This window comes from Fodinicola feengrottensis, from assembly GCF_039530045.1.
In the GTDB taxonomy this organism is placed as follows: Bacteria; Actinomycetota; Actinomycetes; order Mycobacteriales; family HKI-0501; genus Fodinicola; species Fodinicola feengrottensis.
Genome location: NZ_BAAANY010000015.1, coordinates 1 through 57,274 on the forward strand (window position 1 = coordinate 1; position 57,274 = coordinate 57,274).

A 57,274-nucleotide genomic window follows, 5' to 3' on the forward strand; every position below is an offset into this window, starting at 1 on the left:
TGTCCCGAATAACAACAAAAACTCCGACTCGACACGCCGAAACAACCTAACAAAGTACTATTAGGCCCCCGCCCTTTAAAGGGCGGGGGGTGGGTACGTGGGTTTTAACGTTACGTAAGTAAGCGCGCGCGTGGTAAGCGCGTAGAAGCAGACACGCGTACGCACACAAATCGGCGCCGCCTGAGAAAACGCGCCGAGTGCGGGACTTTGTCCCACGCTCAGCGTCGAGTGCGGGATAAAGTCCCGCACTCGACGGCAAACCCAGCCCTACACGGCGGTGGTCTGGGTGCCCAGGACGCGCAGCAGCTCCAGAGCCTGTTCGGCGCTGCTGCCGGGAGCGGCGGAGTGGACGATCAGTTTCTGGCCGGCTTCGGGCAGGTGGAACATTTCGCAGGCCAGCTCGATCTCACCGATTTCCGGGTGGACGAAAGTCTTCGTCATCGAGCGGCGCACGGTCACCTCATGTTCCTCCCACAGTCGGGCGAATTCGGGGCTGCCGGCGCGCAACCGGCGGACCAGCTCGGGGCCGCGGCGGTCGCCAGGGTGGGCGGCGACGGCGAGGCGCAGGTCGGCGACGTGACTTCGCGCGTTCGCCTCGCGGTCGCGGACAGCGAGCCGGGGACGGCCAGAAGGTGGACAGAAGAAGAGCAGGTGGACGTTGCGGTCGGCGTCCGCGAGCTCCGAGTAGTCGCTGCCCAGAGCGGCCGCCACCGGGGTCCACGCGAGGATGTAGCCGAGGTCGTCGAACACGGACGCGGGCAGGTCCCTGAGTCGGTCGAGCATCCGCAGAACGCCGGGGCGTACGTGGTCCGAAGTCATCCCGAGCCGCGGCGCCTCCTCGCCGACCAGGTGAAACAGGTGATCCCGCTCGTCGTCGGTCAGCCGCAACGCGCGCGCCAGCGCGGCCAGCAGCTGCCGGGACGGCCGCGGGCCACGAGCCTGCTCCAGCCGCGTGTAGTAGTCGCAGGACATGCCAGTAAGCGCGGCCACCTCCTCCCGACGCAATCCAGGCGTACGGCGTCGCCGACCGGCCGGCAGTCCCACTGCGTCGGGCTGCAGCGCGGCCCGCCGGCGTCGGAGGAAATCGGCCAGGCTCGGAGCGTCCATAAGAACCATCTTCGCGAGTTACGCCCAGCTCAGCCAGGGATCGGCAATCCCAGCCTTAGCAGGCCTCTGCCGGCACCGACCGGCTCGCCGCAGTGTCGTACCCATGACCACATTGATCACCGGGGCCACCGGCAAGGTCGGCAGCAGGTTCGCGCGCAGGATGCTCGCCGCCGGCGAACCAACCCGACTGCTCGTACGCAACGACAACATCGACCTCCCCACCGACATCGCGGTCGCGGACCTGCGCGACGAGGCCGCCGTACGCAAATCACTCATCGGCATCACCGCGATCGTCCACATCGCCAGCTCCTTCCGGGCCTGGTCGCCGCAGGAACTGACCGACACAGACATCGCCGGCACCGAAATGCTGGCCAACGCGGCGCTGGACGCCGGCATCACCAAATTCGTCTACACCAGTACGAACCTGGTCTACGACGGCTGCGACTACGGCCGCCCGGCGACTGAGGACGACCCGGTCGGCACCGACCTGTTCGGCTATCCCTCGGCCAAGGCCGAAGCCGAGCGGCGGCTTCGTACGCTGCACCAGACCCGCGGCCTGGACCTGCGGATCGTCCGGCTGCCCTTCGTGTACGGAGACGGCGACCCACATGTCACAGACGCGGTCCGGCTGGTCGCCGACTGGCCGGCGCATCAGCGGATGACCACCGGCCACCACGCGGACGTGGGCCAGGCGCTCTTGCGCGCGCTGCGTGCCGAAGGAATCGCCGGCCGTACGTACAACCTGTCCGACGATGCCCCGATGACCATTTTCGAGATATTCCAGCTGCACGGCATCGAGCTGCCCGAGCGGGCAGAAAGTGCGGACCGTTCGGTGGAGGCGCGTCCGTGGCTACACACCGTGAGCACCGCGCGGATCCGCCGTGAGCTTGGCTTTCGCCCCCTCTACCCGACGGTAGCCAGTGCCGCGGAGGCCGGCGCACTTTAGTGCATCTCACGTCCTATTGCACGCGTCACGCTGAAAACAACTCCCGCGACACGATTAAATCGCTGATCATTGTGGCATTCCCGTAGTTCACTTAAGTGATCGTTAGGGACTGCGACGAGGGAGTGGGGGTGGTGGGGCGATGAGCAGGGCACGCACAGCACGCAGGATCGCCACCGCCGCCGCTGCGTACGGCGGCGGGGCGGGTCTGCTGGGCGCCGGTGTGTACGGGCTGTTAATGGCCGAGGCCAGTTTCGCCCGCCGGGCGATCCAGCCACTCCCGTACGGTGAGCCGCCCACCGGCGCAGGTCTTTATGGCACCCAATATTCCGGCAAGCCGGTCGTATTAGCCGTGCTGGGCGACTCCAGTGCGGTCGGTTACGGAGTGCAGTTGGCCGCCGAAACGCCCGGCGCGCTGCTCGCGACCGGGATCTCCCAGACGCTGCACCGGCCGGTGCGGGTGATCGTCGCGGCCGTCGTCGGCGCGGTGTCCGCCGACCTGCCGCCGCAGCTCGAGCGGGTGCTGCCGGAGCGCCCGGAGGTCGCGATGATCATGATCGGCGGCAACGACGTGACCACCCGGGCGCGGATCTCCGACGCCGTCCGCTACCTGTCCGAGACCGTCCAGCAGCTGGTCGCCATCGACTGCCAACCGATCGTCGGCACGTGCCCTGACCTGGGCACCATCGAGCCGATCCGGCCGCCGCTGCGCTGGGTTGCCCGGCTGGACAGCCGCCGACTGGCGGCCGCCCAAACCATCGCCGTCGTGGAGGCTGGCGGGCGTACGGTCTCGCTCGGCCACCTGCTCGGCCCGCAGTTCGCCCGGGCCCGCGACCGGATGTTCTCGCCCGACCGGTTCCACCCGTCCGCACTCGGCTACGCCACCGCGATCGCCGCCATCCTCCCGTCCGTCATCGCCAGCGTCACCGGCACCGAGCCGCAGACCGACGTGCCGCACCGCCGGCTCGGCGACGGCATCCTGCCGCTGCCCAAGGCCGCCGTGCACGCCGTCGACACCGCCGGCACGGAGGTGTCCGGCGCGGCCGTCAACAGCTCCGAGCGGGGCCGCCGGGGTCGCTGGGCACAGCTGCGCCAGCGGATCCGGCTCCCCCGCTGGCCGATCAGCGCCGGCCACCCGGCCACTCCGGCAGCGGTCGCGGTTGCCGAGGCCGCACCCATCTCGCCGATCGAGCGCACCGCTCGCGTACCAGCCGCCCGTTCCTGAACCTGCTGGGCAAGTGGCCCGAACCACACTCTGGTGAACCGATCACGCGCGTACGCAGGGGATGACCGGACGCCAACGGTGGGTTACTTTCGAGTACATGACTGACGCTGTGATCGTCGCGACCGCCCGCTCCCCGATCGGCCGGGCTGGCAAAGGTTCCATGACCGAGGTACGGCCGACCGACCTGACCGCCACCATCGTCCAGACGGCGCTGGGCAAGGTCCCGCAGCTGGACCCGAACACCATCGACGACCTGCTGCTGGGCTGCGGGCTGCCGGGCGGCGAGCAGGGCTTCAACATGGCCCGGGTGGTGGCCGTGCAGCTCGGGTACGACTCGCTGCCGGGCGCCACGATCACCCGCTACTGCTCGTCGAGCCTGCAGACCACCCGAATGGCCTTCCACGCCATCAAGGCCGGCGAGGGCGATGCCTTCATCTCCGCCGGCGTGGAGTGCGTGTCCCGGTTCGGCAAGGGCAGCTCCGACTCGTGGCCGGACACCCGCAGCCCGTTCTTCGCCGACGGCGGGGCCCGCAGCGCACTGCTCCCGCAGGGCGGCACCCAGTGGCACGACCCGCGCGAGGACGGCGTTGTCCCGGATGTCTACATCGCGATGGGTCAGACCGCGGAAAACCTGGCACAGCTCAAAAACGTGAGCCGCGCGGAAATGGACGAATTCGGCGTACGGTCGCAGAACCTGGCCGAGAAGGCCATCAAGGACGGCTTCTGGGCCCGCGAGATCACCCCGATCACACTGCCCAACGGCAACGTCCTGGACCGCGACGACGGCCCGCGGCCAGGCGTCACGGTTGACGGCGTTTCCGGCCTGAAGCCGGTGTTCCGACCGGACGGACGGGTCACCGCCGGCAACTGCTGCGCGCTCAACGACGGCGCCGCCGCGGTGGTCGTGATGAGCGACACCAAGGCCCGCGAGCTCGGCATCAAGCCGCTGGCCCGGATCGTCGCGACCGGAGTTTCCGGGCTGTCGCCGGAAATCATGGGCTACGGGCCGGTGGAGGCATCCCGGCAGGCGCTCGCGCGAGCCGGCATGACCATCGACGACATCGACCTCGTGGAGATCAACGAGGCCTTCGCCGCGCAGGTCATCCCGTCGTACCAGGACCTCGGGATCCCGCTGGAGAAACTGAACGTCAACGGCGGCGCGATCGCCGTCGGACACCCGTTCGGAATGACCGGCGCGCGGATCACCACCACGCTGCTGAACTCGCTGGAGTGGCACGACAAGCGCTTCGGCCTGGAGACGATGTGCGTCGGCGGCGGCCAGGGCATGGCCCTGATCCTCGAACGCCTCTAATCCCTTCGGAGCGCCCTCGGTGGCCCGCTCATGGGCCATCGAGGGTTACCGGCGGATAGACGTCACGATGTCGGCGGCGCGCGCGAGGGCGTCGTCGGACGCGCTCGTACGCAGCAGGTCGTCCACCAGGACGGCGAGCTGCATCGGCAGGATCTCCTGGTTGTCCACCGCCGGCAGCGGCCGCCGCTCGATACCTTCGGCGTCTGCGTCGAGGTCGGCGAGCGCCTGCAGAGCGGCGCGCATCCGCGGCTCGTACGGGCGCCACCGACGCGCCGACCAGCCGGCTGTCGCGTTCAACAGCCGGTCGGTCTCGACCCGGAGGCGCTGGCCGTCGGGACGCGTCACGCTATCGCCGGGCGTAGCCGAGCAACCTCAGCAACTCCAGGTAGAGCCAGATCAGCCCGACCAGGATGCCGAAAGACGCATACCAGGCGAACCGCCGGTCGACGCCCCGCGCGACCCCGTCCTCCACGACCGCGAAGTCGAGGATGAACGTCAGCGCGGCGAGCCCCACACAGATCAGGCTGAACACGATCGGCAGCCAGCCGGCCTTCGCGGTCGGATCATATTCCCGCAGCCCGAGGCCATTGCCGCCGTTCACGCCAAAGATCGACAGGCCGAAGTTGACGAGCATCAGCACGCCCACGCCGATCACCGCGCCGGTTACCCAGCGGACAAACCCAGGCGTGGCCCGCAGGATCCGGAACCGGTAGAGCAGCGTCATCCCGCCGAACACCGCCAGCGTGCAGACAATCGCCTGCAACACGATGCCTGAGTAGAGATTTTCGAAGACCCTGCTGAAAAGTCCGAGCAGAACGCCTTCCACCACGGCGTAGCCGATGATGGCCACCGGGTTGGTGATCCGACCCAACGAGATCACCAGGCCCAAGACCAGGCCGATCACCACGGCCCCGATGAGCGCGAAGTTCGCCAACGCGCCGGCCGGCAGCAGAATCCACGCGGCGGCCGCGGCGGCCACCGTGATGGCCAGCAGGCCGAGCGTACGGACCACCACGTCCTCGACGGTCATCGCCGCCAGCGACCGCGGACCCGGATGCGCGATGACGCCGTAGTCGGGGTCACCGTACGTGGGATCGCCGGCCGGCCCGTACCCGTACGGACTCGAGCCGCCGTAACCGACAGGTTGCTGCCGGTCGCGGGCCCGCCCGCGGCCCCGGTTCTCGCCCCACGGGTCCCGCCCGAAGACGGGGTTGCTGCTGTTCACACTGACCTCCCGAAAGCCGCCCAAAACGCGCGACGCCCCGAGAATAACGCGACGAAGCGTCCCGGGGCTGGTCCGCGAGGATGATCCTTTCCTTAAGTCTGCGGTGGCCACGACAATTTTGTCCAAGCGACCCGACCAGCCGGGTACGTACGGTTGCCGCCATGACAACGGACGTACGCCGCATCGTTCCCGACCTCAGCACCGAAGACCCGGAGCAGACGATCGACTTCTACACCGGCCTTCTCGCCCTCGACGTCCACCGCGACCCCAGCGGGGTGACGTTCCTCGTTTCGAGGGCGAATCCCACCGCCCAGATCATCGTGTTGCCGGCCAGCTCGCCCACCGCCGACTTCAGCATCGAGGTCGCCGACGTGGACGCCGCCCACGAAGCCGCGGTCCGGCGCGGCGACCAGATCGTTTACGAACTCCGCGACGAACCGTGGGGCGTACGCCGATTCTTCGTCCGCGACCCCAACGGCCACACCGTCAACATCGTCAGCCACCGCTCCTAGACCACCATTTCACCGCGGAGAATTACTGACATCCATTCGTACGCGAGTATTTGACCCGTCGCACGCGGTCCGTCGCAAAATCATCATGCGCCGATGACAAAAGTCAGATCCGAACCCGTCATTGATTCCCTCGCGAGTGACCAATCTTCGGTGTGTATCTCGATTTCCCACCACGGCCCTGCCTCATTTCACATGACATGACAAGTGTGTATTGATTTTTCCGGAAAGCTCAATCATTATCTACACGGCCGAGATCGCGAGGCGACTGCGGCGGCATGACCAACCCCGGGATTTGAGGAGGCACCGTATGAAAATGCCTGCCCTTTTGGTGGCCGCGACAGCCGTCGTCGCGCTCAGCGCCACGGCCGCACCAGCGGCGGCCGCGCCGGCATCGGGAAACAAGTCGTGCACCGGCACCCCGTCATGTGTGCTTTCGTTCAACGCGCCACGCGGACAGATGTGGGTCGACTACGACGCGCTTGGCGGCGCGAACACTCAGATCAGCTGGTCAGTCGGCACGTGCGGCGGCATAACCACCGTCAACGCGCCGCCGCAAACCCACATATACAACATCGGAAACGGCGGCCCGGTCACCTTGACGGTCCAAGGCACCGGCGAGATCCACAACTGGACCATCGGCTGGCACTGACCATATTCCCAGTCGATTTCTGACCCGTAAGCATTTTTCCCGACTACCTCGAACAAAGCCGTGGCGGCCGCGTACGCATTCATCTGCGCACACCCTGGAAAATTCTGCCGGCTCGAATTCCAGCTACAACCGCGGTCACCCACTCAAACAAAGGAGAACTTGAATGCGATCGCACCGTCGGATCGTCGCCAGCTCACTCGTCGGCTTCGCCGCCCTCGCTGGACTGGCGTTTTCGACACCATCAGCGGCCGCGCCGGCGGTTCATGCGCAGCCCAGCGACATCGGCCACGACTGCCCGGGGTTCAGGGCCAGCCTGCCAGGCTGGCAGGAATGGACCGCCTTCCAGGATCCAACGGCTGGGGCGAGCTGCGCGCACTGCGCCGAACAGGGCGTGGACATGTATCGCAACAACCAGGCCGGTGACTGGGACTGCTACCAGGACCCGTTCCATTCCAACCTCGTCCGGCTGTACGTCCTGCGCTGACGAGCCCCGCCGGGTTGGGCTCCATGGTCCGGCTGAATATGAAGTGACAAATAGTGCCCGCCACGGTTTCGTGGCGGGCACTATTTGTTGGCATACCTCTACGGCCGTCGATATGGGCCAAAGCAGGCCTTCCCGAGATCACACCGCAGCGCGTTTACCCTGCTCAGGATAGTGCCCGGGGCGGGACTCGAACCCGCACGCCTTACCAAGGCAGTCGTGTTTAAGACGACCGTGTCTGCCATTCCACCACCCGGGCCCAACCCCGGTCACGTTACGCGACCGGGCGGTGTCGTGGGGTCATAACCTGTTAGCTTGTGACGGCTGCCTCTCGAGTGTGCTCCCGGGCCACCGGACGGGCCGGCGCCGGGGTGGCTGCCTCGGTGAACTCCACCCGCGGCGAGTGCAGCTGGCCGAGCGAGACGACCTCGCGTTTGAGGAACAGCGCTAGCGTCCAGTCGGCGACCACTCGGACCTTGCGGTTCAGGGTGGGGACCCGGCTCATGTGGTACGTGCGGTGCAGGAGCCAAGCGGCCAGCCCAGTGAAGTTCATCCCGAAGATCCGCGCGGCACCCTTGTGCAGCCCGAGGCTGGCGACCGACCCGACGTATTTGTGCTTGTACGGGACGGGGGCGGCGCCGTGCACGACCAGCGCGATGTTGGTGCCGAGCTGGGCCGCCTGGCGTACGGCGTGCTGTGCGTTGGGGGCGCAGGTGACGGTCGGGTCGTCGGCGGTGAGGTCCGGCACGGACGCGCCGTCGCCGGCCGCCCAGGCGCCCGGCACGACGGTGCCGTCGGCGGTGATGACCTGCATGGTCGCGGCGCAGGTGACCCGGCCGCGGGAGTCCAGCGGGAGGTCGGTGAGCTGCAGGACCGGGTTGGCTTTCACGCCGGCGGTCCAGACGATGGTGCCGGCGTCGAAGACATCGCCGTCGGACAGCATCACGAGGCCGTCCACGCACGAGTCGAGCCGGGTGTTCAGCCGCAGGTCCATGCCGCGTCCGAGCAGCCGCTGGACCGTGTACGCGCCCATCTCGGCGCCGACCTCGGGCAGGATCCGCTGGGCCGCCTCGACCAGCACCCAGCGCATCTCGCCCTGCTTGAGCTCCGGGTAGTAGCGCAACGCGTCGCGGGCCATGTCCTCCAGCTCGGCCATCGCCTCGATGCCGGCGTAACCGCCGCCGACGAAGACGAAGGTCAGTGCCCGACGGCGTAGGTCCGCATCGTCGGTGCTGGCCGCCGCGTCGAGCTGGGCAAGCACGTGATTGCGCAGGTAGATGGCCTCACCGATGGTCTTGAAGCCGACCGCGTTCTCCTTGAGCCCGGGGATCGGCAGGGTCCGCGAGATCGAGCCGGGGGCCATCACGATCTGGTCATATTTGATTTCCCGTACGGGACCCACCGGCGGCTGCACGAAGGCGATCTTGCGGGTGTGGTCGACGCCGACCACCGACGCGGTGACAACCGTGGAATGCCGCAGCACCTTGCGCAGCGGCGCGACCACGTGCCGCGGCGAGATGTTGCCGGCGGCGGCCTCGGGCAGGAAGGGTTGATATGTCATGTGTGGTTGCGGGTCCACCACCATGATCTCGGCTTCCCGGCGGGACAGTTTCTTCTGGAGACGTAAGGCGGTGTACATGCCCACATAACCGCCACCGACGATGAGAATTCGCGACCGTCCGTTTCGCATATCTCAAGCGTACGGCCGCATCCGGACCTCGGAGATCAATAGCGATCCCCGTCATACGTAACCCCGGACACATGTTTTCCAGCACACTGCGCTGCCTTTCAGGCAGCCACGATTTCGTTCGCACGGCGGAAAATATCATCCAACATCGACTCGGTCAGCTTGCCGGTGAAAGTGTTCTGTTGGCTGGGATGGAAACAACCCACAATGGTGAGCCCGGACGCGTCGACCTCCACGCCGTGGCCGAAGGTGGGCCGTGGTCTGGGGATCTCGATACCCAGGGCGACCAGCGACGGCCACAGCGCCGCCCAGCCGAAGCCGCCGAGGACGACCACGACCCGCAATGTCGGTCGCAGCAAAGCCAATTCGCGTACCAGCCAGGGCTGGCAGGTGTCCCGCTCGGCAGGCGTCGGCTTGTTTTCGGGCGGTGCGCAGCGTACGGCCGCGACGATGCGGGCGTCGATGAGCCGCAGGCCGTCGTCGGCACGCACCGAGGTCGGCTGGTTGGCGAGGCCGGCGCGGTGCATGGCGGCGAAAAGCCAGTCGCCGGACCGGTCGCCGGTGAAGACCCGGCCCGTACGATTGGCGCCGTGCGCGGCCGGCGCCAGGCCGAGCACCGCGATTCGGGCGTCTGGCGGCCCGAAACCCGGCGCCGGACGGCCCCAATAGGTCTCCCCCACGTACGCCGCGCGTTTCTCGACGGCAACCCGCTCGCGCCACGCGACCAGCCGGTCGCAGGCCCGGCAGCACGCGATCGCGTCGTCCAGGGCGGGCAGATCCGTTGCCTGCCGGGAAAATCGGCGTACGGCGGCCGCTGTCCCGGCCACCGGCACGCCGTCGCGTTCCGGTGCGGTGAGATATTCCGGCGCTGTCACCGTTTGCCGCCCATGCCCTCCATCATCAACGCCAGCAGTCGGCCGGTCGCCGGCGCGGTGCCGGCTCGTTCGGCGGCGAGCGCGACGGCGGTGGTGAGCGTCAGCACCTCGGTCGCCGTCACGTCCGGCCGGACCGCGCCGACCTCCTGCGCGCGGACCAGCAACGCCGCCCCGGTCGTACGGATGGCGTCCCGGCACGACGACAGGTCCTCGTCCGCCTCCAACAGCGCCGCCGCGAGTCCTTTGTACGCACCGACGTGGTCAGCGAGCGAGCGCAGCCACTCCAGAAGCGCGCTCTCCGGGTCCGCTGCATGCCGGTCCGCCTTCGCGCACAACGCCTCCACTCGATCCCGGAAGACGGCGTCTATAAGCGCGTACCGACTGCGAAAATGCCGGTGCAAGGTCGCTGACCCCACATCCGCCTCGGCGGCGATGTCCTCCAACGACGCGCCGGTGCCGAACCGCTCGAACGCGGCCCGGGCACTGTCCAAGACGCGCTGATAGTTGCGCTGGGCATCGGCCCGCATCAGTCACCTTGCCTAACTGGGGTTGGCCCCCGTATCGTACCGGAAGATAATTGGGGGCAGCCACCAGTTAGAGGAGAGGCATGAGCGAGAGTCTGCGAGAGTGGGACGACCAAGTCGGCGGCTTCGTGGCGCCGGCGGACCTGGGAGAGTACGCGGCTCGGTACGCCGAGCATTTCGCGATCCAGCGCCACGACGGGATCGTCGAACTGCGGATGCACACCGCCAATGGACCGGCGGTTTTCTCACTGGGGTTGAAAAACACCTGGAGCCAGGTGCTCGCGATGATCAGCGCGGACCCGGCGAACGAGGTGCTTATCATCACCGGCACCGGGGATCGCTGGATCGGCGGCATCCATCCACCGTCGTTCGGGCAACCGGTGCCGAGCTGGCCGGCCGACGCGGCGTACCAGCACGCCTACCTGGATGGCCTGAAAATGCTGGAAAACCTGGTGTTCGGAGTGGACATCCCGACTATCGGGGCGATCAACGGACCGGGCATCAGGACCGAGCTGGCTTTACTCTGCGACCTGACCTTGTGCACGCCGGAAACAACGCTGGGAGACGGAAATTTCGCCGCCGGCGGCCAGTCGCCCGGCGACGGGATGCACCTGGTCCTGCAGGAACTGGTCGGGCAGAAAAGGGCGGCCGGCTATCTCTACTCGGGCGAGCGGATCGACGCCCAGACCGCCCTGCGACTCGGACTTGTCAACGAGGTCACCGAAAATGATCGGCTACTGCCGCGAGCGCGGGAAATCGCCGAGGAGATCATGAAAAAGCCGCGCACGACTCGCCGGATGACTCACGCGATCATCCAGCGGCCGTGGCGGCGCCGCCTCACCGAGGACCTCGGCTATGGCCTCGCGCACGAACAGTTCGCCGCCCGCCTCATCTGAGGGGGTAGTTAGGCGACGAGGGCGGGTCTGCGGGCGGAGTCCGCGAGGTGGGCGCAGTGGTGTGAGGTGGCGATGGCGATCCAGCGGGTCACCGTACCGACGTTTCGCACGTTTCCGGCGGCACAGCCGGCGAGCTCGGCGTCGCCCCACGAATAACGCGGGCCAGCGAATTCGCTGAGCCGGGCCAGCTCGGTGGAGATCTCCCGGAACTTGGTCGCACCGCCGCCGCGGGCGATCTTTCTGTTCTCGTCGCGGGGAAGTTGCCGGCTCAGGTAGAGCGAGCCGCGGCCGGCCGTATAGAACAAATACGGGTTGGTGGAGACCGGGCCGGCGAGTTGGGTGTCGGCCTGCAGCGGATGGACCACGCCATAGTCGCCATAGCGCAACTCGCCGGAGAGCGAGCCCGCGCAGGCAGACCACAGCTCCATCTCATACCGTGGCTTGATCATCGTCTGGGTGACGAACCGACGCGGCGGCACCGACCCGGCGAGCAGCGTGACTGATCGTACGGGCATTGCCTGATGGACCGCGGCCACCACGTCACAGACCTGATCAACTCGCCGTTCCTGCACAGAGTCCACATAGGACGCGTCGACGACCACATCGACGCGTTGCGGCGCGATTCCCAGTGATGCGGTGGTTTTGCCGAGGTGCTCGGCCCAACCAGCGGGCGTTTGTCGGGTCAGGCCGGCGATCCGGATCACCGCGCCACGCCCGTCCCGCCCGTCCAGTCGCTGCGCGGCCAGCACATCCGGCCGGTCATTTTCGCCGTCTGCCGAGAAAACCGGCAACAGGGTGGGCAACGCACTGCCCAGCGGGCCGTGTTTTTCCTCCAACGCCTCGCGAACCACGTTGTCAAGGAAGTCGTACGCACCCAGCGGCTCGGCCCGCAGCGGGTGCCCTGCCGGGATTCGGGCCAGGTCGACCATCAGCGGCCGGCCATATTCGGCGAGCGCGGTGGCGGCCGCCACAAAGCTGACCATCAACCGACTCTGCGGGGCCAGCCGGGGCATCGCGATCGCCAGCGGCTGGATGGCGGCCGCGTCCGGGCGGCTCAGGTGGGACAGCGCGGCCAGCTCACCGGACTTGGTGTGCGCGGCCAGCACGACCTGGAACCGCCCGTGCAGGGCATCGAGAAAAGCCATGGCATCTCCTTCGGCCAGAACGATTTCTGGCTGCCATAGCCATTGCTGTAATCGTACATATGTTCGAACGCCGAAGCAAGGCCTAGCGTTGTCCGCCAAGAGGGCTTCTACCTGCGAAAATGCCCGATCAGGCGGCCCGCGCCAACAGGGTCGGGCGTAGCAGTTCGAGAGTGCGCGCCCAGGCCGTACGAGCGTCTTCGGGGTGGTAGCTGCCGGGTCGGTCGTCGTTGAAGAAATCGGGCTCGGCGTCCGCGTACTCGTACACCCGACAGGACCCGCCGGCCTCGGTGATCCGGCGCTGCACGGCGGCGGAGGCGGTGTCCATGCGGCCGGATTGGTGGACGATCGCGGCCTTGCCACGGAACCGCGCCCAGGGCACGTCGGCGAGGCCTTCCAGCTCCGGATAGAACGCGACCATGGCGGACGCCGACGCCAGCTCCGCGGCCGCCGCCAGTGCGAGCCCGCCGCCGGCACCGAATCCGACCACCCCGAGCTGGCCGGAGAACTCCGGCACGCCGTCCAGGTGGTGGGCCGCGCCGACGAGGTCGGCGAGGACGTTAGGCAGCGCGACCGCGGTCGGGAAGGGCTCGCCATCGGCGGCGGGGTGGTAGAGATCGGGCGCGAACGCGACGAAACCCTCGGCCGCGAACCGGTCGACGACGCTGCTCACGTGGCCGGTCAACCCAGCTGTCCGGCCAACCACCAGCAGGCCGGGGCCGGACCCGGTCTCGGGCACCGCCAGATATCCCTCGGCGACCGAGGCCGCCACCGTGAACGCCACTTTCCGACCCATCAGCGGCCCTTTCGCCACGACCCCTGGTCAGGGTCTTTTCCGGCTCACGGCAGCAGGACCTCCCGGGGTGGGGTCGGCCCGGCACCGCGATCGCTTGGTCCCGGAACCCAATCACATCGGGCAGCGCTGAGTAAAGGCGTCAATACGCTAAATCACAGTTCCCAGCCCAGAAGCAGAGGTCGCCCTCACACTTTCTCGATTCACCAAGGTCATCTCGGTCTCACCAGCGAAGTTTTCGCGCCGACTCGACGATGTCACCGGCATCGTCGTACGCATCAGTCGTACGCATCAGGCAAGGACGGCGAAACTGTCCGACCACCCTGGAAGTCTCGATTCGGGGGCGGCATTTGTTGCGGGTGACCAGTCGCTGGCGTCCGGATTCCAGCGAGTGCGGGACATTGTGCCGCACTCGACGTCGAGTGCGGGATTTTGTCCGGCACTCGACGCCGGCGCCACGCCCGGGCGAAAATGCCGCCCCCGAATCGAGGCTCCGCGCCACCTCCGACAGTTTCGCGCCGGACTGACCGGATGGGTGGAAGAGTTAGGCGAGCGAGTACGCGATGCCGTCGAGGATGTCGTGTTCGCTGGCGACCACGGAGGCGGCGCCGACCTCCGACATCAGGACTCGCAGGACGGTCGCGCCGGCGCCGATCACGTCGACGCGGCCCGGGTGCATGACCGGGAGCGCGGCCCGCTCCTGCCGGGTGGCCGCGAGCAGCATCCGGGTCACCGCGTCGACCTGCTCATAAGTGGCGGTGGCGTGGTGGATCCGCGTGGAGTCGTACGAGTCGAGGCCGAGCGCGATCGCCACCACCGTCGTGACGGTGCCGGCGAGGCCGATGAGCGTACGGGCCTGCGCGAACGGCACGGTCTGCCGGGCCTCGGCGATCGCGGCCACCACGTCGGCCTCGGCGGCGGCGATCTGGGCGGCGGTGGGCGGGTCGTCGTGCAGGTGCCGCTCGGTCAGTCGTACGCACCCGACGTTGACCGACTTGGCGGCCGTGACGGTGTCGACGCCGAGCACCAACTCGGTGGAGCCGCCGCCGATGTCGGCGATCAGGTACGGCGGCTGGCCGATCGTGGGCGGCAGGTCCCGGATCGCGCCGGCGAAGGACAGCCGGGCCTCCTGGTCGCCGCTGATAACCTCCGGGTCGATGCCCAACACGGACCGCACCATCGACGTGAATTCGTTGGCGTTGCTGGCATCGCGGCTGGCCGAGGTGGCCACCATCCGGACCCGCTCGGCGCCGGACGCGGCGATTTCGCCGGCGTAGTCACGCAAAGCCGCCTCGGTACGAGCGATCGCGGCCGGCGCGAGCATGCCGCTGCGGTCGACACCCTCGCCGAGCCGGACGATCCGCATTTGCCGGGTCACGTCCGACAACAGTCCGCCCATCGCGCTGATGCTCTCCACATCGGCGATCAGCAACCGGATCGAATTGGTGCCGCAGTCGATCGCCGCCACCCGGGTCATCGGCTCTCCTCCACACCGTCCACAGTGGACGAATTATGCACCCTGGGCCGCGCAGGCCGGCCCCGGCCAGCGGTCCGCGATGGCGGCCAGCGCCTCGTCGCCGAACGGGTTGACGCCGGGACCCGCGGCCAGCGCGTGGCCGACCAGCACATGCAGGCACTTCACTCGGTTTGGCATCCCGCCGGCGGAAATCCCGTGGATTTCCGGCACGTCACCGAGCTCGTACCGGCGGGCCAGATAGCTTTCGTGCGCTTTCTGGTACGCCGCCGCCACCTCCGGCTCGACGGCGAGCCGCTCGGTCATCGTACGCATGATGCCGGTCGACTCCAGCGTGCTGACCGCACTCACCGCGTGCGGGCAGGTGAGGTAGTACAACGTCGGGAAAGGCGTCCCGCCAGCGACCCGCGGATTCGTCTCCACCACGGCGGGATGTCCTGCGGCACAACGGAAAACCACCTTGCGGGCGCCTCGCGGCGGGCGGCCGATCTGCTCGCCGACCAGCGCCAGGTCGGCGGCGCTGATCGGGTCCACCGAGGCCGTCACCGGCCGGCCGGGCGGTCCGCGCCGGCCAGGCTGCCGGCGAGTTTTCCGTACCAGGGACCAGCTCCCGCCGCCGTACCAGCCGGACCGCCGCTCGCCGCGGTGGACCGGTCACCGCCGACCACCACGAAAGTGGAGTCGCCGGGCTCGACGTACTGCAGCCGCTGGCGGGCCTGCGCCTTCACGTAGTTCGGGTCGTTCCACTGGGCCTTTTGCTTCGCCAGACCGGAAATCCGTTGCTGTTGGGTGGCTTGGGCCTGCTCCAACTGGGCGATCTGGCTGCGCTGGGACAGGTATTTCTGGGTGGGATAAGCCAAAGTCAGCACCAGCAGGCAGACCACCACGGCCAGGATGGCCGAGCGGCCGGTCAGCCGGCCGCCCCGGCGGGGCAGCGCGGAGGCGATGCTCGCGCTGGTCCGCCGCTGTCGTGCAGGCCTCGCCGCCGACGGCACCCGTGCGGTCCCGCGCGCCGACTCGCCGCGGCCCCGGCCGGCCCGCGGGCCACCCGGCTGCTGGCTGCCGGGCGTACGACGGCCGGAGCCTGCGGTCGCGCGGCGGGTCGGGCGTGGGGTGGACACTACGAACGCGCCTCCGGCTCGAAGCGGGGGAAGGCGCTGAAGCCGGCGTACGCGGCCGCGTCGTCCAGCTCCTCCTCAATCCGCAGCAGCTGGTTGTATTTGGCGACCCGCTCGGACCGGGCCGGCGCTCCAGTCTTGATCTGGCCGGCGTTCACCGCGACCGCGAGGTCGGCGATAGTGGTGTCCTCGGTCTCGCCGGACCGGTGGCTCATCATCGTAGTGTAGCCGCTGCGTTGCGCCAGCGAGACGGCGTCGAAGGTCTCAGTCAGGGTGCCGATCTGGTTGACCTTGACCAGCAGCGCGTTCGCCGCGCCGGCGTTGATACCGCGGGCGAGCCGCTCCGGGTTGGTGACGAACAGGTCGTCGCCCACGATCTGGATGGTGTCGCCGAGCTTGTCGGTCATCGCCACCCAGCCCTCCCAGTCCTCCTCGGACAGCGGGTCCTCGATGGAGACGATCGGGTACGAGGAGACCAGGTCGGCGTAGTACGCGGTCATTTCCTCGGCAGTGTGCGGCTTGCCTTCCAGCGTGTAGACGCCGTCCGCGTACAGCTCGGTGGCGGCCACGTCCAGCGCGAACACGATGTCCTGGCCGAGCGAGAAGCCGGCCTTCTGGATCGCCTCGGCGATCAGGTCCAGCGCTTCCCGGTTGCTGTCCAGGTTCGGCGCGAAACCGCCCTCGTCGCCCAGGCCGGTGGACAGGCCGCGGGCCTTCAGCACGGACTTGAGCGAGTGGTACGTCTCGGCGCCCCAGCGCAGCGCCTCGGCGAAGGTCGCCGCGCCGGCCGGCGCGATCATGAACTCCTGCACGTCGACGTTGGAGTCAGCGTGCGCGCCGCCGTTGACGATGTTCAGCATCGGCACCGGCAGCAGGTGCGCGTTGGGTCCGCCCAGGTAGCGGAACAACGGCAGGCCCGCGGAGTCGGCGGCCGCCCGCGCGACGGCCAGCGAGACGCCCAGGATCGCGTTGGCGCCCAGGTTGGACTTGTTGTCCGTGCCGTCCAAGTCAATCAGCTCGTAGTCGATCATCCGCTGCTCGGACGCCTCGTAGCCGACCAGTTCCGGCTCGATGGTGTCCACGACGGCCCGTACGGCGCCTTCGACGCCCTTGCCGCCGTAGCGGTCCTCACCGTCGCGCAGCTCGACCGCCTCGAACGCGCCGGTCGAAGCGCCGGACGGCACCGACGCGCGGCCGACGGTGTCGTCGTCGAGCACCACCTCGACCTCGACGGTGGGGTTGCCGCGCGAGTCCAGGATCTCGCGGGCGGTGATGCCGGAAATGGTGGCCACTCGGGTCGCTCCCCTTACTCAAGGAATCTGCTGTCAGCCGCTCTCTACCCGCGAGACTAACGAATCGGAATCGGTTCACCTGGACGGCCCGCCCGGCACGCGCGCCATCGTGTCGGCCATTTCCCGTACGTGCTGCTGAACCGCCGCTCATAAGGACGTACGCACTATCATGCGTGTGTGGTCCCGGGTTGGACCCACGATCGGCCAGTGCCAGGAGCGTCCGCCATGACGGTTCCCCAGCGGGATGCGAGCCAGCGTCCACTCTCCACGTTCCAGGTGCTGCGCTCGGCCGATGTCGGGGCCGTCGAGACGGTGGCGAGCCGGGTGTTCTCACCGCATCTGATCCGGCCGGGCCGCTCAGCGCCGCTGGACGCCCGGCTGCACAGCGCCGACCTCGGGGCGTTGCGGTTCATCTACCTCGAGTGTGGCGCGGCGGTGACCATCGACACCCGGGCACCACTGGACTACTACGCGGTGAACCTGCCGTTGAGCGGGGCCGCGCGGATCCGCTGCGGGACCGCCGACGTCGCGATGACCCCCACCACGGCGTCGGTGTTTTCGCCGGTCGAGCACGTGACCATGACCTGGAGCGGCGACCTGCGGCAACTCTGCGTCAAGATCGACGCGAAGGCCCTGCAGGAACACGCACGACGGCTGACCCCAAGACCGTTGCGGCCGGTACGCTTCGAGCCCCGCCTCGCGGTGACGCCGGCCAGCGGCGATTCGTGGGTCGAGGTGGTACGGCTGGCAGACCAGACCCTGCGACTGTCCCCTGGCGGCATTGTGCCGGCGCCGGTGGCCCGGCAGATCGAGCAGATGGCGATGACGACTTTGCTGCTGCGGCAACCAAACTCGTGCTCCGAACAGCTGCTCCAGCCGGTACCGTCGGCGTCCCTCACAGCCGTACGCCGAGTCGCCGAACTCATCCAGGACGCGCCGGAACGCGAGTTCACCGTCGCGGACCTCGCCGGCCAGGCGGGCGTGAGCGTAAGAGCGCTCCAGGAGGGTTTCCGTCGCCACTACGGCGTCACCCCGACCGAATACCTGACCGACGTACGCCTGACCCGCGCCCGCACGCTGATCGAACAGGGCGAACCGGCGCCCGTACGAGTGTCGGAGGTCGCCTACCAGGTGGGTTTCGTGCACCTCGGCCGGTTCGCGCAGGCGTACCGGCGAAGGTTCGGCGTGACGCCGTCGACGGCTTTGCGCATGCGCAACTTCCCAGCGTGATGCGGATAGCGCCGCGCGTCGCGGATTGTGCGCTCGCGCCCGCGTCGCGATGCTCTGGACACAACCGGAAGGAGGTTTAAGCGGTCGCCGAACCGTCGCCGGCCGCGGGCTCGTCCTGGTTGCGCAGCAGTACGCGGGTGGTGTGCCGGATGTGCTCGATGAGGACCGCCACCGCGGTGCCAGCGTCTCGATGTGTCATGACGCAACCACAAATGGCGTGGAAGGACCTCGTCGAATATTCCGAAACGCACGAGCTGCTGGCGAAGCAGTTGTACGTGGTGTTCTCGACACCGACCAACGGGCTTGGTCCGGTGCTGGAGAACCTCGACCCGCATGTCGCGTACCAGACGAAAATGGAGCTGGAAGGCGTGATGTTCGCCGCCGGCCCGTTCGCCGGCGACGGCGACCTGGCGCAATGGCACGGCGAGGGCATGTTCGTCTATCGCGCCGAATCATTTGAAGCGGCCACAAAACTCGCAGAGGCCGACCCGATGCACATCGCCGGCGCACGGAGTTTCAAGGTCCGGCTGTGGCTGCTGAACGAAGGAACGTACTCGGTGCAGCTGTTCTACTCCGGCGGCAAGCCGAAGATCGTCTGATGAGAATCGGAAACCTGGACGGTCGGGCCGTTATTTCGGTTCCCGGCGGTGTGATCGACGTCCATCAAGCGAGCGGCGGACGACTGCCGTCCACGCTCAACGAGCTGTTCGACGTGTGGGATTCCGTACAGGAGCTGGCAAAACAGTACAGCGAGGCGGACATTGTCACGATCGACGAGTCCCAGCTCGGCCCGCCCTGTCCGCACCCGCGACAAGTTTTCGCGATCGGGCTCAACTACTCCGACCATTCGGCCGAAGCGGCGTTCGCGGTGCCCGAGTCGCCGACGGTTTTCACCAAATACGTGTCGAGTTTCACCGGCGCGTACAGCGACATCACGCTGTCCGGCGACTCGGTCGACTGGGAGGTCGAACTGGTGGCCGTGGTGGGAAAACCCGGTCGCGATATCGCGGTGACGGACGCTTGGACGTACGTCGCGGGGCTCTCAGTGGGTCAGGACCTGTCCGATCGGGTCGTCCAGATGGCCGGTCCAGCGCCGCAGTTTGGCCTCGGCAAGTCGTTTCCGGGCTTCTCCCCGATCGGTCCGTGGCTGGTGACCCTGGATGAGGTCGACCATCCCGACGACCTCGAGCTGGGTTCCGCGGTCAACGGCGAGCAAGTGCAGAAAGGCCGGACGCGGGACATGGTGTTTCCCATTCCGGAGCTGATCGCCTACCTGTCCCGTATCGTCGATCTGTACCCCGGCGACGTGATCTTCACCGGCACCCCGGCCGGCGTGGGGATGGCCCGCACACCGCGCTGGTTCCTGCAGCCCGGCGACGAGCTGACCAGCTACGTCCGCGGCATCGGCGAAATGCGCCAACGCATGCTCGCCCCCAGGGTTTAACCGCTACGACAGCAAAGGAACGTGCATCGTGGCCCTGCACCAGATGGCGGCGGTCGTCATCGGCGTCCCGAACGTGGCCGAGACCAGCGCCTACTACGCCGAATTCGGGCTCGCGCCGACCAGCGACGGCTGGTTTTCCACCGCCGACGGCGGAAACCAGCTGCGGGTGACTCCAGCCAGCACCCGCCGGCTGGTCTCGTTCACCGTCGGCGTCGACTCCCCCGATGACCTCGACCGCACCCAGGCACGGCTGCGAGGCATCGGCGCGGCGTACGAGCGCGGCCCCGATCGCCTGACGGCCACCGACCCCGTCGGAGGTGTCACGGTGGCCCTGGAGGTGCGGCCCCGGCTGCGACAACCCGTCGTGCCGGCCACCGCATACAACGGGCCAGGCCGCGTCGATCGGACCGGCCGGGCCGACGGCGTGGTGCGTACGAATGCCGTACGACCACGAAAGCTCGGACATGTGGTGCTCGGCACCACGGATTTCGCAATGTCGCAACGGTTTTTCGTCGACGGGATCGGGTTCAAGATCAGCGATCTGATGAACGATGCAGGCGCGTTCCTACGATGCTCCACCGACCACCACAACCTGCTGCTACTGAAGGCCCCAGTCAGCTTCCTGCACCACACCTCGTGGCAGGTCGACGACATCGACGAGGTCGGCCGGGGCGCCAGCCGGATGCTCGAAGACCACCCGGAACGGCACATCTGGGGCCTTGGCCGGCACCACGTGGGGTCCAACTTCTTCTGGTATCTGAAGGACCCGGCCGGCAACTTTTCCGAATATTACAGTGATCTCGACTGCATCCTCGAAGACCAGCTATGGAAGCCCGAAGTCTTCGAAGGCGCCAAGGGCCTGTTCAACTGGGGCCCGCCGCCACCGCCGTCATTCCTGCACCCGGATGACTTGGCGGCTCTCATGACCGGAGCACACGCACCTTAATCGCGCGCACCTCCCTCGCCCCGTTGCTTGCATCGGGCCCCGAAATACCTGCTACGGCGAGAAACTGTCGTAGTTACCTGATTCTGTAGCCCCCACCCAGTGTTTGGGTGGGGGGTGGGTTTGAGGTCGCGCGCGCGAGAATTTTTGTGATTTTTGAGGTTTCTGGGGCTGTAGGTTCTGGAGTAGCTTGGCGGTGAGAGACGGGTTTTCTCCGCCTCCCACCGGTCCAGCGGCTGGGTTTTCGTCGAGTGTGGGATTTTGTGCCGCGCTCGGCGTCGAGTGGGGGTTAAAGTCCCGCACTCGACGCCAGGCCTGTCACTGGCGGGGCGTTGCGACAAGGGGCTAGTGAAGGCCGAGGAGAGTGGCGAGGTGGCGCGGCGGCGGTGAACCGTGCGCCAGCATCTGGTCGTGCCAGTCGCGTACGGACGTGGTGGCCGGTCGGGCGGCGGCGATGGCGGACACGTCGGTGTAGCCGGAGAAATACGTGGAGAGCTGCGTCGACGTGAGCAGGGCGCGCTGCCACTTGGCGACCGCCTCGCCCTCCTCCTGGAACCCGCGGTCCATCATCAGCGCAAGCGCCTCTTCCTCGGCCATGTCCTCGCAGTGCACCCGGCGGTCGATGATGGTGTTGATGATCATCCGCAGCGCCATCTTGAGGTGCTGCATCCGTACGGCGAGGCCGCCGTAGCCGGCGCCGGCCATCAGCTCCTCCGCGTAGACCGCCCAGCCTTCGATGAAGGTGCCGCTGCCGCACACCGCGCGGGCCCGGGTCGGGCCGGCGAACCGGCCGGCGTGCGCCAACTGCAGGTAGTGGCCTGGCATCGCCTCATGCACCGCGAGATTGCGGACCATGTGGTTGTTGAGCTCGCGATAGTACGAAGTGACGCGGTCGGGCGACCAGTGCGGCGGGGCCGGCGAGACAGCCAGGAAAGTCGGCACCGCGGCCTGTTCCAGCGGGCCGGGTGAGTCGCAATAAGCCCCCGCGACACCGCGGGCGAACTCCGGCATCACCAGGATTTCGTACGGGTCGTCGACCATCGTGACCAGGTCGTGCTCCCGTACGAAAGCGGTCACTTCGGCCATCGCCCGCTCGAACTCCGGCACCATGGTGTCGTCGTCCGGGCGCTGCTGCGAGAGCGCGTCCAGGGCCGCCCGAGGATCGGGTTTTCCGATCAGCTGAGCGGAAACCTCGACGATCTCGGCGGACACCCGGGCCAGCGCGGCCTCGGCGGCAGCGTAGAGGTCGGCGGCCGAGCGGGGCGAGTCGAGGCTGTGCCAGAGCTTGGCCTCCCACAGCCGGTCGCCGAGCCGGGCCGACCGGCCGGTCTCCTCGGCCAGCCGGCGCAGCGTGCCGCGATGCCGCTCGACGGCCGCCAGAGCCTGCTCGATCGCGTCGTCGGCGCGGTGTGGCTGACCAGCCTCGGCGGCCAGGCGCGGCACCTGGTCCCTGATCAGCGCGGCTGTGCCGTCCCATTGCGACAGCGCGGTGGTGACATGCACGTGCGGGCAGTCGGCCAGCACCACGTCGGCGGTGGCCAGCGCGTCAGGCAGCGCCGACAATCGCGCCACCACCGACCCGAGCCGGTCCACGGCCGGCGCGCTGGGCCGCAGCAGCAGCGAGTTGAGCAGGAAACCGGGGATGTGCAACAGCGGGTTCCACTCGTGCTCACGCAGCTCGGACAGCGCGAAAAGCTGACTGTCCACTGTGGACTGCAGCAGCTCCAGGTCGACGGCCTCCTCGCCGGCCAGGTCGTCGGCGTCGATCTCCGACAGCGTGTGCGAATCCTCTTTGAGCCGGGTGATCTGGGCCCGCACGCCATCGGGCGAGAAGTCCGCCAACCGGTCGTCGGCGCGGTGGTCGCCGGCCCACAACGCCACCGTCGGGCTGGAGTCCAGCAGATCGTCGACGACCCGTTCGACCGTGTGCACGAAGTTCAGTGGCATGCCCGAAACGCTACCTGGGACGGTCAGGAGCGCTCGGCGGCGCGTACGGCGTCGGCGTACGCGATGGCGGCGGCACGCAGGGCGGCTTCGGCGTCGAGGCCGGCCGTACGCGCCTGCGCGACGATGTCGAAGAGTCGCTGGCCGAGCTGCTCTGCGGGCCCCTCAGCGGCTGGCAGGGACGCCTCCACACCGGCCCGGGTGGCGCGGGAAAGCATCTTCGCGACCAACGCGAGGGCTGGCTGCGTACGCGCGATGCCGTCCATCGACGACTCGCGGGCCTTCTCCCGCCGCTTGATCTGTTCCCAGTTCTCGTGCACCTCTTCGGCGTCCGCGACGACCGTCGACGCGAACACATGCGGGTGGCGGGTGACCAGCTTGGTCACCAGTCCGGCGGCCACGTCGTCGATCGACCAGCGCTGGCCGGGCGGCAGCTCCTGCGCCAGCCGGGAATGGAAGGCGACCTGCAGAAGCACGTCACCGAGCTCCTCACGCAGCCCGGCGAGGTCCTGGTCTACCAGCGCGTCGTAGGCCTCGTACGCCTCTTCCAGCAGATAAGGCGCGAGCGTCTGGTGCGTCTGCTCGGCATCCCATGGGCAGCCGCCGGGCGAGCGCAGCCGGTCCATCACGGCCACCACGTCGAGCAGTTGCGCGCCGGGTGGGTCCCAGCTGCCCACCAGCTCCTCGACGGTCACGCCCGGGTCGGCCGCCGTCACCGCGGCCGCGAACTCGGCCGGATCTGCGCCGTCCAGCAGCCACAGGGCCGCGCCGGACTCCTTGGTGACAGCGGCGAGGCGTACCGCGTCAAAGACCTCGACACGCACCTCAGAGCCAGCATCACGTACGGCCGTGACCAGCGCGGACTCCGCGCCAGCCAAGACCGTCGACGAGGCCAGCAGCCGCCAGGCCGGACCGCTCAGCAACCCGGCCGGCAACCGCTGCGAGGTGGCGAGCAGGGTAAGGACCGCCACCGGGACTACCTGTTCTGCGACGACGGCAGGTTGGTCAGCGGGTGGATCCAGGGCTCCATGGTCGGCACCGCGTCGTCCGGCGCCTGGACGACGAGGTGCACGCCGTCGAAGGCGCCGTAGGCCGGGTTCACCACAACTTCGTTGGCACGCAGCACGGACGCCATCCGGGTGGCCAGATCCTGGTGCAGCGTCTGCAACGACTGGGTGTCCTGCAATGCGACACCGTCCCGATAGAGCTGCGGGTCGATCTTCCTGCCGATCGCGTCGTAAAGCAGGGTGTACCGCACGAAGACATCGAGCGGCAGGTCGTACTGCTGCGCCTGCCCGACGTTCTCCGGCTGGGTTCTCGCGGCCGCGAGGTCCTTGTCGCCGACGCCGGTGTGCAGTTGCGCGGCCAACTTCTCGAACAGGTCGGTCTGGATCAGGGCGGTCATCAGCTGCGCCTGCACTATGTCCTTATGACCCTCAAGCTGACCGTGATAGATCGGGTCGTTGAGGACCTGGCTGACCATGGCGTCGACATCGTGCGCGGCGAACCGGTCGTCGCCGACGAACGCGGCCGCGCCGAACCTGTTCTGGCAGCCGGCGGCCGCGCTCAGGGCGAGCACCGCCAGCACTGCCACCGCCACCAGCCGCAGGGGCCGTCGGACCTGCATCGATTGACCTCCGGAAGCGATACTTGAAAGTGGCCTCAAGGCTCCCACACGGCGATCCGCGCCAGCACGCGTGCCCAGCCATTATGGGCAACCGTACGGGCAGCCGGAGCTGCCCCAACGCCGGCCGCCGATGATCCATCAGGGCCGAAGCCGCCCTGACGGTGCGGGCGGACCATACAAACAGCCCCTAAATCCGTCCCGCCGTTACAAGACGAGACACGACGTGCCAACCTGTGAGGTGTGCTGGAGCCGGGATCGCGATTCGCCGCGTACGAGGTGCTGGACCGCCTCGCCGTCGGCGGTATGGGCGAGGTCTACCGCGCACGTCACCGGCTGCTGGACCGCATCGACGCGCTGAAGGTCCTGCGGCCACATCTGAGCTCGGACGAAGCCTTCCGCCGCCGCTTCCTACGCGAGGCGTTGTCCGCCGCCCGGCTGCGGCATCCGCACATCGTCACCGTCTACACGGCGGACGAGGTGGACGAGCAGCTCTACCTGGCGATGGAATACATCGAGGGCGCCGACCTCGCGAGTGTGCTGCACACCGACGGGCCGCTGGACCCGGACCGGGTGATCCGGCTGCTCGCCGAGACCGCGCAGGCACTGGACTCCGCGCACTCGCTCGGGATGGCGCACCGGGACGTGAAACCCGGCAACATCCTGGTCGGCGACCCGGGCTCGAAGGCCGAAAAGGCCTACCTGGTGGACTTCGGGCTGACCAAGGCGCACTCCGTCGAGGACCAGCAAATCACCGCGACCGGCCAGGTCCTGGGCTCGCTGGCGTACATCGCCCCCGAGCAGATCGACGGCGTCGACAAAGGCGGCAGTGTCGACCAGTACGCGCTGGCCTGCGTGGCGTTCGAGGTGCTCAGCGGCCGGATCCCGTTCGTACGGGAGAACCCGGTCGCGTCCATCTCGGCGCACCTGAGCGCGCCGCCGCCGGCGGTCACCGAGCTGCGTCCGGACCTGCCCAAGGCGATGGACGCGGTGATCATCCGGGGCATGGCCAAGAAGGTCGAGGACCGCTACCCGAGCTGCGCCGACTTCGTCCAGGCACTGGCCGACGCGCTGCACCCACCGGTGGTCGCGCCGCGCTCGGGCCCACCGGCATCGCTGTCCGCGCCACCGGCGCCCTTCTCGGCGCCACCAGCGGCCCGACCACAGTCCGGGCCACCGTCCGTACCACCGTCAGGCCCGCCTTCGGCGCCGCCGACTGGCCCGGTCAACACCCGACGGCCCGCCGCTGGTCCACCACAGGCGCCGGCCGCGCCGCCGAGCGGACCCGCCGGTCTGCCGTATCAGCAGCCCGGCCCAGGCGTGCCGCTGCGCGCGCCGCAACCCACCCCGTATCCGAGCCAGCAAGGCGCGCCGCCTCCCCCGCAGCCTTACCCCCAGCAGCAGCCGCCCGGGCAGGGATATCCGGGTCAGCGTCCGCCGCCGGCGCAGTCCGGCGGGATCCCCAGCCGTACGCCGGTGCCGCAGAGTTACCTGCCGCCGGCCGCGTACCAGTCGGCGCCGCTGCCGCAGAACCAGCTGCCACCGCAGCCCTTTCCGCAGGCGCAGCCCGCGCGGCCACCACAGACCGGGCCGGCCAGCCGACCCGCCGCCGGCTTCGGCGCCCCGAGCGCGCCGCCGGCGGCCGGCGCGTTGTCCGTGGTGGTCGTCGCCGGCCCGGCCGCCGGGCACGTGCTCCCGCTGCCGCTGGGCGAAGCGGTGATCGGCGCCAACAGCGGACCGCTGACGATCGAGGACTCGGCACTGGACGCCCAGCACGTACGGTTCCGGATCAACGGCTGGGTGGTCACCGCCGAGCCGGTCGGCAGCGCCTCGGTGCGGCTGGACGGCGTCCAGCTGACCGGTCCACGCCCCATCCAGCCAACCCAGATCATCGACGCGGGTTCGTCTCTTATGGAGGTGCGTCCCAGCGACCGGCTGAGCCGGGCCGGCGCCGACCTCGCGCTGCCCGACCCGGTGTCGATCATGGCCTCCATCGTCCGCGAGGGCTCGCTGCTGCGACGCGGCCCGCAGCACCCACGCACCCTGCTCACCCGGGTCGGTTGGCGGCACGAACGGCCGCCGCGGGTGATGGCGATGCCGCTCGGCGAATCCACCGGCGCCGCCATCCGCGGCAACCCCGAACAGGTCGCCGCGCTGGTGCGCTGGGTGATCGGGCAGGCCGCCGCGCTGCACGACCCACGTGATCTGTGCCTGGCCACCGCACTCGTACCGATCGGACCCGAGCGCTGGTCCTGGGTGCGCGCGCTCCCGCACGCCCGCCCGGGCCGCGGACCGCTGCAGGGCCCGCACGTGACGTCCGACAGCGAGGGCGCCGCCGACCTGGTCAACCGGCTGCTGATGATCATCGAGCGCCGCCGGGTAGTCGCCGCCGGCGGACCGCAGAACCAGAACATCGCCAAACACCCCCGGGTGCTCGCGATTTTGGACGACAGCGCCGACAGCCCGAAAACCGACGAGCTGACCGCCACCGGCCCAGCGCTGGGCATCCACGTCGTACGCGTCCTCGCCCCGCACCGCCGGGTGCCCCGTACGTGCGGCTACTGCATCGACATCCAGGGCCCCGGCCCAGCCGCCGTCGTCGTCCACGCCGGCACCCCCAGCGCATCCCTGGGCGGCATCGCCGACGGCGTCGACGCCAACTGGGTCAAACGCCTCGCCGACATCCTCGAAGCACAGGACTGACCGCGCTTTCGCCCGTGTTTCCGGGTTTCCGTCTACGCAGGTCTGGCCCGTCTACTGGGGTGCGGCGCGAAACTGTCGTACCGATGCTGTTTTCTAGCCCCCTCCCTTTAAACGGGCGGGGGGTGGGTTTGAGGACCGACGTCTTACTAAAAATCAGCCCTTACCTCTCGCCCCGCCCCCCGCCCGTCACTGGGTGGGGGCAAATCTGCCGGAGGGGTACGACAGTTTCGCGCCGCACCTGGGTCTTTTCGCAGGTCGGCGAGATACCGCCGCGGTCTCGGTCGGCGCAAGGGGGACGAGCGCGACGCACGTCAGCAGCCCACAACACTCAGCGTCACCCAGCCATGTGCTTGTTGCTACTAGTGGTGAGATTCGTTGTTGATCTTGTTCACTTTGCCTACCCAAAACGGACATAGGACTGAATTGTCCTTTTTGGATAGGCAAAGTGAGCAAGATCAACAACTTCGACACCGACTCCGCCGTTCCCGACCAGGCAGCCGGCGACCCTCCGGCACAACGACACCCATTCTGAGCAGGCGAAACGCTTAACTTAAGGGCATTGACCCCAGCCCCGCACTGGGTGGCGGCAACTTTTTGCGGTTGGGTACGACAGTTTCGCGCCGCACCTGAGTCTTTTGGCTGCTGAGTTTCCAGATGGCCCCCCACCGACGGACAGCGTTGTTGATCATGGCGAGTCTCGAGAAAAAGTGCGGGACTACCCCATGATGAACAACGAAAACGTCCCACCCGGTCAGGCGGCGAGAGCTTCCAAACGGTCGGCGACCTCGGCGGCGGAGGTCGGGCGCTCGGCGCGGTCCTCGGCGATGCAGTCGCGGATGATCGCGGCGATGTTCTGGTCGAGGTCCGCGGACACTTCTGGCTTGCTGGACAGGACGCGACGCAGGACCAGCACCGGATCGGAGTTGGGCAGGTCGCCGAACAGGCCGCGGCCGGTCATCACCCGGTGCAGCGTGCCGCCGATCGAGAAGATGTCGCTGGCCCGGGACGGCGGGTCTCCGTGCAGCAGGGTCGGGTCGGTGAACTCGACCGAGCCGAGCGAGCCCATGCCGGTCATCGTCATGCCGGGGGCGAGTACGCGGCTGAGCCCGAGGTCGGACAGTTTCGCGCTGCCGTCACCGCCGAGCAGGATGTTCGCGGGCTTGATGTCGTTGTGCACGATGCCGGCCTCGTGCAGGGCGTGCGCCGCCCGCGCCGCACTCGCGACGGCGAGCAACTTGCGACTGGTGTCCAGCGTGTTGGCCGGCTCGGCCAGCGAACCGTCGGACAGGAACTCCATCGAGTAATAGACCACGCCGGCCTGCTGACCCGCGTCGTAGAGCGCGACCAGGTGCGGCGAGCGTACCGCCGCGAAGGCCTTCAGCTCGCGGGTCGCGCGCCGGAAGACGTCCTCCGACTTCTCCCCGGAGAGCACCTTCACCGCCACGAACTGCGACTGCACCGGCAGCCGCTGCGGGGTCTTGGCCAGGAAGAACTCACCGTGGTTCCCGGTGCCCAGCGATCGTACGAACTCGTAGTCGGCAATGCCGTCCACGGCCCCTCCTGACTCGTCTCGCACCGGCCCTTGCCACCCGCGGCCGGTGTTGCCTCACAGTTGCGTATCGTCCCACGGAACTCACCCCGCGCCAGGCAGGCATGCCCGCCCAGCCTACGCAGACCTGACAACCAGTCGACGGACGTACGCACTGAGCCCACTGAGCGGCGGCAGGGTGCGGGACTGAGCTACGTTACGGCGGACGGCACCACCTGGGAATCTGGAGAAATCGAGTGACTTCCGAACAGACCGGGATCGTCCTGCTGGACATCGCGTTGATCCTCGTGCTGGCCCGGCTGCTCGGCTGGGTGGCACGCAAACTCGGACAGCCCGCGGTGATCGGCGAGATCATCGCCGGCATCCTGCTCGGCCCGACGCTCTTCCACGGGCTGATCTCGAACACGTTGGTGCCCACTGACGTACGACCGTTCCTGACCGCACTGGCGAACCTCGGCCTGGTGCTGTTCATGTTCATCGTCGGCTTCGAGCTGGATCACACCCTGATCCGGGGCAAGGGCCGGATCGCCGCCAGCGTCTCGATCGGCTCGCTGGTCCTGCCTTTCCTGCTCGGCGCGTTCCTCGCGACGTGGCTGATCATGACGCACCCCACGAAGACCGGCACGCTCGCGTTCGTTCTCTTCATCGGCGCCGCGATGTCGGTCACGGCCTTTCCCGTACTGGCACGGATCCTGACCGACCGCGGGATGCACCGTACGCAACTCGGCGGCCTCGCATTGGCCAGCGCCGCGGTCGACGACATCCTCGCGTGGAGCCTGCTGGCGGTCGTGGTGGCGATCGCCGCCGCCGGCGAGTCCACAACGTCGTGGCACATTCTCTTCGCGATCCCTTACCTGGCGCTGATGTTCGGCGTCGTACGCCCCCTGCTCAAGCGTCTCGTCGCGGCACGGGAGAAAGCCGGGCGGCTCACCCCCACCATCCTCGCGGTCGTCCTGGTAGGCCTGCTGGTGTCGGCTTGGGCGACCGAATGGATGGGGATCCACTTCATCTTCGGCGCGTTCCTGTTCGGCGTGGTGATGCCGCGGGCCGCGGTGGAGCAGCTCCGGCACGAGATCCTGGAGCGGCTGGAGCAGGTGTCCGTGCTGCTCCTGCTGCCGCTCTTCTTCGTCACCGCGGGACTGAAGGTCGACCTGTCCAAGGTTGGCTGGGACGGGCTGGTGCAGCTGCTGGCCATCCTCGCGGTAGCAATCGGCGGCAAGTTCGTCGGCGCGTTCATCGGCGCCAAGCTGAACAAGGTACGCAACCAGCAGGCGCTCGCGCTGGCGACGCTGATGAACACCCGTGGGCTGACCGAGCTGATCATCCTGACCGTTGGTGTGCAGCTGTTCGTACTCGACACCAAGCTCTATTCGCTGATGGTCGTGATGGCGGTCGTCACCACCGTGATGACCGGCCCGCTGCTCAAATGGGTGTATCCGGATCGCCGGATCGCCAAGGACGTGGCCGAGGCGGAGGCCGCGGCGCTCGGCGTGTCGGCCGCGCATCGCGTCCTCACGCTGATCCCCGAACCCTCGCAGGGCTCCGGCCGCGCCCGTCTGGCCGCGGACCTCACCGGCGGGCGGCGACCGGCTGAGGTCGTCCTCACGCACATCAAGCGGTACGCGACGCCGAACCTGGAAGTCGGTACGGGATTGTCCGGCGAGTTGGCCGAGATGGCCGGCACGATGGGCGAGTTGGAGCAGCTCACCACCTATCCGAAGAGCCGCGGACTGGGTGCTCCGGTGCTCAGCCGGTTCTCCGACGATCCCGTGCGGGAGGTGGCCGAGCAGGTCACCGCCGCCAACCCGCAGGCCGTCCTGGTCGCCCAGGACGATCCCGGCTACGACCAGATCCGCGCGGCCACCACCGGCCAGCTGTTCACGCTGGTGTCCGAACCACCGGACGGTGGCCCAGTCGTCGTCATGGGCGCCGCCGGCCGTACGGCGGAGGCCGCCATCGAAGCCGCCGCCTCGATCGCCGCCGCCCGCGGCACCGAGCTTCTGCTGGCCGAGCCCGGCAAGCCCAGCCGCCGGTCCGTCACGCTCGCCGCCGCCCTGACCACCCGCGGCCTGCCGACTCGCGCGATGTCGACCGCGGACCTGCCCACCGACCCGACCGCCGGCTGGGCCGCCGTTTTGGTCGCCCCCGACGACGGCACCCCGGCCGCTCCCGGCCTGCACCTCCTCGTACGACCCGCCCTGGACGCCGACGAACCCAACTGGGACGACATCGTCGGCACCCCCGCCGCCGCTCCAGCCACCACGTAACGATCGGTCAAGACCAGGTGCGGCGCGAAACTGTCGTACCGACCCCGAAAAATCACCCCCACCCAAGAACGGGTGGGGGGTGGGTTTGAGGACCGATGTTCAACTAAAAATTAGGTCTGCCTCTCGACCCACCCCCCGCCCGTTCAAAGGGAGGGGGAAAGAAAAACAGACACGTACGACACTTTCGCGCCGCACCCCGCGACACGCCATGCGGGGCACGCCGGCCGCTATCGCAGCCAGGTGAGCAGCGTCTCGGCGTCGGCGGCGAAGGTGGCCGGGTCGTCGGCGGCGACGAATTCCAGCAGGGCGTTGCGGGGGCCACCGGCGGCGGCCAGTTCCTCCAGGACGCCGCGCCACATCGCCTCGCCGGCGGCGAGCGGCAGCCGGCGGCCATCGGTATCCCAGCTGAAAACGTGGACGGTCGGCAGGCCGCGGGCGAGCAGCGCACGGACCTCGGTGCGGGCTTCGGCCACCTGGAAGCAGTCCCACGGCTGCCAGTACGGCCGCACGTCCGGCCCGACCTCGTCGAACAGCCGCAAAGCCGAGTCGAGCGTGTCCGTCAGCGTCTTCGGGTGATACTCCACCACGATCCCGACGCCATGGGCCGCCGCCTGTCGCGAGGCCGCCGCCAGCGCGTCGACGACCGCCAATCGCTGTTCGGCGCTCGCGTCCGCGGAGCCGACGGTGCCCGCCCACACCCGGACATACGGCGCACCCAACTCCGCGGCCGTCGTCAAAATCGCCTCAAGATCGGCGGGATCGCTGACACCAGCCCGAAAATACGACCCGTACGCGGCCACCGAGAGGCCGGCATCGGCGGTGAGAGTCCGTGCGATGGCGGCCGCCGCCGGATCGGGTACGTGAATGTCGCCACCCCACTCCACCGCCGCGAGGCCCGCTTTCGCGGCCACTCCCACCACCTCCGGCACGGAAAGCTGCCGAAACGTCACCGAAACCAGCCCAGGCCGCAGCAAAAACCCTCCCCACCTCTGGCATCGCCGGACCCGGCGAGTCTTCAGCCAAGGTACTGCGTGCTCCCCGCGCCAGAAAGGACCTAGGGCGCGTCTCCTCATCCCGGGCGGCGAGGGCCGAGCCCAAACGCCGCCTGCGAGCACCGGACGATCACACCCATACAACAGAGGTATGAGCGCGACCGCCCGGCACTCGCAGGACGACGCTTGGATCTCGACCCTCATCCACCTGGAATGAGGAGACACGCCCTAACCACTGGTCTTTCGGCGGTGGTACGGGCAGGAGCGGGTGGTCGCGCCCATCGTACGGTCGATGAACGGGCGTCCGCAGTTGTGGTGGCCACACCGGCCGATGCGTTGCCAGCCGGTGGCGGCCACCAGCACAGCCAGCATGGTCACCGCTTCGGCGAGCTCGGACGAAAAATCGGCGGAAGCCTCGCCGATGGCGAGCCGCCAGCCGTTCTCCGAGCGCCGCAGCCGTGGCCGTACGCCCAGGATTTCCAATGAATCATTGAGATGTACGGCGGCGGCATCCTCGTCGGGCAGCGCGGCGACCACTTGGGAAAGACCGATCTCGCGGTCTGGAACCTCACCGGCGAGCAGGTGCTCCGCGAGGTCCAGACCGGGGTCGAGCATCCGAAACGGCGGCCCGACGCCACCGAGAAAGCCGGCTGGACGCATGCCGGCTACTCGCCCACCGCGACACCCATCGAGCGCGCGGTCCCGGCAATGATCCGCATCGCCTTTTCCAGGTCCGTGGTGTTCAGATCCGGGAGCTTTCGTTCCGCGACACGGCGAAGTGCGGCCTGGCTAAGAGTGCCGGCGCTCACCTGACCTGGTTTGGCCGAGGCGCTCTCAATGCCCAACTCGCGGCGGATCAGGAAAGCCGCCGGCGGCGTCTTGTATACCAGCTGGAATCCGCGATCCTCGAAAATCTCGACCACCACCGGGACGATGTCATCACGCTGTCCCGCGGTCGCCGCGTCGTACTCTTTCTTTACCAGGGCCATGTTCACGCCGGTCGGCCCCAGCATCTTGCCCAGGTCGACCATCGCCGCGTTGCCACCACGCAGCTGGATCGTGACCCGATTGACGACCTTCTTGGCCGGCGGCATCGCTCGTCCTTTCCCTCATCTGTTATCGCTGACAGAGAGGGACGCTAAAGTCTGACGTTACGGAAGAGTCAAGCGCGTAAATAATGGCCAGGCGAGATCCGCACCACTTCTCGCTCATCGTCGTCAAGCGAGGCCGGATCCCAGTCATCCGCCGGCAGCGGCGGCGCGTCTCCTTCCAAAGGCAGCACGGCGGCGAGCAACCGCCGGGTGTACGGGTGCGCCGGATGCGCGAAAAGCTCCTCGGTGGATGCGGACTCGACCACCCGGCCACCACACATCACCACCACCTCGGTGGCCATTCGTTCGATCACCGCGAGATTATGCGAGACGAACAAGCAAGTCAGCCCCAAGTCGCGCTGCAATCCCTGTAACAGTCCGAGAATTTGCGCCTGGACGGACACGTCCAACGACGAGGTCGGCTCGTCACAGACCAGAAATTCGGGCTCCAGGACCAAAGCGCGGGCGATCGCGATCCGCTGTTGCTGCCCGCCGGAGAACTGACGGGGATAGAAACCAGCGCTCGCCGCGCCGATGCCCACCCTGACCAGCATTTGCGTCGCACGCTCACGGCGCTGCGCCACCGTGCCGATGCCATGCAACCGCAACGGTTCGACCACATTGGACAGCACGGTCAGGTGCGGCAGCAAAGAGCTGTACGGATCCTGGAAAACCATCTGCATCCGGCGCCGCATTCGTTTGCGGGCAGCACGACCGGCAGCGCTGAGATCGACGCTCTCGAAACGCACGGCACCGGTGGTCGGTCGCTCCAGGCCGAGCACCAGCCGGGCGATCGTCGACTTGCCGCTGCCACTTTCCCCCACCAAGCCGAGAGTGTGCCCACGGGGCACCGAAAAAGACACGTCCCGCAGGGCATGCACAGGTCCAGCACGGGTCGCGAAGACCTTGCTGACCGCGTCGACGGACACCACCGGGTCAGCGGCCATCGACCCGCCAGCACGCCGCTTTTCGGCCATCGGCCGCCCGTACGAGCAACTGGTCACGGTCGCAGGCCGGCCCGTCCGCCTCCGGGCAGCGCGGTTGGAAGGGACAACCGGCCGGCAGCAAAACCAGTTCCGGCGGGTTGCCGGCGATCGGCCGCAGCGGACGGCCGGAAGTGCCCACCTGCACCGAGCACCCGACGAGCCCGCGCGTGTACGGGTGCAGGGGCGCCGAAACGACCTCGACAGTCGGCCCGCGCTCCACGGCATGTCCGGCGTACATCACCAAAAGATCGTCACACAACGCCCGAGCCACCCCGAGATCGTGCGTGATCATCACGATCGCGGTCCCTTCGTCCCGGAGTCTTCCCAGCAGATCGATGATCTGGCGTTGCACGGTAACGTCGACCGCGGTGGTGGGCTCGTCCGCGATCAACAGCCGCGGCCGGGTGACCATCGCCATCGCGATCATCGCCCGCTGGCGCATTCCGCCGGAAAGCTGGAAAGGATACATGCGCAGCCGGCGCCGCGGCTCTGGGATGCCCACGTCGGCGAGCGCCTGCGCGGCTCGTTCGACGGCTTCGGAGCGACCACAGATCCGGTGCCACCTGAGGTGCTCGGTGAGCTGTCTTTGCAAGGTGACAGTGGGATTCAAAGCCTGCATGGCGTTCTGAAAAACCATCGCGACCTCGCGGCCACGAACCCGACGGACCTGCTCCGGCCGAGCCGCCAGCAGGTCGGTGCCGCCGAACCAGGCTTGGCCGGACTCGACTTTCCCGCCCGGCGGCAGGAGTCCCAGCAACGCCCGCACGCCCATCGTCTTCCCGCTGCCACTTTCCCCCACAATGGCCAGCGCCTGACCCGCATCCACGGTGTAGGTCAGGCCATCAACCGCTCGCAGCAGATTTTTCCCTTGTTGGAAAGAAACCCGCAGGTCCCGCACGTCCAGCAGCGGAGCGGTCATGACTCGCTCACATCAAAAGCGTCCCGAAGACCGTCTCCGACCCAGGAAAAAGCCAGCACGGTGATGCCGAAAAGGACCGTCACCGGTATCAGCATGTGCGGTGCGGCCAGCACATAGCCGCGGCCATCATTGATCATCCCGCCCCAGGAGGGCACCGGCGGGCCGACGCCGAGACCGAGCAGCGCCAGCCCGGCCTCCGCGACAATTGCCGCCGGCACCCCGAAACTGACGGTGACCAGGATCGGGCCCACCGCGTTCGGCAGGATGTAGCGGCAGGCGATCGTCACCCCGCCGGCGCCCATCGCCCGTCCGGCTTCCACGTATTCCTTGACTTTCAGGGAAAGAACCTGGCCGCGGACCAGCCGCGCGAGCACCACCCAGCTGGCGATCCCGATCGCCAGTGCCACCGCCCAGGTGCTCTGCCCGAAGACGGTCACCAGGATGACGGTGAAAAGGTACGCAGGGAAGGCGAACATGACGTCCGTGCCGGCCATCAGCAACTGGTCCGCCCGGCCGCCGAGATAGCCGGCTACCAATCCAACCAGCAATGCCAGCGCCAGCGCGAAAAGCTGTGAGACGAAGGCGACCAAGAAGGCGGTTCGCAGGCTGTAGACCAGCCGTGACAACACGTCCCGGCCGAGCTGGTCGGTGCCGAACAGGTGCCCGAGCTGGCCGGCCGGCAGCAGCGGATGGGTGAGGTCCGTCTGGGCATAGCCGTACGGCGCGATGAGTGGCGCGAAAATCGCGGCCAGCACCAGAATCACACAGACGAAAAGGCTCACCACCGCGAGTTTGTTGCCGCTGTAGCGGCGGACCGCGCGAGCCCAGACGCTTTCGGCCCGCGGGGCCGGGTTGGCTTCGGTCAGGTGGTTCGCAGCCGACGAGGTCGCGATGTCACCCACCCCCCTTCGCCGTAGCGGATGCGTGGGTCGAGCCATCCGTACGCGAGATCCACCAGCAGGTTCATCACCATGATGATGAGCGCGTAAAACAAAGTGCAGCCCATCAGCAACGGCATGTCCCGAGATCGCGCCGCGTCCGCGAAGAAGAACCCGAGGCCGGGGATCTGGAAAAGCGTCTCGACGAAGACCGTGCCAGTCATCAGGGTAGCCAACAGCGGTCCGGCCGCGGTGACCAGCGGGACGAGTGAGTTTCGCAGCGCGTGCCGGAAAATCACCGTCCCGAACCGGCCTCCCTTGGCCAGCGCGGCCGTCACGTACTCCTCCTGCAACACCTCCAGCATGCTGCTGCGTACATATCTGGCGAGCACCGAGGCGGCCGTCAACCCCAGCGCCAGCACCGGGAGGACGGCGTTCTGTGGACCGTCCCAGCCGGCCACCGGCAGCCACTGCAGTCCGACCGAGAAGACCAGAATGAGAATGACCCCGAACAAGTAGCTCGGCAGGCTGTGCAGCGCGGTCACGGTGAACATCGTGGTGTAGTCAAGGATCCCGTTGCGCCGCAGCGCCGCGACCACGCCCAGCGGCACCGCGATCGCCAGCGCCAGCACCACCGCGAGGATCGCGATCCCGGCGGAGTTGGGAAAGGCGGTGGCGATGATCTCCTGGATGTCCCGGGACGGGTATTTGTACGACGGACCCATGTTCGCGGTCACGAAGCCGGCCATGAACTTCAGATACTGCTGCCAGACCGGCACACTGTCGCCATAACGGGCCTGCAGGCTGCCGATCGCGTCGGCATCCACCGCCCCACTGCCGCCACTGGTTATCCGGGATATGTCGGCGAAACTGCCGGGTGCCAGCTGCAGCAAACCGAAGGTGATCAGCGACACCGCGATCATCGAGATCGCGATCCGGAGCAGCCGGCGGAGCAGGAAAACCAGCATCTGGTCTATTTACCGGACTGGGCGGTCACCCCGACGCCCTTGAAAGTGAACGGAAGCAGCGGCCCGAGCCGCGGCTGCAAGCCGGTCACTCCGCTGCGTACCACATACATCGAGTCCGTGTAGATGGTCGGCAGGATCAGATAGGTGTCCTGCCGGACCCGGGCGGCCTGCTGGAAGAGTTTGATGGCGGCCGCTGGATCTTTCGTCGCGATCGCCTGATCCACCAAGGTGCCGAACTGGGTGGCCGGTGGGCTCGCGTTGGCGTTCGCATAGGCCACTGGATCGCCGCTGGCTTGCGCGGTCAGATATCCCTGCCATTTCGAGCTCGGGATGCTGAACTTCTTCACCGACGGAGGATCCCACAAAGTGGCGGTCCACGATCGCCAGGTGCTGTACGAGGCAAAGGAACCCTCGTAGAAGCCGATCGTGTCGGCCTCCTGGAGCGCCTGCCGGCGCTGGACGTAGACACCGGTCTCCAGCACGTCGACCTTGGCCTTGATGCCGAGATTTCGCTGCCAGGTGTCCACTATCGCCTCAAGCAGCGGATTGGGGGTGTTGTTGACAAGAATGTGCACGGTCGGTAAGCCAGCGCCGTTCCGATAGCCGGCCTGTGCGAGCAAGGCCTTTGCCTGCCCCACATTCTCGGTCACTCCGGCCGCCTCTCGGGCCGCCGGCACGGTGTCGCTCACCAGCGAGTAGCTGGGCCGGCAGGCCGAACAGGTCTGGACGATGCCCTCTCGGCCCATCGCGAGAGACAGCGCTTGGCGCACCCGCACGTCATCGAGCGCTGGATTTTTGCTGTGCAGGACCGCCAAATAGCTGCTGTAAGCGTTGCGCACCGGAACCAGCCGGGCGCGCAACGCCGGATCGGCCTGGAAGCGCTTGACGTCCGGGGAAAGCAGCAGCGCGACATCGACCTGTTTGCTCTGGTAATGCACGCCCGCCTGGGTGAGATCGTCGGTCAGGTGCAGGGTGATCTGGGAGAGTTTGACACCGCTCTGGTCCCAATACTGCTTGTTGGGCACCAGTGTCATGGCCGAGTTGAGCGTCCAGGTCTTCACCACGTACGCACCGTTGCCGACCCAGTTCGCTGGTTTCTCCCAGTCTTTTGGCTTCGCCTTCAGCACGTGCGCCGGCAGCGGCAGCATCGACGGATGGGTCAGCCCGATCAGGAAGTCGTTGTTCGGGCTCGCCAGGGTGAACCGTACAGTCCGGTCGTCCGGCGCCTGGATGCCCACCGACTTCCAGTCTTTCGTTTTACCCAACACGAAATCCTGCGCGCCCTTGATCCCGATCGAGGGAACGAAGCTCCTCGCGCCCTGGGTGACGCCGGTCCCGGCGGTGGACGGCTTCAGCAGGCGTTGGTACGCGAAAAGGAAATCCTGCGCGGTCAGCGGCTGACCGTCGGACCATTTGGTGTCCCGCAAGGCGAAGGTGTAGGTCAGCCCGTCCGCGGACTCCGTCCACGACTGTGCCACACCAGGCACCACGCCGGTGCCGGTGGAGTTGAGCACCACCAAGCCCTCCAGCAGTGCCGCGCTGTCCAGCCACTCACCCCAGGTCACCACCTGCGGATCAAGAGTGCTGACGTCGTTGTACTCCACCGACAACGAGCCGGTCGGCCCACCACCACCAGAAAACGAACAGGCCGCGAGCATCCCGGCCGCCAGCAAGCCGGCCGACGCCGCGGCGACCGCGCGACGGATCGACAAACGCGCCATGCCCATCTCCCCTCAGATGACAGTCGGCGACTGGAAAAGCGCAGCGCCCAGCACGGCGGAAAATCGTGCTATGACGGCAGACAGTAGGGCGCGCCGACACGGGCCGTCAAGAACGAAGTGATTATCGGAAAAGATTGACTGTCCATTGGCCCGGTTGACCGGCTTCGGATTCGCGAGCTAGTTTCGGTACGACGGCCCCACCAGTGGCCCGACACCAGCAGGGCGTCCTTGGTCGACGCGAGAGGCAACCGATGAATCCTCGAAACAGAGCCAATAACTTCCGGGAGAGAATGCATTTCTGTCCTATTTCGGTCTTTGTCATCGCACCTGGAGTCGCCATGCACATTCATTCCCTTAACAGCATCGGGGATATCCCTACATCCCGGCTTTTCCCGAATTCCCGGAACACCTAAGGGTCGCCATGCGGGTCCTGGTCATCGGCGGTTGCGGCACGGTCGGGCGGATGGTGCTGCCGATCCTGGCCGACCGGCACCGGCTCATCGTGCTCGACCTGAGGGCGCCAGCCGAGCCGCTGCCCGGCGTGGAATATCACGTCGGCGACGCCCGCGACATCGAGCTGACCAAACGGCTGGCCGCCGGCGCCGACTCAGTGCTTTACATGGCGATGGGGCCGGTGGACGGCTGGGACACCCCGCCGACCGTTCGTACCCATCTGGAGGTCGCGGTCAGCGGCGTCTACCTGGCGCTGCGGGCGGCGCACGAGGCAGGCGTACGACATGCGATCTACACCAGCAGCATGTCCGTTTTCCGCTACCTCATCCCGGGTACGGAGCGGGCGGCTACCCGGCACGAGATCGGCCGGTTCCCGGACGACGACACCCCACCGGACGCCCGGGATTTCTACGGCCTGGCCAAGCGGCTGGGCGAGGAGGTGTGTCGGTCGGCGGCCGTCGAGTGGGACCTCGACGTGGTCTGCCTGCGGCTGTCCTTCCCGATCCCGGACCATCAGTGGCCGCCGGTGGATCCGCTGTTCCACCGGCTCATCGCCACCTCCGGCAGTGACTGCGCCGCCGCACTGGAGGCGGCGCTGGCGTACCGCGGGCACGGCTTCGAGGCCTTCGCCATCAGCGGGGACGTCTCCGGGCGGACGATGAGCCTCGCGAAGACCCGGCAACGGCTCGGCTGGTCGCCCGCGCACGCCGCGCCTGGCCCCAAGCCAGCACAGCCCTAATCGGCGCAGCCCTAACCGGCACAGCTCTGAGCCTCTGCACCCGACTCAACCCTCTTTTGTTCGACGGATGATAGTTCGATGCCGTACTATCAGAGAGCGAACAATTCAAGGAGGCGAGATGTCCTATATCCAGGCGGACTCACAGGGAGCCGTGCACGTACGGTTCGCGGACGCGGAGACCCTCGGCGAAGGCCCCATCAAGATGACGCTTTACGCCGACTACGAGACCACCGGCGGTGCGGTCAGCGCCAACCGGGCGACAATGGCGGCCGGCCGCGACGGCGCCGCACCGCATTTTCACACCAAGTCGTCGGAGCTTTTCTTCGTCGTCGAAGGATCGTTGCAGGTGCTCGCCGGCGACGACGTCATCACCGCAAACAAGGGCGATTTTCTCGTAGTGCCGCCAAAAATGCCACACGCGTTCGCGGCCCCCGAGGGGTCACCGGCAGACGTGCTGATTGTTTTCACTCCAGGACTGGAAAGATTCGACTACTTCCGACTGCTGGACCGAGTGGCCCACGGCCAGGCCGATCCGCAGGAAATCCTGGATTCCCAGGAGCGGTTCGACAACCATTTCCTGGACAGCCCCGCCTGGCGCGCGGCCCGCTCGGCCTAGGCCGTGGTCGACAGTTTTGTCGGCAGCAGCCAGAAGGATCGGTTCGGGGGCGGCACTTTGCGGAACACGGCGTTGGCCGCGGTGCCTCATCGCGTACGTGTGGTGCACGCGATGAGCACCGCGGGCGACGACCGGAAAGCAGGTCAACGAGGTGCGGTCGATGCCTCGAAGGCTGCTGACTTGGTGTGCGACTCGTAAAGGAACCCGCGGCGGCCGAGGCCGACCCGAGTGCCTGGGGTGATGATGATCGGGGCATTCGGCAGGACGCGGATCCAGCCGTCGGCGCCGGGCGGGAAGACGTACGTGCCGTTGGCCGATCCGAGGTCGTTGACCACCACGTCCCAGTCGGCCAGCTCGATCGACGCGTGCGCGCGCGACACCAGGCCTTCGGGGTCATAGAGGCGTACGGACCGCGCCCGCCCATCGGCGACCTCCGGGTTGCGCTCGGGTTCCCGGCCAATCACGTAGCTGGTGTCCAGCCGGAAGGTGGCGCCGTCGTCCAGCACCAGCACACCCAGTGGCGGCCGGATGCCGGGCCGGGCGATGTGGGTGAGCTGCACCATCGAAATGCCACAGACGCCGCAGTACGGCGCGCGCGGGTCGTTGAAGTGGTCGTTCTTGCAGTAGATCCCGAGAACCTCCTGCCCAACCTCCTCCGGCTCCTGGTCCGCCATCGGCAACGGCTCGGGCATCGGTAGGCCAGACAGGTCCGCCTCCGGGCCGGCCAGCAGCACCGACTCGAACGGCTCGCCGCGGTCCACGCCAGCGGCCGGGCCAGGCTCGGCCGGTCGGGTCGGCAGCGGGCCGGCAGCCAGCGGAACAGCCTCGACCGGCTGGTCGAAGGACACCGCGGAGCTGGGCTCGGCGAACGCCTCCGGCATCGACGCGGGGGCCGGCGGAGCCGGCGGTTCCGGCGCCGGTGGGGGCGGCGGCGGAGGTGGTACGAATGCCGGCGCGGCGACGACCGGCTCGCCCATCGGCGAGCTGAAGTCCTGGACCGGTGGCGCGGTGAAGTCCTGGACCGGCGGCGAGCTGAAGTCCTGGACCGGCGGGGCAGTGAAGTCCTGCACTGGTGGAGCCGAGAAATCCTGGGCCGGCGGCGCCGAGAAGTTCTGCACTGGCGGCGAGGAGAAATCCTCGACTGGCGCCGAAGTGAAGTCCTGCACCGGCGGGGCCGAGAAATCCTGCGCCGGCGGCGCCGAGGAAACCGGCGTGGAGAACTGGTCGGCCTGCGATGCGGTGAAATCCTGCACGGGCGGCGCCGAGAAATCCTGGACCGGCGGAGTCGAGGCAACCGGTGCGACGGTCGCGGCGGGTGCGGAGAACTGGTCCGCCGGCTCGTCCAGGAAGGACTCCGGCTCCGGCATCGACCCACTGGTGACGACTGGCTGCGGGGCGGTGCCCGGAGCCGGCGGGGGCATCGGCACCGGGACTGGCTCAGCCGGAATCGGGGCCACCTCGGCCACCACGGCCACCGGTGGCGGAGGGGGTGTACGTACGCGCCCGCCGCCCTGTTTCAGCACGAAACCGCCGGCCGGCACGACACCGTCGTCCAGCCGGAACCGCTGCGGCGCGCCGCCGCCGGCACCGGCCAGCGAAGCGGACACGCTCGTCACGTCGGCGATCACCCGGTCGACCCAGGTGACCGACTGGCTGCCGTCCAACCGGACCTCGCCGCCGGACGTGTTGGCGACCAGCACCGCGTCACCGTGTACGAGCACCGCCACCTGGTCGCCGGTCGGTCCGAAGGCGACCAGCGCGGGAGCTTCGTCGAGGCTGGAGAGCACGCCGGCCAGCCGACGCCCCAGCCGGCGGCCGTCACCACCCTCCGCGTCGACGGCGTCGAGCATTTCCAGCAGCCGCGTCACCGCGGCATCCGGCTCGGCCCCGAAAAGCAGGACCAGGTCCCCCAACCGCGCCAGCACCCCGTTGCCGGGGGCTGGGCGCACTGTCCAGCCGGTCACACGAACCTCCCGCCGCGGAATCGCCAGCGTACGAACGGAACCCGCAGCGGTCCGTTCGCGGTAAGCCACTGAGCGATCCACACAATCACGAACAGGATGATGAACGCCAGCAGTGGCACGTCCGGTCCGTGGATGAACGGCACCAGGTTGAGCTTGAGCAGCCCCCAGATGAGCAGCCCCTCCGGGATGATGGTGACCAGCCCGAAGAACGTCGGCCAGTCCTTCTCCCAGCGGAACTGCATCAGCAGGTGGTAGAGCAACTCCCAAAGGATCCCGACGACGATGGTCGTCACCAGGATCATGTACGTGGTCGCGTAGCGCAGGCCGATCGAGCCCTGCAGGCCGGGCAGGATCGGCGTCAGCAGGGTGGTCCAGAAGCCTCCGACGACCAGCAGCAAAACGATCCGGATCTGGATCCGCCCGAAAAGGGTGGGCAGCACGGTGTTCTCCTTACTCAGTCGCCTACGGCGCCTTGTTGAATAGCCACTTGAACCAGCCGATCGTGGACTTGATCGGCCCGATCTTCTTACAGAACTTGTGCCGGGCCAGCGAGTCGGCGATCTCCTGGGCGGCGATCTGCAGCCCCAGGAAGGTGTCGACCCCCGGGAAGTAGCCACCGAGGGTGGCCGTTCCGGACGCGTAGAGCACGCCCTCGCCACTACGCGTACCGCGGACCTCGAAGTCCCGCTCCACGTCCAGCCGGCCGACCGGGTTACGCGCGGCGCCGCCGTGGTCGAGCAGGTCCTTGATGACCCGGTGCTCGGCGATGTCGGCTTCCAGGCCGGTGCAGTCGATGATGTAGTGCGCCGGTACGTCGACCACGCCCTGCGGCGTCTCCACCCGGCTGACCAGCGTGCCGTCGGTGTGCGCGGTGACCTCACGGACCTCGCCGGCCATCGTGACGTACCAACCGCCCTGCCGGCCCCGCTTCATCTGCTTCTGCCAGGAGCGCCTATACGGCGTGTTGGTGCCGCCCATCTCCTTGTAGAGCTTGGCCCGCGCTTCGCCCTCGGTCTTGCGGACGCGGCTCTTGAGCTGACCGCCCCACACCGACTTCGGGTAGTTGAAGCCCTGGTACGCGAAGCCGTGACCGCCCTTGCGGCGGTTCCACGCGTTCTTGCCGTGCGAACCGTTGATGAACGTACGGAAAATGTGCACGATCCGGGTTTCCAGGTTGTTGTTCGCCCGGTCGTCCATCAGCCGCTGCAGCACCCGGGACGCCACGATGCCGCCGCCGCGCACGACCACCGTGCCTGGACGGGTCTTCAGGAAGTCGTAGACGTGCTCGTGCGGCTCGTACGCGTTGACCACGTGTGTGTAGTCACCGCTCTTGGTGCGGAACTCCTGCAGGTCCGGCAGGAACCGCAGACCCGGGTAGCCGATCGCCATGTGCACGTGGCGGGCCCGGAACGCGATCCGCTTGGTCTGCGCGGCGCCCTCGGGTGGGGTCAGGATGACGAAGTAGCCGCCACCGATCCGTCGCCGGATCATCCGGACCTGGCCGTTGACGAGCATGTCGCGGAAGTTGATCCGCTTGAACTCGCGCTCCATCTGCCCGAAGACCTGGCCGGCTTTGGGAGTGTAGAAGTCGGCCCACATGGGCTCGACGAACACCTGCCACAGCGGCGCGATGGTCTTCTCATGCCAGGCCTCGGCCAGCGCGTACGACGGGAAGCCCCACAGGTTGTCGGGCCGGGAGGCCGAGTCCGAGCGGATCCGCGCGGTCCGCGGGATCTGCGAGACGCGGGTCAGGTATTCGTACGTCTGCCAGGGATATTCGAGGTTGGTGAGCACCTTCATCTGGCTGGTCGGCACACCGGCCACCCGCAGGTAGTCGACAGTGACGAACGAACCGATGCCGCCGCCGATGCTGATGAACGGCACGTCGTAGACCGGGATGGCGGCTTCCTGCAGCATCGGATCGGCCCAGAAGTCCTGCTGCAGCAGGGTGTCGGTGAGGTCACCGCTGCCCGGCGGGGCGCCCTTGGGGATCGGCGCCGGTGGCTCGACCGGCCGCGCTGGCGGCTGGTGCGGCGGCTGCTGGGCGGGCTGGCCCGGCGGTGGGTACGACGGCTGGGTCGGGTAGCCAGGCTGTCCAGGCGGCGGACCGGGCTGACCAGGCGGGCCAGGCGGCGGGCCGGGCTGACCCGGAGGCGGCGGTGGGTACGCCGGCTGACCCGGCTGACCGGGCGGAGGCGGCGGATACGCCGGCTGCCCAGGTGGCGGGTACGCGGGCTGGCCCGGAGGCGGCGGGTACGCCGGTTGCCCCGGCGGCTGCGGAGGGTAACCGGGCGGTGCCGGCGGATAGCCGGGCGCCGGTGGGTAGGCGGGCTGGCCGGGTGGTGGCGGATAGCCAGGTCCAGGCTGGCCAGGGCCCTGCGGGTAACCGGGCGGCGGGGCTCCATGACGTTGCTCAACGCCGCCGGGATACTGCGTCGACATGGGTTCTCCGAGCTCCCTCGCGGTTAAGACATCCTTTAACATGTGTCAGCTTCGCAGCCTAGCCACCGCTTGCGCGTACGAGCCGCAGGCGCTCGCGGAACTGGCACGGAAAGGGGACAAGCGGGCTCGGCCCCTGGTCCGCGACACGAACGATATCGATCTGCCACCGTAGCGTCGCTGGCAGGCCTGTCGGTTGGTCGCGCCCGCGGTCAGGACGTGCGGGCAGGTGATACCGCCTATTCGGCCACGGTCTTGAGGACTTTGGCACACCACTCCAAGATGGCCACGTCCCGTAGCGGCGTGCCACCTATCCGTGCCGTGGTCGGCTGCGGCACCGCGAGCGTGTTCACCGTCTGTTTGTACGCCGTACCAGGATAAAGTCGCTGCATTCGCATCACCTTGGAGTCGGGCAACGCCCACGGCGAGAACCGAATGGTCTTGCCCTGCGTCGACACCTCGGTCAGCCCGGCCCGCCGGGCAACCAGCCGGAAAGCCGCCACCGCGAACAGGTTCTGCACCGGATCGGGCATTGGACCGTAACGGTCGGTGACCTCCTCGCGCAGGGCCTGCAGTTCCTCGTCCGTCTGTACGGACGCGAGCTTGCGATACGTCTCCATCCGCAGCCGCTCGGCCGGCACGTACTCATGTGGCAGGTGCGCGGTCACCGGCAGATCGACCTTGACGTCAGCGGGCGGAGCCTCCTGAGTGCCCTTGAACTCGGCGACCGCTTCCCCGACCAGCCGGACATAGAGGTCGAAGCCGATGTTGGCGACATGGCCGGACTGTTCGCCGCCGAGCAGGTTGCCGGCGCCGCGGATCTCCAGGTCCTTCATCGCGACCGCCATGCCGGCGCCGAGGTCGGTGTTCTGGGCGATGGTGGCGAGCCGGTCATGGGCCGTCTCGGTCAGCGGTTTCTCCGGCGGATAAAGGAAATACGCGTACGCGCGCTCGCGGCTGCGGCCGACCCGGCCACGGATCTGGTGCAGTTGCGAGAGGCCGAAGGTGTCCGCGCGCTCGACCACCAGCGTGTTCGCGTTCGGAATGTCGAGCCCGGACTCGACGATCGTGGTCGAGACGAGAACGTCGAACTCCTTTTCCCAGAATCCGACCATCACCCGCTCCAGCGCGTCCTCGTGCATTTGCCCGTGCGCGACCGCGACGCGCGCCTCCGGGACCAGCCCGCGTACTCGAGCGGCGGCCCGCTCGATCGACTCAACCCTGTTGTGCAGGTAGAAAATCTGGCCGTCGCGGAGCAGTTCGCGACGGATCGCGGCACCGACCTGCTTGTCCTCGTACGCGCCGACATAGGTCAGCACCGGATGCCGCTCCTCCGGCGGGGTGAGGATCGTCGACATCTCGCGGATGCCGGTCAGGCTCATTTCCAGCGTACGCGGAATGGGCGTCGCCGACAGCGTCAGCACGTCGATCGACGCGCGCATCTGCTTCAGATGTTCCTTGTGTTCCACGCCAAAACGCTGTTCCTCGTCCACAATGGCCAGTCCAAGCGCCTTGAACCTGGTGCTGTTCTGCAGCAGCCGGTGGGTGCCGACGACAATGTCCACACTCCCGTCGGCGAGCCCGGTGAGCACCTGGTTGGCCTCGGAATCGCTCTGGAACCGGGAAAGTTGTTTCACCGAGACCGGGAACTGCGCGAGCCGCTCGGCGAAAGTGGCGTAATGCTGCCTCGCCAACAACGTGGTGGGGACCAGGATCGCGACCTGTTTTCCGTCCTGCACGGCCTTGAACGCGGCCCGTACGGCGATCTCGGTCTTGCCGTAACCGACGTCACCGCAGATCACCCGGTCCATCGGGAACGGCTTTTCCATGTCCGCCTTGACTTCCTGAATGGCGGCCAGCTGATCCGGGGTTTCGGTGTACGGGAACGCGTCTTCGAGCTCGCGCTGCCACGGCGTGTCCGGCGCGAACGCATGTCCCTCGGTGGCCGCGCGGGCCGCGTACAGCCGGATTAGCTCGGCGGCGATCTCCTTGACCGCCTTGCGGGCCCGGCCCTTGGCCTTCTGCCAGTCGGCGCCACCGAGCCGGTGCAGGCTCGGCGCCTCGCCGCCGACATAGCGGGTCAGCTGGTCGAGCGCGTCCGTCGGCATGAAAAGCCGGTCGCCCGGCTGGCCGCGTTTGCTGGGCGCATACTCCAAAACCAGGTATTCGCGCTCGGCGCCGCCGATGGTCCGGCGGATCATCTCGACATATTTCCCGACGCCGTGCTGCTCGTGCACGACGTAGTCGCCGGGCTGCAGCTGCAGCAGATCGACGGCGTTGCGTCGACGAGATGGCATCCGGTTCGTCCGCGTCGCCGGGCCCGTCCGAGCGCCGGTCAGGTCGGCTTCGCCGAGGATCGCCAGCTTCAGCTGGTCGTCGAGGACGCCTCGGTCGACGCTGCCGGTGGTGACCAGGACATCGCCCGCCTTGGGCGGGTCCAGGATCTCACCGACCAGTCGGGCCCCGATTTCCTGCTCCGCAAGCACCTCGACGGCACGCTTGGCAGGCCCGTGACCAGGGAAGACCAGCACCTGCCGCCAGCCGTCAGCGGCCCGCTTGCGGATGTCGTTGACGGCCCGCTCGATGTCGCCGCGATACGGCTCGACCGGGTGCGTGGGCAACGTCAGGATCGGCGCGCTGTCCTCGACGACGGTGATGGCCGGCATCGCGATGTCGTACGCGTCGTCGTCATCCAGGTCGCCCTGCTGCTCCTGGACCGTCGGCGCCTCGGCGAACGGGCTGACCGACCACCACGGCAGCCCGAGCGCGACCGCGGTCGCTCGCACGTCCGGGAGGGTGTGGAAAGCGGCCGCGCCCAGGTCGATCGGAGCCTCGCCACCGATCGCCGCGGTCGCCCAGGACGCCTGCAGGAACTCCTCGCTGGTCGCCACCAGGTCCCGGGCCCGGCGGCGAATCCGCTCCGGCTCGACCAGCACGATGTGGGTGTCGGCCGGCATCTCGTGCAGCACCAGCCGCAGCTGGTCCGAGCCGATCAGGGCCGGAGTCAGCGACTCCATGCCGTCCACCGCGATGCCCTCGGCGACCTTGTCCAGCATCTCGGCCAGCCCAGGGTGCTCCGCAGCCAGCTCGGCGGCCCGCTTTCGGACGGCCGGGGTCAGCAGCAGCTCACGGCACGGCGGCGCCCACAGCCCGTGGGTGGCGACCTCCAGCGACCGCTGGTCGGCGACCGCGAAATACCGGATTTCCTCGATCTCGTCGCCCCAGAACTCCACCCGGATCGGGTGCTCCTCGGTCGGCGGGAAGACGTCCAGGATGCCACCCCGCACCGCGAACTCGCCGCGCTTGCCGACCAGCTCCACACGCGCGTACGCGATGTCGGCGAGCTTCTCGACGATGTCGTCCAAGTCGGCGTCGTCGCCCTGGTGCAGTTGCACCGGCACGAGGTCGGCGAGCCCGGCCGGCTGCGGCTGCAGCACGCTGCGGATCGGCGCGCAGACCACCTTGATCGGCCCGGTGGTGGCGTCGTCGGCGCTCGGGTGCTTCAGCCGGCGCAGCACCGCGAGCCGCCGACCGATGGTGTCCGCCCGCGGCGACAACCGCTCGTGCGGCAGGGTTTCCCAAGCCGGATAGGAGACCACCTCGTCGGCCGGCAGCAGGTCGCCCAGCGCCGCCGCCAGGTCGTCCGCCTCCCGGCCGGTCGCGGTCACCGCCAGCACCGCCTTGCCAGCGCCGTTGCGGCTCTGCGCGGCGGCAAGCGCGGCGATCGCGTACGGCGCCGCCACCGCCGGACCGGTCAACGCCAGCTCGGTGGTCCTGTTCTTCGCGGCCTCCACCGCGTCCGCCAGCCCTCCCTCTTCGAGAAGCGCGTCGAGGATGCCGGTGAGCGATCCGGACATGAGACCCTGCCTCCAACCACATGCTGAGAAGCCCCAGCGGCACGCACGAATGCCCCCAGTCTTGGTCGACAGGGGGTTGTACGACCCAGCGTACCCGCGCCCTCCGACATTCCCGCCGGCCCTTGCCGGCTGGCCCGGTCCGTCTTGCTGGTCGGGTCAGGGTCGGCTCGGTCGGAGCTGGGTCGGCTGGGTCGGCTCGAAAAATGCCGCCCCCGAATCGATGCTGCCGGTCGGGGCCGACAAAACCGGGCATCAGGCGGGCGTACGTGAAAACGATTTCACGTACGGATGGCCGATGTGCGCAATGTCTTATCTGCGCCACATCCGACTTATTGCCACTACCTGCCGGCTGGGTCATGGTTTTCCCCTGATTGGCACCGAACCGAGGGGAAAAGTTATGCAGCGTTATCTGCTGTTCGACGGGCATTGCGCCCAGTGTTCGCGGACCGCCCGCGCCGTACGGGAAACCGCGCAGGGCAAGGTCGAGGCGAGGAGCCTGCACGACCCGTTGATGCGGGCGCTGGCCGACCATCCGAACTGGGGATCCGAGCCGCTGCTGCTGGAGGTGGACGGCGAGCGCGTACGGGTCCGATCAGGCCTCGCGATGCGGGTGCGACTGCTTGGCGTCCTCGGCCCCGGCCGGGCCTTCCGCCTGGTGGAGCGGCTGATCGACAGCGAACCCGCGGCTGTCCCAGCCAGTGCGATCGGCCGCCGCAAGCTGCTTGCCAGGATCGCCGGCGTGGCGCTGCTGGGCACCGGCATTCTCGCGGTCGCCGGCCCAGCCGGCGCCCACACCACCGGCGTCTCCACCAGCGGCGAATGGGTCACCGACCCGGCCATCCTGGACCGCCTCCGCCGCACCGGGGTCGTCCAGGCCGCCACCAGGACCTTCGGCGCCCCGAACTGGGACCAGGTTTATCGCGGCGGCCCGGACAGCGCGCCTTTCTACGTCCTCAGCCACCCCGACGCTTTCACCGCGATCTGCGACCCAGTCACCGAAAACGTGCTGGGCTTCTGCTTCCGGGTACGGACCTCGTCGGGTCTTCCGCAAGTTGACTGGCTGCGCCCGGACAACGGTGAGCACGTGCTGCGTACCGAAGTCGATCCAAGCGGATCGGCGACTTCCTCGACACCCCACGGAAGTTGGGTACGTACCGAAAAGAACGGCGTCCGTTCCGGCCCGCTGTCCGACCCCACCAGCCCCGATGCCTGGATGGCGTTTTTCCTTTGCGTGGCGGGATGCGCCGCACCGCACATTCCGGCCTGCGGCGGTTTCTGTGTGACCTGCGGCGCTTCCGGCGGCGAGAACGCGCTGGCCTGCGCGCAGTGCGCCGGCTGCATCGCCGGTGTCGCGCTCGGCTGTGGAATGGTCTGCTTCGACAAGTTCCCGATCCCGCTTCCCCCGCCGAGCAACTGATGCGTACTGCAGCCGTGGCCAGATCGGCGCCGGTTTCACGCACCTGAGAAGGGACTCGCTCCATGGGAATCAATCGACGCACCCTGATCACCGGCGCGGCCGCGATCGGCGCCGCCGCCCTGGCATTGCCGCAAACCGCCGCCGCCAGCCCGAAAGTGAGCCCGCAGCTGGCCAGTAGCAAGAAACGACTCACCGGCGTGGACATGCCACCGTCGCAGCGGTGGCAGGTCGGCGGCACCGACCTCGGCATCGCGTACTTGCTGGAAAACAACTCCGTCGGTTTCCTTTTCGGCGACACCTTCAATACCCGCTGGTACAACGACCCGCCGCTGCCCAACGACTGGCGGTCGCCGGTGATGCTGCGCTCCAACATCCATCCCGGCGATCCCGGCGGCATTGTTTTCGACAGCGCGGCAATGGTCGCCGGCGACGGGCGCGCACCGGAAATCACGTACAACGGCCACAACGGCAGCGACGGCGCTGGTACGTTCGAAGTCACCGTTATTCCGAACGACGCGGTGGCATTCCCGGATGGCACCCATGTGATGTCGTATATGAGCATCGCCCAGTGGTATAACGACGTGAACATCCAGTGGCGGACGAATTACGCCGGGCTCGCAATTTCCCACGACGGCAACAGTTTCCAGCGCACTCCGACAGTGTGGTGGAATGATGGCAGCAACACCGACCCGTTTCAGATGTGGACAATGCAGCGCGATGGCGACTGGGTCTACATCTTCTCGGTGCGAGCCGGCCGCCAAACCGGTCCGATGATGCTGCGCCGGGTGCCGGTGAACTCGATGTTCGACTCCGGCGCGTACCAAGGCTGGGGCTGGAACGGCACCAACTGGGACTGGGGTCGGCCGTGCACGTCAATCCTGCCCGAGTCCAGGTTCGGTGAGCCGTCGGTCCGCAGACTCAACGACGGCACCTGGGTGATGTCCTATCTGAACGGCGGCAGCGGCTCCATCGTGACCCGCCGCGCGGACGGCCCGGACAAGGCATGGACGGATGAGAACGTGCAGGTCACCCAGCTGCAGCAGCCGGCGATTTACGGCGGATTCATTCATCCGTATTCCAGCAGCGCGCCCAACGATCTTCACCTGTTGGTCTCGCGGTGGCCACAAATCAACGGGCAGAGTTTCGCGTACGACGTCACGCAATGGGTCGGTTCGGTTTAGGTCCTGTCTGGTTATTGCGGTGGGATGAGAGTCGAGGTCCAGGAGTTGGCTGGTGGTGCCGCGGGGAAGCCTTCATAGCAGCGCTATGGGGGCTTTCCCGCGGTGCCGCCAGCCGGCTCCTGGGCTCGGCTATCGCCCGCCGCAATAACCAGACCGGGCCTAGTAGTAGGCCTTGTCGTGCTCTAGCCTCACCCCATGTCCGACCTGGAAGGGGTGAGGCTGGAGCATGTTCGACGTCTTTGACCCCGAAGCCGACCACGGCCGCGTCTATCGCGCCCTGGTGTCGGAGCCGCGCGGTTCGGTCCAGTCGCTTGCCAACCGTACGTCCCTGCCCGAAGACGTCGTCCGCGATCTTCTCGGTGAACTCCAGCAAGCCGAAATAGTGGTGTCCCTCGACTGCGACGGCGACCTTTGGGAGGCCCGGCGCCCGGATCTCGTGGTGGCCGGTGTGCTGCGCAAACACGACAGCTGGCGGGTCCGCCTGCACCAGGCCGAAGCCAGCCTGATGGACGCTTTTCGCTTTGCCCGACTGGAAAGCGCCGGCTCCATGGACGTTGAGTTGGTGCACGGGCAGGCAACGTTCTTCGCCCGCTTCCAGAAAATCCAGGAAGCCGCGAAATCCCACGTGCTGGCGATCGACCGGCCGCCGTATTACTGGGACGCGACCGAGATAGATCGACAGGAAAAGCTGCAGTGCGAGCAAATGGCCGCCGGCATCGGTTATCGGACCATTTACCAGGAATCCGCGAGCGATTCGCCGGTCCGCAATGCCAGCATGATGCGTACCATCACCGGCGGTGAGATTGCCCGTGTCCTGACCGATCCGCCGGTCAAAATGACGATCGTCGACGACGAGGTGGCCATTGTCGCGATGGATCCGCCAGCCGGCGCGGAAGGGACCTTGGTCATCCAACTGGTGTACGGGCCTGGGCTGTTGGAAGCCTTCACGAAGGTCTTCGAGTCCTTGTGGCGCCTCGCCGTGCCGATCAACCTGGCCCAGCTGAACCAGGACCTCAACGACCGTACCCGGGAAATCCTGACCATGATGGCCAGCGGCGCCACCGACGACGCGATCGCCCGCCGGCTCGGCCTCTCCAGGCGTACGGTCGTCAGAATCGTGGCTGGACTACTGGAACAGCTCGGCGCGACGACCCGGTTCCAAGCCGGCGCCCAAGCCGCTCGCCGAGGCTGGCTATGACGCCGCTCAGCAAAGGTAACGAAACGGACAAAACCTAGCTGTTCCGTTACGTTCGCGGTGGTGGCCGAGGGTTATGACACATCGCGTGGAGTGAAGAGCGGACGAAGCGAAGAGACGTGGAAGAACCGATTCAGTAAGGTCAGCGGCATGACCGTCGAGTCCACTGCCGACCATCAGCTCGCCGAACCCGAAGACGGCCCGCGGGAGCAGCCGCCCGCCGACGCGGAGCTGCGCCGGGACATCCGCCGGCTGGGCAAGCTGCTGGGCGAGTCGCTCGTCCGGCAGGAGGGCCCGGCGCTGCTGGAGCTGGTCGAGACGGTCCGCCGGCTGACCCGCTCCGACCCGGACAAGGCCGCTGAGCTGCTCCGGGACCTGGACGTGCCGACCGCGAGCCGGCTGGTACGCGCCTTTTCGGAGTTCTTCCACCTGGCCAACGTCACCGAGCAGACGCACCGCGGCCGCGAGCTGGCCGCCAAGCGGCGCGCCGAGGGTGGCTGGCTGGAAGGCACCGCGCGGATGATCCGCGAACGTGGTGTGCCATCCCATGAAGTCGCGGCGGCGGCTCGAAATCTGGCTGTACGTCCGGTTTTCACCGCTCATCCTACCGAAGCCGCTCGGCGCTCGGTGCTGGCCAAGCAGCGCGCGGTCGGCGACCTGCTGGACGCCGAGGCGGCCGGCGGCTCGACCAGCCGCACCGAGCAGCGGCTCGCCGAGCTGATCGACCTGCTGTGGCAGACCGACGACCTGCGGTTGGAGCGCCCGGAGCCGGACGACGAGGCCCGCAACGCGATCTACTACCTCGACGATCTCTACGCCGAGGCCGCTCCCGAGGTGCTCACCGAGCTCGCCGATCGGCTCGCCGAGCTGGGCGGCCCGCTGCCCGCGGACGCCCGCCCGCTGACCTTCGGCACCTGGACCGGCGGCGACCGGGACGGCAATCCGTACGTGTCGGCCGAGGTCACCATGCGCGTCCTGCGGCTGCAGCACGAACACGGCATCCGGGACGCCGAGCGGATGCTCGCGTTGTTGGTCGACGAGCTGAGCGTTTCCAGTCGGGTCGCCGGTGCGTCCAACGAACTGCGCGAGAGTGTGAGACTGGACCTCGCCGCCCTGTCGGAAGTCGAGCAGCGCTTCCGGCGAATCAACGTCGAAGAGCCGTACAGGCTGAAGATCCGTTGCATCCAAGCAAAACTCCAGCGCACCAGGCAGCGCCTCGCGGCTGGACTCGGGCACACTCCTGGCCTGGACTACCTGGGCAGCGCGGCGCTGCTCGAAGACCTGGAGGTCATGCGCCGCTCACTGCTGGCACATCGCGGCTCGCTGATTGGGCAGGGCCGGCTCACCGAGGCGATCCGGGTGGTCCGCGCTTTTGGCCTGCACCTGGCCACTATGGACGTGCGGGAGCACGCCGACGCCCATCACGCCGTGCTCGCCACGCTTTTCGACCGGCTCGGCGAAATGGACCGCAAGTACGCCGACCTGGACCGTCCACAGAGGACGGCACTGCTGGTCAGTGAGCTCTCCAGTCGGCGGCCGCTGACTGGCCTGGCGACCCAGCTGGACGGCGCCGACGCGAAGACTTTTGGCGTTTTCACCACCATTCGGGACGCGCTGAACGACTTTGGCCCGGAGGTGGTCGAGTCGTACATCATCTCGATGACGCAGGGCATCGACGACGTGCTCGCGGCCGTTCTGCTGGCCCGCGAGGCCGGCCTGCTCGATGTCCACAGTGGAACATCGCGGATCGGTTTCGTCCCACTGCTGGAACAAGCGGCCGAGCTGCGGGCCGCTGGCGATATTCTTGACAAACTTCTGTCCATTCCAGCGTACCGACGGATCGTCGCTGCCCGGGACCAGGTCCAAGAGGTCATGCTCGGCTATTCCGACTCCAACAAGGACGCCGGGATCGCCACCAGTCAGTGGGAAATCCACAAAGCCCAGCGCGCTTTGCGTGATGTGGCCGCGAAACATGGCGTGAGACTGCAGCTTTTCCACGGCCGCGGTGGCACTGTTGGCCGTGGCGGCGGCCCGACTCACGACGCCATCCTGGCGCAGCCCTGGGGCACCCTGGACGGCGCCATCAAGGTCACCGAGCAGGGCGAGGTGATCAGCGACAAGTACATGTTGCCCACGCTGGCAAGGGAAAACCTGGAGCTGACCGTCGCAGCCGTCCTGCAGGCGTCGGTACTGCACACCGAGCCGCGCCAGTCCGGCGACCAGCTGGCCCGCTGGAACGCCGCAATGGAAGCGATCAGCGATTCCGCGTACGGCCGCTACCGCGCGTTGATCACCGACGAGGACCTGCCGAAATACTTCTGGGCCTCCACTCCGGCGGAACTGCTCGGCGAGCTGAACATCGGCTCCAGGCCAGCGAAACGACCGAACGCGGACGCCGGGCTGGCTGGTTTGCGGGCCATTCCGTGGGTGTTCGGCTGGACCCAGTCGCGGCAGATCGTGCCCGGTTGGTACGGGGTCGGCTCGGGCCTCGCGGCGGCCCGCTCGGCGGGGCTGGACAGCCTGCTGGCCGAAATGCACGCCGAGTGGCACTTCTTCCGTACGTTCATCTCCAACGTCGAGATGACCCTCACCAAAACCGACCTGCGGATAGCCGCGCAGTACGTGGAGCGGCTGGTCCCCGGCGAGCTGCACCACATCTTCGAGCGGATCCAGCAGGAGTACGACCTGACCATCGCCGAGTTGCTCCGGCTGACCGGCGAGGAACACCCGCTGGCCAGCCAGCCGCAACTGGCTCGGACGCTGGGCGTCAGGGACCGCTATCTCTCACCGCTGCACCAGCTGCAGCTGGAGCTGATGGCCCGCCGCCGCAAAGCCGGCGAACCGGACCTCGCGCTCTCCCGCGCACTCCTGCTCACCGTGAACGGCATCGCCGCCGGCATGCGAAACACCGGCTGACAGGCGATTTCCCCAGACACTACTGGACACCGCGTGGTACAACGTTGGAAAAGCAAGAAACCGATTTCCCGTCTCACGCATCACTACATAGAGAAGCTCACCACTCACGGGTGGGCACAATGCAGGAGGAACCATCATGCAGAGGACAATTGTCAAAATCGCCGCCGCGGCCGTCCTGACTCTGGGCGCGACCGTCGCCACCGGCGCCCTGATGGCTACCCCGGCCAGCGCGAGCAGCCACGTCGGCACGATCAACGGCGACAGCGCGCCCGGCCAGACCAGCGGCATGGGTGGCACCATCAACGGCGACGGCAACCCCGGCGGCCACTAGAGATTTTCCGCTTCACGGGTGGGCATCTCTCGTACGAGAGATGCCCACCTGCCTTTCAGCACAACCTGTCGAGATCCACCACCAACGGCACTGGCAGTGCCGCCTCGTACTTGCCCGTGACAGTTCCGCCATCCATATAGCCGAAGCCCTCGGTCAGATGGCAGGCAGTGAGCGAGGTCGGTGGATCCAGGTCGATGATCCAGTACTGCCCAATGCCGGCGTCGGCATATTCAGCTCGCTTGACCACCAGGTCCATTCGTTTTGACCCAGGCGAGATGATCTCGACAGCCAAGAGAACCTCGGCCGCCCGGATCAACCGCTTGCGCCGACGCACCTCGTCCCGCACAGCGCGCTCAACGATGAACAGGTCAGGAGCCCTGACGAATCCTGGCTCGTCGGGAGCGGCGAGCTCCAGATCGACAGACGCATCCTGCATGACCCACAGGTCTCCCGGCAGCTGAGCCTTGATCTGGATCGCCAGCTCTAACGACGCGTCCACATGGTCATAGCCGGGTCGCGGCGACCTGAAGAGGATGCCTTCCTGAAGCTCCCAGGGGCGCAAAGCGTTCTGGGGAAGGGCCGCATACTCGGCAACCGTCAGCAGCTTGGCCAGCTGGTCCTCAGGAACCGGGAGTGCAGTCACAAATCCCTCCAAACGCTTGCCCAGAGCGTGGCACATTCCGAGCCGGCCGCCGGCTAGTTATCCACCGGCTACCTGTTGACCCAGGTCACAAAGGTAGCCCAACCGCCGGCCGGAACGAGCAGGACAGCGCCGGCCCGATTCTTGGAATCCCGGATCCCCACCACCTGTTCCCCGGATGCGACCTCGACACAGGAGGTCGAGTTGCCGCTGCGGATGCTTTTACGCCAAGAACCTACGGTAGTCATGTTGACTCCTTCGCCTGTCTGGTCACTTCATTGACTATTTGACCGATGAATTCCGCTGATTGCTGAGCGGACAACGCACTTGCCAGAATTGCTTCCCACGCGAGCTGATAGGCGTCGATATGCGGCTCCTCTTCCAGGAAAACGCTCAGAACCTTGTTCTCCAGATAGACCAAGGTCGAGTACGACTCGAACTCCATGATCACGAACGGGCTCTCCAGACCGGGATGCGCGCCCGCCGCGACCGGCACCACATGCACTGACACCCGCGACCGACGACACACTTCGGCAAGATGACGCAGTTGCGCGGCCAGCACCGCATATCCGCCGACCGGCATCCGCAACACCGGCTCGTACAACAAAACCTGGAGGTCGGCGCCCAGCGGTCGGCTGAGGATGCGCTGCCGATCCAGCCGCGCCGCGACCATCGTTTCGATCTCGGCGTCGGTACGTTGCCGGACGTCGGTCATCTGGATGACCGCCCGAGCGTAGTCGGGAGTCTGCAACAGGCCCGGAACGACAAAAGGCTCGTAGTTCCACAGTGCGGTGGCCATCTTTTCGAAGTCTATAAGCGCCTTCCATTGTTCAGACAACCCCCGCCCGTGGACTTCGACCCAGCCTGGTTTGCCAGCTTGCCTTACCATGTCCAGAATTTCCTCCCGGCGGGTGAACGAGACGTGGTAAAGGCCAAGCATGGCGGCGACTTCTTCGAGGTGCAGGCCGAGCTGACTGTTCTCGATCCGACTGATCTTGCTCTGCGAAACTCC

At 67.6% G+C, this 57,274-nt stretch carries 52 protein-coding genes and 1 tRNA gene (1 of these 53 cut by a window edge); 20 read left to right on the top strand and 33 right to left on the bottom strand.

What is annotated here, in order from left to right; all coding sequences use genetic code 11:
- Nucleotides 1-267 precede the first annotated feature (267 nt).
- Nucleotides 268-1,107 carry an MmyB family transcriptional regulator gene (locus tag ABD301_RS20530; RefSeq protein ID WP_163568655.1) on the bottom strand — a complete coding sequence of 280 codons (840 nt, stop codon included), beginning with the start codon at nt 1,105-1,107 and terminating at the stop codon, nt 268-270.
- 103 nt (nt 1,108-1,210) lie between these two features.
- Between ABD301_RS20530 and ABD301_RS20535 the strand changes: the two genes are divergently transcribed.
- The 3 genes from ABD301_RS20535 (at nt 1,211) to ABD301_RS20545 (ending at nt 4,587) form a co-directional block, all read left to right on the top strand.
- A complete protein-coding gene (locus ABD301_RS20535) occupies nt 1,211-2,053 on the top strand; it encodes an NAD-dependent epimerase/dehydratase family protein (protein ID WP_344311874.1) in 843 nt (280 codons plus the stop codon).
- A 139-nt stretch (nt 2,054-2,192) separates the two neighbouring features.
- On the top strand, nt 2,193-3,275 hold the full coding sequence (locus ABD301_RS20540; RefSeq protein ID WP_344311876.1) for an SGNH/GDSL hydrolase family protein: 1,083 nt from the start codon (nt 2,193-2,195) through the stop codon (nt 3,273-3,275).
- Nucleotides 3,276-3,372: 97 nt separating this feature from the next.
- Nucleotides 3,373-4,587 (top strand): acetyl-CoA C-acetyltransferase, encoded by a 1,215-nt coding sequence (locus tag ABD301_RS20545; protein ID WP_163568654.1) that lies wholly within the window; start codon nt 3,373-3,375, stop codon nt 4,585-4,587.
- Between the two features lie 45 nt (nt 4,588-4,632).
- Here the strand turns inward: ABD301_RS20545 and ABD301_RS20550 are convergent, their stop codons facing one another.
- Nucleotides 4,633-4,932, bottom strand: a complete 300-nt coding sequence (locus ABD301_RS20550; RefSeq protein WP_163568653.1) for a hypothetical protein — start codon at nt 4,930-4,932, stop codon at nt 4,633-4,635.
- A gap of 1 nt (nt 4,933) precedes the next feature.
- A complete protein-coding gene (locus tag ABD301_RS20555) occupies nt 4,934-5,812 on the bottom strand; it encodes a Bax inhibitor-1/YccA family protein (protein ID WP_344311877.1) in 879 nt (292 codons plus the stop codon).
- 161 nt (nt 5,813-5,973) lie between these two features.
- Here ABD301_RS20555 and ABD301_RS20560 point away from each other — a divergent pair, with 161 nt between their 5' ends.
- From ABD301_RS20560 to ABD301_RS20570, 3 genes are all read left to right on the top strand, one after another.
- On the top strand, nt 5,974-6,324 hold the full coding sequence (locus tag ABD301_RS20560; protein WP_344311879.1) for a VOC family protein: 351 nt from the start codon (nt 5,974-5,976) through the stop codon (nt 6,322-6,324).
- Nucleotides 6,325-6,631: 307 nt separating this feature from the next.
- Nucleotides 6,632-6,973 (top strand): hypothetical protein, encoded by a 342-nt coding sequence (locus tag ABD301_RS20565; RefSeq protein ID WP_163568651.1) that lies wholly within the window; start codon nt 6,632-6,634, stop codon nt 6,971-6,973.
- A gap of 163 nt (nt 6,974-7,136) precedes the next feature.
- Nucleotides 7,137-7,457: a hypothetical protein gene (locus ABD301_RS20570; RefSeq protein WP_163568650.1), complete on the top strand. Its 321-nt coding sequence runs from the start codon at nt 7,137-7,139 to the stop codon at nt 7,455-7,457.
- 172 nt (nt 7,458-7,629) lie between these two features.
- Here the strand turns inward: ABD301_RS20570 and ABD301_RS20575 are convergent.
- From ABD301_RS20575 to ABD301_RS20590, 4 genes are all read right to left on the bottom strand, one after another.
- Nucleotides 7,630-7,713 (bottom strand) — tRNA-Leu (locus ABD301_RS20575).
- A gap of 51 nt (nt 7,714-7,764) precedes the next feature.
- The gene (locus ABD301_RS20580) at nt 7,765-9,144 is read right to left on the bottom strand and encodes an NAD(P)/FAD-dependent oxidoreductase (protein ID WP_344311882.1); all 1,380 of its coding nucleotides are present in this window, start codon (nt 9,142-9,144) and stop codon (nt 7,765-7,767) included.
- 98 nt (nt 9,145-9,242) lie between these two features.
- On the bottom strand, nt 9,243-9,968 hold the full coding sequence (locus ABD301_RS20585; RefSeq protein WP_344312098.1) for a uracil-DNA glycosylase: 726 nt from the start codon (nt 9,966-9,968) through the stop codon (nt 9,243-9,245).
- A gap of 44 nt (nt 9,969-10,012) precedes the next feature.
- Nucleotides 10,013-10,543, bottom strand: a complete 531-nt coding sequence (locus ABD301_RS20590; protein ID WP_344311883.1) for a TetR/AcrR family transcriptional regulator — start codon at nt 10,541-10,543, stop codon at nt 10,013-10,015.
- Between the two features lie 80 nt (nt 10,544-10,623).
- Here ABD301_RS20590 and ABD301_RS20595 point away from each other — a divergent pair, with 80 nt between their 5' ends.
- Nucleotides 10,624-11,436 carry an enoyl-CoA hydratase/isomerase family protein gene (locus ABD301_RS20595; protein ID WP_344311884.1) on the top strand — a complete coding sequence of 271 codons (813 nt, stop codon included), beginning with the start codon at nt 10,624-10,626 and terminating at the stop codon, nt 11,434-11,436.
- An 8-nt stretch (nt 11,437-11,444) separates the two neighbouring features.
- On the opposite strand, the gene ABD301_RS20600 is transcribed toward ABD301_RS20595, so the two are convergent.
- The 6 genes from ABD301_RS20600 to eno form a co-directional block, all read right to left on the bottom strand.
- A complete protein-coding gene (locus ABD301_RS20600) occupies nt 11,445-12,581 on the bottom strand; it encodes a beta family protein (RefSeq protein ID WP_344311886.1) in 1,137 nt (378 codons plus the stop codon).
- A 127-nt stretch (nt 12,582-12,708) separates the two neighbouring features.
- Nucleotides 12,709-13,374 (bottom strand): dienelactone hydrolase family protein, encoded by a 666-nt coding sequence (locus ABD301_RS20605; protein WP_163568647.1) that lies wholly within the window; start codon nt 13,372-13,374, stop codon nt 12,709-12,711.
- Nucleotides 13,375-13,915: 541 nt separating this feature from the next.
- Nucleotides 13,916-14,848, bottom strand: coding sequence for a Ppx/GppA phosphatase family protein (locus ABD301_RS20610; RefSeq protein WP_344311888.1), 933 nt, complete (start codon nt 14,846-14,848; stop codon nt 13,916-13,918).
- A 33-nt stretch (nt 14,849-14,881) separates the two neighbouring features.
- The gene (locus ABD301_RS20615; protein ID WP_163568646.1) at nt 14,882-15,391 is read right to left on the bottom strand and encodes a DUF501 domain-containing protein; all 510 of its coding nucleotides are present in this window, start codon (nt 15,389-15,391) and stop codon (nt 14,882-14,884) included.
- Nucleotides 15,388-15,966, bottom strand: a complete 579-nt coding sequence (locus ABD301_RS20620; RefSeq protein ID WP_163568645.1) for a septum formation initiator family protein — start codon at nt 15,964-15,966, stop codon at nt 15,388-15,390. The genes ABD301_RS20615 and ABD301_RS20620 overlap by 4 nt, the downstream gene beginning before the upstream one ends.
- Nucleotides 15,966-17,255 (bottom strand): phosphopyruvate hydratase, encoded by a 1,290-nt coding sequence (gene eno, locus ABD301_RS20625; protein WP_344311889.1) that lies wholly within the window; start codon nt 17,253-17,255, stop codon nt 15,966-15,968. Before eno ends, ABD301_RS20620 begins: the two co-directional genes overlap by 1 nt.
- Nucleotides 17,256-17,480: 225 nt before the next feature.
- On the opposite strand from eno, the gene ABD301_RS20630 reads away from it, so the two are divergent.
- The gene (locus ABD301_RS20630) at nt 17,481-18,485 is read left to right on the top strand and encodes an AraC family transcriptional regulator (protein ID WP_344311891.1); all 1,005 of its coding nucleotides are present in this window, start codon (nt 17,481-17,483) and stop codon (nt 18,483-18,485) included.
- Nucleotides 18,486-18,561: 76 nt separating this feature from the next.
- Here the strand turns inward: ABD301_RS20630 and ABD301_RS20635 are convergent, their stop codons facing one another.
- Nucleotides 18,562-18,684: a hypothetical protein gene (locus ABD301_RS20635; RefSeq protein WP_344311892.1), complete on the bottom strand. Its 123-nt coding sequence runs from the start codon at nt 18,682-18,684 to the stop codon at nt 18,562-18,564.
- On the opposite strand from ABD301_RS20635, the gene ABD301_RS20640 reads away from it, so the two are divergent.
- From ABD301_RS20640 to ABD301_RS20650, 3 genes are read left to right on the top strand one after another with little or no spacing between them, the layout of a single operon-like run.
- The gene (locus ABD301_RS20640) at nt 18,683-19,084 is read left to right on the top strand and encodes a YciI family protein (protein ID WP_344311894.1); all 402 of its coding nucleotides are present in this window, start codon (nt 18,683-18,685) and stop codon (nt 19,082-19,084) included. The genes ABD301_RS20635 and ABD301_RS20640 overlap by 2 nt on opposite strands.
- Nucleotides 19,084-19,929, top strand: coding sequence for a fumarylacetoacetate hydrolase family protein (locus ABD301_RS20645; protein ID WP_344311895.1), 846 nt, complete (start codon nt 19,084-19,086; stop codon nt 19,927-19,929). The genes ABD301_RS20640 and ABD301_RS20645 overlap by 1 nt, the downstream gene beginning before the upstream one ends.
- 28 nt (nt 19,930-19,957) lie before the next feature.
- On the top strand, nt 19,958-20,875 hold the full coding sequence (locus ABD301_RS20650; protein WP_344311897.1) for a VOC family protein: 918 nt from the start codon (nt 19,958-19,960) through the stop codon (nt 20,873-20,875).
- A gap of 342 nt (nt 20,876-21,217) precedes the next feature.
- Here ABD301_RS20650 and ABD301_RS20655 read toward each other — a convergent pair whose 3' ends face one another.
- The 3 genes from ABD301_RS20655 to ABD301_RS20665 are packed head-to-tail and all read right to left on the bottom strand — an operon-like array spanning nt 21,218 to nt 24,443.
- Nucleotides 21,218-22,819, bottom strand: coding sequence for a DUF885 domain-containing protein (locus ABD301_RS20655; RefSeq protein ID WP_344311899.1), 1,602 nt, complete (start codon nt 22,817-22,819; stop codon nt 21,218-21,220).
- A 23-nt stretch (nt 22,820-22,842) separates the two neighbouring features.
- Nucleotides 22,843-23,787 (bottom strand): nucleoside triphosphate pyrophosphohydrolase, encoded by a 945-nt coding sequence (locus ABD301_RS20660; protein WP_344311900.1) that lies wholly within the window; start codon nt 23,785-23,787, stop codon nt 22,843-22,845.
- A 5-nt stretch (nt 23,788-23,792) separates the two neighbouring features.
- The gene (locus tag ABD301_RS20665) at nt 23,793-24,443 is read right to left on the bottom strand and encodes a hypothetical protein (RefSeq protein WP_344311902.1); all 651 of its coding nucleotides are present in this window, start codon (nt 24,441-24,443) and stop codon (nt 23,793-23,795) included.
- A 240-nt stretch (nt 24,444-24,683) separates the two neighbouring features.
- Here ABD301_RS20665 and ABD301_RS20670 point away from each other — a divergent pair, with 240 nt between their 5' ends.
- On the top strand, nt 24,684-27,143 hold the full coding sequence (locus tag ABD301_RS20670) for a protein kinase domain-containing protein (protein ID WP_344311904.1): 2,460 nt from the start codon (nt 24,684-24,686) through the stop codon (nt 27,141-27,143).
- 751 nt (nt 27,144-27,894) lie between these two features.
- Here ABD301_RS20670 and ABD301_RS20675 read toward each other — a convergent pair.
- On the bottom strand, nt 27,895-28,695 hold the full coding sequence (locus tag ABD301_RS20675) for a serine/threonine-protein kinase (protein ID WP_344311905.1): 801 nt from the start codon (nt 28,693-28,695) through the stop codon (nt 27,895-27,897).
- 233 nt (nt 28,696-28,928) lie between these two features.
- On the opposite strand from ABD301_RS20675, the gene ABD301_RS20680 reads away from it, so the two are divergent.
- Nucleotides 28,929-30,959 carry a cation:proton antiporter gene (locus ABD301_RS20680; RefSeq protein WP_344311907.1) on the top strand — a complete coding sequence of 677 codons (2,031 nt, stop codon included), beginning with the start codon at nt 28,929-28,931 and terminating at the stop codon, nt 30,957-30,959.
- Between the two features lie 227 nt (nt 30,960-31,186).
- Here ABD301_RS20680 and ABD301_RS20685 read toward each other — a convergent pair whose 3' ends face one another.
- From ABD301_RS20685 to ABD301_RS20720, 8 genes are all read right to left on the bottom strand, one after another.
- Nucleotides 31,187-31,909 carry a sugar phosphate isomerase/epimerase family protein gene (locus ABD301_RS20685; protein WP_344311908.1) on the bottom strand — a complete coding sequence of 241 codons (723 nt, stop codon included), beginning with the start codon at nt 31,907-31,909 and terminating at the stop codon, nt 31,187-31,189.
- Nucleotides 31,910-32,179: 270 nt separating this feature from the next.
- Entirely contained in the window at nt 32,180-32,611 is a 432-nt protein-coding gene (locus ABD301_RS20690) for a hypothetical protein (RefSeq protein ID WP_344311910.1), read from the bottom strand.
- 5 nt (nt 32,612-32,616) lie between these two features.
- The gene (locus tag ABD301_RS20695) at nt 32,617-33,045 is read right to left on the bottom strand and encodes an uL11 family ribosomal protein (protein WP_344311912.1); all 429 of its coding nucleotides are present in this window, start codon (nt 33,043-33,045) and stop codon (nt 32,617-32,619) included.
- A gap of 68 nt (nt 33,046-33,113) precedes the next feature.
- Nucleotides 33,114-34,019 carry an ATP-binding cassette domain-containing protein gene (locus tag ABD301_RS20700; protein ID WP_344311914.1) on the bottom strand — a complete coding sequence of 302 codons (906 nt, stop codon included), beginning with the start codon at nt 34,017-34,019 and terminating at the stop codon, nt 33,114-33,116.
- The gene (locus ABD301_RS20705; RefSeq protein WP_344311915.1) at nt 33,979-34,947 is read right to left on the bottom strand and encodes an ABC transporter ATP-binding protein; all 969 of its coding nucleotides are present in this window, start codon (nt 34,945-34,947) and stop codon (nt 33,979-33,981) included. Before ABD301_RS20705 ends, ABD301_RS20700 begins: the two co-directional genes overlap by 41 nt.
- On the bottom strand, nt 34,944-35,849 hold the full coding sequence (locus ABD301_RS20710; protein WP_279581170.1) for an ABC transporter permease: 906 nt from the start codon (nt 35,847-35,849) through the stop codon (nt 34,944-34,946). Before ABD301_RS20710 ends, ABD301_RS20705 begins: the two co-directional genes overlap by 4 nt.
- Nucleotides 35,810-36,793: an ABC transporter permease gene (locus ABD301_RS20715; protein WP_344311918.1), complete on the bottom strand. Its 984-nt coding sequence runs from the start codon at nt 36,791-36,793 to the stop codon at nt 35,810-35,812. Before ABD301_RS20715 ends, ABD301_RS20710 begins: the two co-directional genes overlap by 40 nt.
- A 5-nt stretch (nt 36,794-36,798) precedes the next feature.
- Nucleotides 36,799-38,514, bottom strand: a complete 1,716-nt coding sequence (locus tag ABD301_RS20720) for a peptide ABC transporter substrate-binding protein (RefSeq protein ID WP_344311919.1) — start codon at nt 38,512-38,514, stop codon at nt 36,799-36,801.
- A gap of 421 nt (nt 38,515-38,935) precedes the next feature.
- Here ABD301_RS20720 and ABD301_RS20725 point away from each other — a divergent pair, with 421 nt between their 5' ends.
- Together ABD301_RS20725 and ABD301_RS20730 are read left to right on the top strand one after the other, a co-directional pair.
- Nucleotides 38,936-39,706 carry an NAD-dependent epimerase/dehydratase family protein gene (locus ABD301_RS20725; protein WP_344311920.1) on the top strand — a complete coding sequence of 257 codons (771 nt, stop codon included), beginning with the start codon at nt 38,936-38,938 and terminating at the stop codon, nt 39,704-39,706.
- Between the two features lie 118 nt (nt 39,707-39,824).
- Nucleotides 39,825-40,322 (top strand): cupin domain-containing protein, encoded by a 498-nt coding sequence (locus tag ABD301_RS20730; RefSeq protein WP_344311922.1) that lies wholly within the window; start codon nt 39,825-39,827, stop codon nt 40,320-40,322.
- A gap of 143 nt (nt 40,323-40,465) precedes the next feature.
- Here the strand turns inward: ABD301_RS20730 and ABD301_RS20735 are convergent, their stop codons facing one another.
- The 4 genes from ABD301_RS20735 to mfd all read right to left on the bottom strand — a co-directional run bounded on the left by ABD301_RS20735 (nt 40,466) and on the right by mfd (nt 48,582).
- Nucleotides 40,466-42,286: an FHA domain-containing protein gene (locus ABD301_RS20735; RefSeq protein ID WP_344311924.1), complete on the bottom strand. Its 1,821-nt coding sequence runs from the start codon at nt 42,284-42,286 to the stop codon at nt 40,466-40,468.
- Nucleotides 42,283-42,726 (bottom strand): hypothetical protein, encoded by a 444-nt coding sequence (locus ABD301_RS20740; RefSeq protein ID WP_163569578.1) that lies wholly within the window; start codon nt 42,724-42,726, stop codon nt 42,283-42,285. Before ABD301_RS20740 ends, ABD301_RS20735 begins: the two co-directional genes overlap by 4 nt.
- Nucleotides 42,727-42,748: 22 nt before the next feature.
- A complete protein-coding gene (locus ABD301_RS20745; RefSeq protein WP_344311926.1) occupies nt 42,749-44,728 on the bottom strand; it encodes a hypothetical protein in 1,980 nt (659 codons plus the stop codon).
- A gap of 236 nt (nt 44,729-44,964) precedes the next feature.
- On the bottom strand, nt 44,965-48,582 hold the full coding sequence (gene mfd / locus ABD301_RS20750) for a transcription-repair coupling factor (protein ID WP_344311928.1): 3,618 nt from the start codon (nt 48,580-48,582) through the stop codon (nt 44,965-44,967).
- Nucleotides 48,583-48,979: 397 nt separating this feature from the next.
- On the opposite strand from mfd, the gene ABD301_RS20755 reads away from it, so the two are divergent.
- The 5 genes from ABD301_RS20755 to ABD301_RS20775 all read left to right on the top strand — a co-directional run bounded on the left by ABD301_RS20755 (nt 48,980) and on the right by ABD301_RS20775 (nt 55,622).
- Nucleotides 48,980-49,999, top strand: coding sequence for a hypothetical protein (locus tag ABD301_RS20755; RefSeq protein ID WP_344311929.1), 1,020 nt, complete (start codon nt 48,980-48,982; stop codon nt 49,997-49,999).
- 62 nt (nt 50,000-50,061) lie between these two features.
- Nucleotides 50,062-51,180, top strand: a complete 1,119-nt coding sequence (locus ABD301_RS20760) for a glycoside hydrolase family 183 protein (RefSeq protein WP_344311931.1) — start codon at nt 50,062-50,064, stop codon at nt 51,178-51,180.
- A gap of 226 nt (nt 51,181-51,406) precedes the next feature.
- A complete protein-coding gene (locus ABD301_RS20765) occupies nt 51,407-52,378 on the top strand; it encodes a helix-turn-helix transcriptional regulator (RefSeq protein WP_163569575.1) in 972 nt (323 codons plus the stop codon).
- 147 nt (nt 52,379-52,525) lie between these two features.
- The gene (gene ppc, locus ABD301_RS20770; RefSeq protein WP_344311934.1) at nt 52,526-55,291 is read left to right on the top strand and encodes a phosphoenolpyruvate carboxylase; all 2,766 of its coding nucleotides are present in this window, start codon (nt 52,526-52,528) and stop codon (nt 55,289-55,291) included.
- A gap of 136 nt (nt 55,292-55,427) precedes the next feature.
- The gene (locus ABD301_RS20775; RefSeq protein WP_344311935.1) at nt 55,428-55,622 is read left to right on the top strand and encodes a hypothetical protein; all 195 of its coding nucleotides are present in this window, start codon (nt 55,428-55,430) and stop codon (nt 55,620-55,622) included.
- 55 nt (nt 55,623-55,677) lie between these two features.
- On the opposite strand, the gene ABD301_RS20780 is transcribed toward ABD301_RS20775, so the two are convergent.
- The 3 genes from ABD301_RS20780 to ABD301_RS20790 all read right to left on the bottom strand — a co-directional run.
- Nucleotides 55,678-56,265, bottom strand: coding sequence for a Uma2 family endonuclease (locus ABD301_RS20780; RefSeq protein WP_279581164.1), 588 nt, complete (start codon nt 56,263-56,265; stop codon nt 55,678-55,680).
- Nucleotides 56,266-56,333: 68 nt separating this feature from the next.
- On the bottom strand, nt 56,334-56,510 hold the full coding sequence (locus tag ABD301_RS20785) for a DUF397 domain-containing protein (RefSeq protein WP_163569573.1): 177 nt from the start codon (nt 56,508-56,510) through the stop codon (nt 56,334-56,336).
- Nucleotides 56,507-57,274 carry the 3' portion of a DUF5753 domain-containing protein gene (locus ABD301_RS20790; RefSeq protein WP_344311939.1) on the bottom strand. Its footprint extends 69 nt past the window's final position, so 768 of the gene's 837 nt are visible here — the last part of the coding sequence; its start codon lies off the right edge, out of view; its stop codon occupies nt 56,507-56,509. Before ABD301_RS20790 ends, ABD301_RS20785 begins: the two co-directional genes overlap by 4 nt.

Coding starts and splice junctions, on each gene's coding strand:
- ABD301_RS20530 (WP_163568655.1), bottom strand. CDS start 1,107: ATGGACGCTCCGAGCCTGGCCGATTTCCTCCGACGCCGGCGGGCCGCG.
- ABD301_RS20535 (WP_344311874.1), top strand. CDS start 1,211: ATGACCACATTGATCACCGGGGCCACCGGCAAGGTCGGCAGCAGGTTC.
- ABD301_RS20540 (WP_344311876.1), top strand. CDS start 2,193: ATGAGCAGGGCACGCACAGCACGCAGGATCGCCACCGCCGCCGCTGCG.
- ABD301_RS20545 (WP_163568654.1), top strand. CDS start 3,373: ATGACTGACGCTGTGATCGTCGCGACCGCCCGCTCCCCGATCGGCCGG.
- ABD301_RS20560 (WP_344311879.1), top strand. CDS start 5,974: ATGACAACGGACGTACGCCGCATCGTTCCCGACCTCAGCACCGAAGAC.
- ABD301_RS20565 (WP_163568651.1), top strand. CDS start 6,632: ATGAAAATGCCTGCCCTTTTGGTGGCCGCGACAGCCGTCGTCGCGCTC.
- ABD301_RS20570 (WP_163568650.1), top strand. CDS start 7,137: ATGCGATCGCACCGTCGGATCGTCGCCAGCTCACTCGTCGGCTTCGCC.
- ABD301_RS20580 (WP_344311882.1), bottom strand. CDS start 9,144: ATGCGAAACGGACGGTCGCGAATTCTCATCGTCGGTGGCGGTTATGTG.
- ABD301_RS20590 (WP_344311883.1), bottom strand. CDS start 10,543: ATGCGGGCCGATGCCCAGCGCAACTATCAGCGCGTCTTGGACAGTGCC.
- ABD301_RS20595 (WP_344311884.1), top strand. CDS start 10,624: ATGAGCGAGAGTCTGCGAGAGTGGGACGACCAAGTCGGCGGCTTCGTG.
- ABD301_RS20600 (WP_344311886.1), bottom strand. CDS start 12,581: ATGGCTTTTCTCGATGCCCTGCACGGGCGGTTCCAGGTCGTGCTGGCC.
- ABD301_RS20605 (WP_163568647.1), bottom strand. CDS start 13,374: ATGGGTCGGAAAGTGGCGTTCACGGTGGCGGCCTCGGTCGCCGAGGGA.
- ABD301_RS20610 (WP_344311888.1), bottom strand. CDS start 14,848: ATGACCCGGGTGGCGGCGATCGACTGCGGCACCAATTCGATCCGGTTG.
- ABD301_RS20630 (WP_344311891.1), top strand. CDS start 17,481: ATGACGGTTCCCCAGCGGGATGCGAGCCAGCGTCCACTCTCCACGTTC.
- ABD301_RS20640 (WP_344311894.1), top strand. CDS start 18,683: ATGACGCAACCACAAATGGCGTGGAAGGACCTCGTCGAATATTCCGAA.
- ABD301_RS20635 (WP_344311892.1), bottom strand. CDS start 18,684: ATGACACATCGAGACGCTGGCACCGCGGTGGCGGTCCTCATCGAGCAC.
- ABD301_RS20645 (WP_344311895.1), top strand. CDS start 19,084: ATGAGAATCGGAAACCTGGACGGTCGGGCCGTTATTTCGGTTCCCGGC.
- ABD301_RS20655 (WP_344311899.1), bottom strand. CDS start 22,819: ATGCCACTGAACTTCGTGCACACGGTCGAACGGGTCGTCGACGATCTG.
- ABD301_RS20665 (WP_344311902.1), bottom strand. CDS start 24,443: ATGCAGGTCCGACGGCCCCTGCGGCTGGTGGCGGTGGCAGTGCTGGCG.
- ABD301_RS20690 (WP_344311910.1), bottom strand. CDS start 32,611: ATGCGTCCAGCCGGCTTTCTCGGTGGCGTCGGGCCGCCGTTTCGGATG.
- ABD301_RS20695 (WP_344311912.1), bottom strand. CDS start 33,045: ATGCCGCCGGCCAAGAAGGTCGTCAATCGGGTCACGATCCAGCTGCGT.
- ABD301_RS20700 (WP_344311914.1), bottom strand. CDS start 34,019: ATGGCCGAAAAGCGGCGTGCTGGCGGGTCGATGGCCGCTGACCCGGTG.
- ABD301_RS20705 (WP_344311915.1), bottom strand. CDS start 34,947: ATGACCGCTCCGCTGCTGGACGTGCGGGACCTGCGGGTTTCTTTCCAA.
- ABD301_RS20715 (WP_344311918.1), bottom strand. CDS start 36,793: ATGCTGGTTTTCCTGCTCCGCCGGCTGCTCCGGATCGCGATCTCGATG.
- ABD301_RS20720 (WP_344311919.1), bottom strand. CDS start 38,514: ATGGCGCGTTTGTCGATCCGTCGCGCGGTCGCCGCGGCGTCGGCCGGC.
- ABD301_RS20725 (WP_344311920.1), top strand. CDS start 38,936: ATGCGGGTCCTGGTCATCGGCGGTTGCGGCACGGTCGGGCGGATGGTG.
- ABD301_RS20730 (WP_344311922.1), top strand. CDS start 39,825: ATGTCCTATATCCAGGCGGACTCACAGGGAGCCGTGCACGTACGGTTC.
- ABD301_RS20745 (WP_344311926.1), bottom strand. CDS start 44,728: ATGTCGACGCAGTATCCCGGCGGCGTTGAGCAACGTCATGGAGCCCCG.
- mfd (WP_344311928.1), bottom strand. CDS start 48,582: ATGTCCGGATCGCTCACCGGCATCCTCGACGCGCTTCTCGAAGAGGGA.
- ABD301_RS20755 (WP_344311929.1), top strand. CDS start 48,980: ATGCAGCGTTATCTGCTGTTCGACGGGCATTGCGCCCAGTGTTCGCGG.
- ABD301_RS20760 (WP_344311931.1), top strand. CDS start 50,062: ATGGGAATCAATCGACGCACCCTGATCACCGGCGCGGCCGCGATCGGC.
- ABD301_RS20765 (WP_163569575.1), top strand. CDS start 51,407: ATGTTCGACGTCTTTGACCCCGAAGCCGACCACGGCCGCGTCTATCGC.
- ppc (WP_344311934.1), top strand. CDS start 52,526: ATGACCGTCGAGTCCACTGCCGACCATCAGCTCGCCGAACCCGAAGAC.
- ABD301_RS20775 (WP_344311935.1), top strand. CDS start 55,428: ATGCAGAGGACAATTGTCAAAATCGCCGCCGCGGCCGTCCTGACTCTG.
- ABD301_RS20785 (WP_163569573.1), bottom strand. CDS start 56,510: ATGACTACCGTAGGTTCTTGGCGTAAAAGCATCCGCAGCGGCAACTCG.